This window comes from Enterobacter cloacae complex sp. IR5450 (genome assembly GCF_049238665.1).
Lineage (GTDB): Bacteria > Pseudomonadota > Gammaproteobacteria > Enterobacterales > Enterobacteriaceae > Enterobacter > Enterobacter hormaechei_C.
The window spans coordinates 1-44,536 of the sequence record NZ_JBMKIC010000038.1 but is presented as its reverse complement, the minus strand read 5'-3'; the positions used below and the strand labels follow the sequence as shown (position 1 = coordinate 44,536).

The 44,536-nt window shown below is 55.3% G+C and carries 36 protein-coding genes; 15 read left to right on the top strand and 21 right to left on the bottom strand.

What is annotated here, in order from left to right; all coding sequences use genetic code 11:
• Positions 1 to 150 precede the first annotated feature (150 nt).
• Genes hemG through pepQ form a run of 4 tightly spaced genes read right to left on the bottom strand, consistent with a single transcriptional unit; the run spans position 151 to position 4,142 of the window.
• Positions 151 to 693: a menaquinone-dependent protoporphyrinogen IX dehydrogenase gene (hemG, locus tag ACOTYB_RS21355; RefSeq protein WP_003860122.1), complete on the bottom strand. Its 543-nt coding sequence runs from the start codon at positions 691 to 693 to the stop codon at positions 151 to 153.
• A 10-nt stretch (positions 694 to 703) separates the two neighbouring features.
• Positions 704 to 2,155, bottom strand: coding sequence for a Trk system potassium transporter TrkH (trkH, locus tag ACOTYB_RS21350; protein WP_022649737.1), 1,452 nt, complete (start codon positions 2,153 to 2,155; stop codon positions 704 to 706).
• A gap of 41 nt (positions 2,156 to 2,196) precedes the next feature.
• Positions 2,197 to 2,811: an IMPACT family protein gene (locus tag ACOTYB_RS21345; protein ID WP_015572737.1), complete on the bottom strand. Its 615-nt coding sequence runs from the start codon at positions 2,809 to 2,811 to the stop codon at positions 2,197 to 2,199.
• Positions 2,811 to 4,142, bottom strand: a complete 1,332-nt coding sequence (pepQ, locus tag ACOTYB_RS21340) for a Xaa-Pro dipeptidase (protein WP_003860124.1) — start codon at positions 4,140 to 4,142, stop codon at positions 2,811 to 2,813. The genes ACOTYB_RS21345 and pepQ overlap by 1 nt, the downstream gene beginning before the upstream one ends.
• A gap of 189 nt (positions 4,143 to 4,331) precedes the next feature.
• Between pepQ and fadB the strand changes: the two genes are divergently transcribed.
• Both fadB and fadA read left to right on the top strand, forming a co-directional pair.
• Positions 4,332 to 6,521 carry a fatty acid oxidation complex subunit alpha FadB gene (gene fadB, locus ACOTYB_RS21335; protein ID WP_409249030.1) on the top strand — a complete coding sequence of 730 codons (2,190 nt, stop codon included), beginning with the start codon at positions 4,332 to 4,334 and terminating at the stop codon, positions 6,519 to 6,521.
• Between the two features lie 9 nt (positions 6,522 to 6,530).
• The gene (gene fadA / locus ACOTYB_RS21330) at positions 6,531 to 7,694 is read left to right on the top strand and encodes an acetyl-CoA C-acyltransferase FadA (protein WP_047054967.1); all 1,164 of its coding nucleotides are present in this window, start codon (positions 6,531 to 6,533) and stop codon (positions 7,692 to 7,694) included.
• A 202-nt stretch (positions 7,695 to 7,896) separates the two neighbouring features.
• Here the strand turns inward: fadA and glyS are convergent, their stop codons facing one another.
• The 3 genes from glyS to ACOTYB_RS21315 form a co-directional block, all read right to left on the bottom strand.
• Entirely contained in the window at positions 7,897 to 9,966 is a 2,070-nt protein-coding gene (gene glyS / locus ACOTYB_RS21325; protein WP_022652021.1) for a glycine--tRNA ligase subunit beta, read from the bottom strand.
• A 9-nt stretch (positions 9,967 to 9,975) separates the two neighbouring features.
• Entirely contained in the window at positions 9,976 to 10,887 is a 912-nt protein-coding gene (gene glyQ, locus ACOTYB_RS21320; protein ID WP_003860141.1) for a glycine--tRNA ligase subunit alpha, read from the bottom strand.
• A gap of 160 nt (positions 10,888 to 11,047) precedes the next feature.
• Positions 11,048 to 11,353: a YsaB family lipoprotein gene (locus tag ACOTYB_RS21315; protein ID WP_017693801.1), complete on the bottom strand. Its 306-nt coding sequence runs from the start codon at positions 11,351 to 11,353 to the stop codon at positions 11,048 to 11,050.
• A 184-nt stretch (positions 11,354 to 11,537) separates the two neighbouring features.
• On the opposite strand from ACOTYB_RS21315, the gene ACOTYB_RS21310 reads away from it, so the two are divergent.
• On the top strand, positions 11,538 to 12,533 hold the full coding sequence (locus ACOTYB_RS21310; protein ID WP_045343653.1) for an acyltransferase: 996 nt from the start codon (positions 11,538 to 11,540) through the stop codon (positions 12,531 to 12,533).
• A gap of 52 nt (positions 12,534 to 12,585) precedes the next feature.
• Here ACOTYB_RS21310 and xylB read toward each other — a convergent pair whose 3' ends face one another.
• Both xylB and xylA read right to left on the bottom strand, forming a co-directional pair.
• A complete protein-coding gene (xylB, locus tag ACOTYB_RS21305; protein WP_022652023.1) occupies positions 12,586 to 14,040 on the bottom strand; it encodes a xylulokinase in 1,455 nt (484 codons plus the stop codon).
• 59 nt (positions 14,041 to 14,099) lie between these two features.
• Complete coding sequence (gene xylA, locus ACOTYB_RS21300) at positions 14,100 to 15,422, bottom strand: xylose isomerase (protein ID WP_026080557.1); 1,323 nt, start codon at positions 15,420 to 15,422, stop codon at positions 14,100 to 14,102.
• Positions 15,423 to 15,793: 371 nt separating this feature from the next.
• Here xylA and xylF point away from each other — a divergent pair, with 371 nt between their 5' ends.
• From xylF to xylR, 4 genes are all read left to right on the top strand, one after another.
• Entirely contained in the window at positions 15,794 to 16,786 is a 993-nt protein-coding gene (gene xylF / locus ACOTYB_RS21295) for a D-xylose ABC transporter substrate-binding protein (protein ID WP_006808602.1), read from the top strand.
• Between the two features lie 72 nt (positions 16,787 to 16,858).
• Positions 16,859 to 18,400, top strand: a complete 1,542-nt coding sequence (locus tag ACOTYB_RS21290) for a xylose ABC transporter ATP-binding protein (RefSeq protein WP_015572746.1) — start codon at positions 16,859 to 16,861, stop codon at positions 18,398 to 18,400.
• Positions 18,378 to 19,559, top strand: a complete 1,182-nt coding sequence (gene xylH / locus ACOTYB_RS21285; protein WP_003860151.1) for a xylose ABC transporter permease XylH — start codon at positions 18,378 to 18,380, stop codon at positions 19,557 to 19,559. Before ACOTYB_RS21290 ends, xylH begins: the two co-directional genes overlap by 23 nt.
• 33 nt (positions 19,560 to 19,592) lie before the next feature.
• Entirely contained in the window at positions 19,593 to 20,771 is a 1,179-nt protein-coding gene (xylR, locus tag ACOTYB_RS21280) for a D-xylose utilization transcriptional activator XylR (protein WP_003860152.1), read from the top strand.
• Positions 20,772 to 20,806: 35 nt separating this feature from the next.
• Here xylR and ACOTYB_RS21275 read toward each other — a convergent pair whose 3' ends face one another.
• A complete protein-coding gene (locus ACOTYB_RS21275) occupies positions 20,807 to 21,631 on the bottom strand; it encodes a protein bax (protein ID WP_022652025.1) in 825 nt (274 codons plus the stop codon).
• A 314-nt stretch (positions 21,632 to 21,945) separates the two neighbouring features.
• On the opposite strand from ACOTYB_RS21275, the gene ACOTYB_RS21270 reads away from it, so the two are divergent.
• Together ACOTYB_RS21270 and avtA are read left to right on the top strand one after the other, a co-directional pair.
• Positions 21,946 to 23,976 carry an alpha-amylase gene (locus ACOTYB_RS21270; RefSeq protein WP_220153429.1) on the top strand — a complete coding sequence of 677 codons (2,031 nt, stop codon included), beginning with the start codon at positions 21,946 to 21,948 and terminating at the stop codon, positions 23,974 to 23,976.
• 191 nt (positions 23,977 to 24,167) lie between these two features.
• A complete protein-coding gene (gene avtA / locus ACOTYB_RS21265) occupies positions 24,168 to 25,421 on the top strand; it encodes a valine--pyruvate transaminase (RefSeq protein ID WP_015572749.1) in 1,254 nt (417 codons plus the stop codon).
• A gap of 7 nt (positions 25,422 to 25,428) precedes the next feature.
• On the opposite strand, the gene ACOTYB_RS21260 is transcribed toward avtA, so the two are convergent.
• Entirely contained in the window at positions 25,429 to 25,884 is a 456-nt protein-coding gene (locus tag ACOTYB_RS21260) for a 4Fe-4S dicluster domain-containing protein (protein ID WP_045343649.1), read from the bottom strand.
• Positions 25,885 to 26,343: 459 nt separating this feature from the next.
• Here ACOTYB_RS21260 and ACOTYB_RS21255 point away from each other — a divergent pair, with 459 nt between their 5' ends.
• Entirely contained in the window at positions 26,344 to 27,420 is a 1,077-nt protein-coding gene (locus ACOTYB_RS21255; RefSeq protein ID WP_023323870.1) for a type I restriction endonuclease, read from the top strand.
• Between the two features lie 3 nt (positions 27,421 to 27,423).
• Here ACOTYB_RS21255 and ACOTYB_RS21250 read toward each other — a convergent pair whose 3' ends face one another.
• From ACOTYB_RS21250 to aldB, 3 genes are all read right to left on the bottom strand, one after another.
• Positions 27,424 to 27,831, bottom strand: a complete 408-nt coding sequence (locus ACOTYB_RS21250) for a type II toxin-antitoxin system HicB family antitoxin (protein ID WP_023315016.1) — start codon at positions 27,829 to 27,831, stop codon at positions 27,424 to 27,426.
• A gap of 14 nt (positions 27,832 to 27,845) precedes the next feature.
• Positions 27,846 to 28,031 (bottom strand): type II toxin-antitoxin system HicA family toxin, encoded by a 186-nt coding sequence (locus ACOTYB_RS21245; RefSeq protein WP_057979982.1) that lies wholly within the window; start codon positions 28,029 to 28,031, stop codon positions 27,846 to 27,848.
• Positions 28,032 to 28,280: 249 nt separating this feature from the next.
• Positions 28,281 to 29,819, bottom strand: coding sequence for an aldehyde dehydrogenase AldB (gene aldB, locus ACOTYB_RS21240; protein WP_006808612.1), 1,539 nt, complete (start codon positions 29,817 to 29,819; stop codon positions 28,281 to 28,283).
• Positions 29,820 to 29,985: 166 nt separating this feature from the next.
• Here aldB and ACOTYB_RS21235 point away from each other — a divergent pair, with 166 nt between their 5' ends.
• Positions 29,986 to 30,870 carry an ROK family protein gene (locus ACOTYB_RS21235; protein ID WP_003860164.1) on the top strand — a complete coding sequence of 295 codons (885 nt, stop codon included), beginning with the start codon at positions 29,986 to 29,988 and terminating at the stop codon, positions 30,868 to 30,870.
• Between the two features lie 3 nt (positions 30,871 to 30,873).
• Here ACOTYB_RS21235 and selB read toward each other — a convergent pair whose 3' ends face one another.
• From selB to ACOTYB_RS21220, 3 genes are all read right to left on the bottom strand, one after another.
• Positions 30,874 to 32,712, bottom strand: coding sequence for a selenocysteine-specific translation elongation factor (selB, locus tag ACOTYB_RS21230; protein WP_220153430.1), 1,839 nt, complete (start codon positions 32,710 to 32,712; stop codon positions 30,874 to 30,876).
• Complete coding sequence (gene selA, locus ACOTYB_RS21225) at positions 32,709 to 34,094, bottom strand: L-seryl-tRNA(Sec) selenium transferase (RefSeq protein WP_047653395.1); 1,386 nt, start codon at positions 34,092 to 34,094, stop codon at positions 32,709 to 32,711. The genes selB and selA overlap by 4 nt, the downstream gene beginning before the upstream one ends.
• A 103-nt stretch (positions 34,095 to 34,197) precedes the next feature.
• Complete coding sequence (locus ACOTYB_RS21220; protein ID WP_058648338.1) at positions 34,198 to 34,806, bottom strand: glutathione S-transferase; 609 nt, start codon at positions 34,804 to 34,806, stop codon at positions 34,198 to 34,200.
• Between the two features lie 436 nt (positions 34,807 to 35,242).
• Here ACOTYB_RS21220 and ACOTYB_RS21215 point away from each other — a divergent pair, with 436 nt between their 5' ends.
• From ACOTYB_RS21215 to ACOTYB_RS21200, 4 genes are all read left to right on the top strand, one after another.
• Positions 35,243 to 37,150 carry a PTS mannitol transporter subunit IICBA gene (locus ACOTYB_RS21215; protein WP_023315019.1) on the top strand — a complete coding sequence of 636 codons (1,908 nt, stop codon included), beginning with the start codon at positions 35,243 to 35,245 and terminating at the stop codon, positions 37,148 to 37,150.
• Positions 37,151 to 37,250: 100 nt separating this feature from the next.
• Positions 37,251 to 38,399 carry a mannitol-1-phosphate 5-dehydrogenase gene (gene mtlD / locus ACOTYB_RS21210; RefSeq protein ID WP_023315020.1) on the top strand — a complete coding sequence of 383 codons (1,149 nt, stop codon included), beginning with the start codon at positions 37,251 to 37,253 and terminating at the stop codon, positions 38,397 to 38,399.
• Positions 38,396 to 38,986, top strand: a complete 591-nt coding sequence (mtlR, locus tag ACOTYB_RS21205; RefSeq protein WP_023315021.1) for a mannitol operon repressor MtlR — start codon at positions 38,396 to 38,398, stop codon at positions 38,984 to 38,986. The genes mtlD and mtlR overlap by 4 nt, the downstream gene beginning before the upstream one ends.
• A 58-nt stretch (positions 38,987 to 39,044) precedes the next feature.
• Entirely contained in the window at positions 39,045 to 39,407 is a 363-nt protein-coding gene (locus ACOTYB_RS21200; protein ID WP_022652042.1) for a YibL family ribosome-associated protein, read from the top strand.
• Between the two features lie 32 nt (positions 39,408 to 39,439).
• On the opposite strand, the gene ACOTYB_RS21195 is transcribed toward ACOTYB_RS21200, so the two are convergent.
• Genes ACOTYB_RS21195 through ACOTYB_RS21180 form a run of 4 tightly spaced genes read right to left on the bottom strand, consistent with a single transcriptional unit; the run spans position 39,440 to position 44,315 of the window.
• Positions 39,440 to 40,534: a fimbrial protein gene (locus tag ACOTYB_RS21195; RefSeq protein WP_023315023.1), complete on the bottom strand. Its 1,095-nt coding sequence runs from the start codon at positions 40,532 to 40,534 to the stop codon at positions 39,440 to 39,442.
• A 9-nt stretch (positions 40,535 to 40,543) separates the two neighbouring features.
• On the bottom strand, positions 40,544 to 43,024 hold the full coding sequence (locus tag ACOTYB_RS21190) for a fimbria/pilus outer membrane usher protein (protein WP_220317107.1): 2,481 nt from the start codon (positions 43,022 to 43,024) through the stop codon (positions 40,544 to 40,546).
• A 4-nt stretch (positions 43,025 to 43,028) separates the two neighbouring features.
• Positions 43,029 to 43,703, bottom strand: coding sequence for a fimbrial biogenesis chaperone (locus tag ACOTYB_RS21185; protein WP_022652045.1), 675 nt, complete (start codon positions 43,701 to 43,703; stop codon positions 43,029 to 43,031).
• 30 nt (positions 43,704 to 43,733) lie between these two features.
• A complete protein-coding gene (locus tag ACOTYB_RS21180) occupies positions 43,734 to 44,315 on the bottom strand; it encodes a fimbrial protein (protein WP_003860173.1) in 582 nt (193 codons plus the stop codon).
• Positions 44,316 to 44,536: the final 221 nt, after the last annotated feature.

Genomic DNA, 44,536 nt, shown 5'->3' with positions numbered 1-44,536 from the left:
AAGCGTTTGTTTTGCTTTTCTCTGCTGACCCGGCGGCTTGCGTGCCGTTGTTCCGTGTCAGTGGAGGCGCATTATAGGGAGTTCTTCTGAAGTGACAAGCACTAAATACAAAAAACTTTTCGTTCGCTCATTTTTCAAACTCAACGCTTATTAAACCCGCGCATCGTCCGTTAAATGCGCAATTTCACGGGCAAAACTGGCGACCTGAGCCCAGTCGGTATAAACCACTTCTTTACGCGTATCCGTTTCCCCGCCCGTCATTTTCATGATCAGGCGGATCATAAAGCGGTCGTACCAGCGGTAACGCGGGTAACGCAGCGCGCCAGCAAAGACAGAACAGATATCGGGCTGCCATGGCGAACTCAGCAAAAACTTACGCGTATAGCTGTTAGTCTGCGGCGTACGCTTCTCTGCTTTACGGGCAACCAGGTTGACCGAGTAAAACGCGCCAGGCAGCTGAGCGAGTTCCGCCGTATGCTTTTTCACAAAGCGATCCAGCGCCGGATGGAAATGGCCGTAACGAATTGAAGCGCCAATGACCACGCGGTCGTAATCCTGCCAGGCAATCTGCTCTGTGCGATTCAGGTTCACCACATCAGAATAAATGCCCAGCTCTTTGAGTTCAGAAGCCAGATATGAAGCAATCTCACGCGTTTGTCCGTCACGCGTTGAGAAAAGAATTAACGTTTTCACCAATGTCTCCTTACTCACGCCAGAATGTTGGGGTAAACAGCACCAGCAGCGTAAAGACCTCAAGACGCCCAAACAGCATATTGGCGATTAAGATCCACTTCGCCACCGGGTTCATACTGGCGAAGTTATCCGCCACGACGCCCAGCCCCGGCCCCAGGTTGTTTAACGTTGCCACCACAGAGGCGAAGGCAGAGAAATCATCCACGCCCGTGGCGATAATCGCCAGCATACTGACAATAAAGACCAGTGCATAAGCGGAGAAGAATCCCCACACCGCTTCGAGGATGCGTTCCGGCAGCGCGCGGTTCCCCAGCTTAATACTGTAAACCGCATTCGGGTGGACCAGACGTTTCAGCTCACGGTTCCCCTGCTTGAACAGCAGCAGAATACGGATCACCTTCAGACCGCCGCCCGTTGACCCGGCACAGCCGCCGATAAACGCAGAGCACAACAGCAGCACCGGCAGGAACAGCGGCCAACGCGCAATACTGTCCGTGGTGAAACCGGCGGTTGTTGCCATCGATACCACCTGGAAGAAGGCCTGGTTCAGGGTCGTGACCGCCGAGTTATAGACATCGTGGAACCACAGTACCAGGGTACAGATGATCACCAGAGTCAGCTGGACGCCAATAAACATCCGGAATTCCGGGTCGCGCCAGTACACCTTCAGGCTCCGTCCGCTAAGCAACGAGAAGTGTAGACCGTAGTTACAGCCTGAGATCAGCAAAAAGATGGCAATGATGGTATTGATTGTCGGGCTGTCGAAGTAGCCGACGCTGGCATCGTGGGTGGAGAACCCGCCGATAGCAATAGTCGCAAAGCTGTGCCCGATGGCATCAAACGCAGGCATCCCGGCAAACCACAGCGCCAGCGCGCAGGCCACCGTCAGCAGGACATAGATAAGCCACAGGGTTTTCGCCGTCTCCGCAATACGCGGGCGCATTTTGTTATCTTTCAGCGGGCCGGGCATCTCCGCCCGGTAAAGCTGCATCCCCCCGACGCCCAGAATCGGCAGGATAGCCACCGCCAGGACAATGATCCCCATACCGCCGAACCACTGAAGCATCTGCCGGTAAAAGAGAATCGCATGCGGGAGCGAATCCAGCCCCACAAGCGTGGTGGCCCCGGTGGTCGTTAATCCGGAGAACGATTCAAAAAACGCATCCGTGACGGTGAGATTCGGTTGTTCGGAGAAGATAAACGGCAGCGCACCCACGCTTCCCAGTACCGTCCAGAACAGGACCACAATCAGAAACCCCTCCCGGGATTTCAGTTCACCTTTCTCACGGCGGTTTGGCCACCACAGCAGGGAGCCAATCGTCAGCGCGACAAAAAAGGTTTGCGTAAATGCACGCCCCGCGCCGTCCCGGTAGATGAGCGCCACCAGTCCGGGAATGATCATTGTCCCGGAGAAAAGTATGACCAGCAATCCAACGATTCGGGTAATGGCACGAAAATGCATCTCTGCCGCTTCCTTAGGTATTCAAAATTGTGAGGTGGGGATTATTCTTCAATCGGCAGTAATTGCAATGAACCGCGACTAAAATCAGCGAGTTTTGCTGAAAAAGCAGCCAGTTCCGCCTGAGGAAGCGCCACGCGTAATTGCACCATTGCCTGATAATCACTGTGTGCGATGACACCGTTAAACTGTTTAAGCAGTGCTTCGATACCCGATAGCTGGGCGTAATCGCATAACAAAGTATATTCCGTAAGTGGCGTTTTGCGGGTTGTTATCAGAAGATTAAGCGCCTGCTGGACACCACCTCCGTAGGCTTTGACCAGCCCTCCGGTGCCTAACAAAATGCCCCCGTAGTAGCGGACCACGACGGCGGTGATTTCACCCACGCCGCTGCCCATCAACTGGGAGAGCATCGGTTTTCCGGCCGTACCCGCCGGTTCACCGTCGTCAGAAAACCCGAGCTGCTGTGAGTCGTCTGGCGGCCCTGCGACCCACGCCACACAGTGATGGCGGGCATCCGGGTGCTGCGCGCGGACGGACTCGACGAACGCCTTCGCCGCCTCCACGCCGTCGGTATGCGCCAACAGCGTGATAAAGCGGCTTTTTTTGATTTCCTCAACAAAGGTGACCGGCTCGGCCGGTATCAGCCAGCTTTCCATCAGGCCAGCTTCAAATCTCGCGTCATGTTCTCAATGCTGTTCTCGTGAATAACCACGTTATCCTCGATACGAATGCCGCCATAAGGCTTCAGCGCTTCAATTTTCTCCCAGTTGAAGTGCTTGCTGAATTGCCCTTCGCGCCACGGCGCCAGCAGGGATTCAATAAAGTAGATGCCCGGCTCGATGGTCAATACCATACGCGGCGCCAGAACGCGGGTGCAGCGCAGATAAGGATATTTAGACGGTGCCGCCAGGTGCGTGCCGGTATCATCCTGCATAAAGCCCGCGACGTCATGAACCTGCAAACCCAGCGGGTGGCCGATACCATGCGGCATAAATGGCCCGGTCAAATCGTTCTCAACCATCGCCTCTTCGCTCATGTCTTTGATAATCTGATGCTTACGCAGCAGTTTAGCGATGCGCTGATGGAACTGGATGTGATAATCCACGTAGCTGGTTCCGGCCTTCATGGTGCCAATCAGCGCCAGCTGTTCGTCGTTCACGTCTTTAATCAATTGCGCAAAATCGGTATCCGCATTCGCCGCCCAGGTACGGGTCAGGTCTGCCGCATAACCATTGTACTCAGCCCCCGCGTCCAGCAGGAAGCTACGCATCTCAGCCGGAACCTGATGATCCAGTTTGGTGTAGTGCAGAACCGAGGCATGTTCATTCAGCGCCACGATGTTGCTGTACGGCACGTCGGTATCGCGGTGGCCGGTCGCCGTCAGGTAAGCCTGATTGATATCGAACTCGCTCATACCGGACTGGAACGCTTCGTGCGCCGCACGGTGGCCATTCACCGCCGTTTTTTGCGCTTCACGCATGCAGTAAAGTTCGTAGTCGGTCTTGTAGGCGCGATAGTAGTGCAGATAATCCAGCACGCCTTTCGGGTTGAGTTTATCTGCCGGAATATCCAGACCCAGCGCGCGCTCAGGAACCGGACCAATGTAGCCGATGTTGCCGCGCGCCGCTGGCAGCTGGCTGCCTATGCCGTCTGCTTTTGGCAGCGCAATCACGTCAATTTCTTCGGTCCAGAATGAGGTCGGCAGCGGCTCCACGTTGTGCCAGTAATCGACCGGCAGGTAGAACCACAGTTTCGGCTTGTTCACGCCATCCACCAGCAGCCAGCAATTTGGAACCTGCGTGACAGGCACCCAGGCTTTAAACTGCGGGTTAACCTTGAAGGGATAAGCATGGTCATCAAGAAAAGTATTCATCAGCTCGCCGGAGTGGATCAGCAGGGCATCCAGCTTGAAGCGGGCCAGTACATCGCGGGTACGTTCCTGTAGGGTAACGATATGATTTTTATAAAGCGAAGCCAGTGAGTCCATCATTCTTCCTTTCGTTTTTTGAGCTCAAGTCATCGCATCTTAGCACACCTCACTCCGGCTGCGTGATTTCCACCGACCGTGATCAGCGCAGCAATTTCTTAATGACTAATTTGCATTTTATTAACATAAATTCCACACTCCGTTTCATCTGGTATGACCAGATCCAATTGCTGGATTCAGGAGACCGACATGCTCTACAAAGGCGACACCCTGTACGTAGACTGGCTGGAAGATGGCATTGCCGAACTGGTGTTCGATGCCCCCGGCTCAGTGAATAAGCTTGATACCGCGACGGTGGCCAGTCTTGGCCAGGCGCTGGATGTACTTGAAAAGCAATCAGATTTAAAAGGGCTGCTGCTGCGCTCCAACAAAGCGGCCTTTATCGTTGGCGCGGATATCACCGAATTCCTGTCGCTGTTCCTGGTGCCCGAAGAACAGCTGAGCCAGTGGCTGCACTTCGCGAACAGCGTCTTTAATCGTCTGGAAGATCTGCCTGTCCCGACCCTTTCTGCCGTCAACGGTTACGCGCTGGGCGGCGGCTGCGAATGCGTGTTAGCCACTGATTACCGTCTGGCGACCCCGGACCTGCGTATCGGCCTGCCGGAAACCAAGCTGGGCATCATGCCGGGCTTTGGCGGCTCCGTCCGTATGCCGCGCATGCTGGGCGCCGACAGCGCGCTGGAGATCATTGCCGCGGGTAAAGACGTCGGCGCAGAACAGGCGCAGAAAATTGGCCTGGTCGACGGCGTTGTAAAACCTGAGAAGCTTGTTGAAGGCGCACTCGCCATTCTGCGTCAGGCCATTAACGGCGACCTCGACTGGAAAGCCAAACGTCAGCCGAAGCTGGAGCCGTTGAAGCTCAGCAAAATTGAAGCCACCATGAGCTTCACCATCGCCAAAGGCATGGTGATGCAGACGGCGGGTAAACACTACCCGGCGCCGATCACGGCGGTGAAAACCATTGAAGCGGCAGCCCGTCTGGGCCGTGATGACGCCCTGAAGCTGGAAAACCAGAGCTTTGTCCCGCTGGCGCACACCAACGAAGCCCGCGCGCTGGTTGGTATCTTCCTTAACGATCAGTTTGTGAAGGGCAAAGCCAAACAACTCACCAAAAACGTTGAAACGCCAAAACACGCGGCGGTACTCGGCGCGGGCATTATGGGGGGCGGCATCGCCTACCAGTCTGCCTGGAAAGGCGTGCCGGTGGTGATGAAGGACATCAACGAGAAATCCCTGACGCTGGGCATGACCGAAGCGTCCAAGCTGCTGAATAAACAGCTTGAGCGCGGCAAAATTGATGGTCTGAAGCTTGCAGGCGTGATCTCCACCATCCAGCCAGTGCTGGAATACAGCGGTTTCGACCGTGTGGACGTGGTGGTTGAAGCGGTCGTCGAGAACCCGAAAGTGAAAAAAGCGGTGCTGGCCGAAACCGAAGACAAGGTGCGTCCGGAAACCGTGCTGGCCTCTAACACCTCCACCATTCCTATCAGCGAACTGGCGAGCGTGCTGAAGCGTCCGGAAAACTTCTGCGGGATGCACTTCTTTAACCCGGTGCACCGCATGCCGCTGGTCGAAGTGATCCGTGGGGAGAAAACCTCCGACGAAACCATCGCCAAAGTGGTGGCGTGGGCGAGCAAGATGAGCAAAACGCCGATCGTCGTTAACGACTGCCCGGGCTTCTTCGTTAACCGCGTGTTGTTCCCTTACTTCGCCGGCTTCAGCCAGCTGCTGCGCGACGGCGCAGACTTCCGCAAAATCGATAAAGTGATGGAAAAACAGTTCGGCTGGCCGATGGGCCCGGCGTATCTGCTGGACGTTGTCGGCATCGATACTGCCCATCACGCTCAGGCGGTGATGGCGGCGGGCTTCCCGCAGCGCATGCAGAAAGACTATCGCGACGCCATTGACGCCCTGTTCGACGCCAACCGCTTTGGTCAGAAAAACGGTCTGGGCTTCTGGCGCTATAAAGAAGACAGCAAAGGCAAACCGAAAAAAGAAGAAGATGCGGCGGTGGATGGCCTGCTGGCCGACGTCAGTCAGCCGAAACGCGACTTCACTGACGACGAGATCATCGCCCGGATGATGATCCCGATGATCAACGAAGTGGTGCGCTGCCTCGAAGAAGGCATTATCGCCAGCCCGGCAGAAGCGGATATGGCGCTGGTGTACGGCCTCGGCTTCCCTCCGTTCCACGGCGGCGCGTTCCGCTGGCTGGATACGCTCGGCAGCGCTCGCTATCTCGATATGGCTCAGCAGTACCAGCACCTCGGCCCGCTTTATGAGGTGCCGGAAGGTCTGCGTAACAAAGCGCGTCATAACGAACCCTACTACCCAGCAGTTGAGCCAGCCCGTCCGGTTGGCGCGCTGAAAACGGCTTAAGGAGTCACAATGGAAAAAGTTGTCATTGTTGATGCGATTCGCACCCCGATGGGCCGTTCAAAAGGCGGTGCGTTCCGTAACGTGCGCGCGGAAGACCTCTCCGCGCACCTGATGCGTAGCCTGCTGGCGCGTAACCCGGCGCTGGACCCTGCTGCGCTGGACGATATCTACTGGGGCTGCGTCCAGCAGACGCTGGAGCAGGGCTTCAACATTGCCCGTAACGCGTCCCTGCTGGCGGAGATCCCGCACTCGGTTCCGGCCGTCACCGTCAACCGTCTTTGCGGTTCGTCGATGCAGGCGCTGCACGACGCGGCGCGGATGATCATGACCGGCGATGCGCAGGCCTGTCTGGTGGGCGGCGTGGAGCATATGGGCCACGTGCCGATGAGCCACGGGGTCGATTTCCATCCAGGTATGAGCCGCAACGTGGCGAAAGCCGCCGGTATGATGGGCCTGACCGCCGAGATGCTCTCCCGTCTGCACGGCATCAGCCGTGAGATGCAGGATGCCTTTGCCGCTCGCTCGCATGCCCGCGCCTGGGCCGCCACGCAGTCTGGTGCCTTTAAGAATGAGATCATCCCGACCGGCGGTCACGACGCAGACGGCGTACTGAAGCAGTTCAGCTATGACGAAGTCATCCGCCCGGAAACCACCGTTGAAGCGCTTTCTACCCTGCGTCCGGTGTTTGATCCGGTCACCGGTACGGTAACGGCGGGCACCTCGTCTGCCCTGTCCGACGGTGCCGCCGCGATGCTGGTGATGAGCGAAAGCCGCGCCCGCGAATTAGGCCTGACGCCACGCGCCCGCGTGCGTTCGATGGCGGTCGTGGGCTGCGATCCATCCATCATGGGCTACGGTCCGGTTCCGGCGTCAAAACTGGCGCTGAAAAAAGCGGGGCTGAGCGCAAGTGATATCGACCTCTTTGAGATGAACGAAGCGTTCGCCGCGCAGATCCTGCCGTGCATTAAGGATCTGGGGCTGATGGATCAGATCGACGAGAAGATTAACCTCAACGGCGGCGCGATCGCCCTAGGACACCCGCTGGGCTGTTCCGGGGCGCGTATCAGTACCACGCTGATTAACCTGATGGAACGCAAAGATGCCCAGTTTGGTCTGGCAACGATGTGTATCGGGTTGGGTCAGGGGATCGCGACAGTGTTTGAGAGGGTGTAAATTAATTGAGAGAGTGTAAATAAGGAAAAGTATCTCAAAGCCAATGACGTCAGAACAAGGCGGCAAGCGAGCGAATCCCGATGAGCTTACATTAGTAAGTGATTCGGGTGAACGAGCGCAGCCAACGCAGTTATGGCGCCATTGGCGAAGAGAGACAGTTTAGTTGCCGTTCTTCCCGCCTGTCAGGGGCGGGTTTTTTACGTTATTGCAGCAGCGAAATATCCGCCACGCGCAGGAACAGCTCACGCAGTTTCTCAAGCATCGAGAGACGGTTAATCCGCAGCTCTTTATCTTCCACGTTCACCATCACCTTCTCGAAGAAGGCGTCGATGACGTCACGCAGCTCCGCCAGCTCCACCAGCGCTTCCTGGTAGCGACCTTCCGCGAAATACGGCTCCAGCTTGTCGCGCAGCACCACAACCTGCATCGCCAGAGAAATCTCTTCCGGCTCTTTCAGGGTTGCAGCGTTTACGCGATCGTTCAGCGTCTCGTCGGATTTCGCGAGGATGTTGGATACGCGCTTGTTAGCCGCGGCCAGCGCAGACGCCGCTTCCAGCGTACGGAAGTGGGATACCGCTTTCATACGCGCATCGAAATCTGCCGGACGGGTCGGACGACGCGCCAGCACCGCCTGAATGGTATCAACGGAGTAACCTTCGTCCTGATACCACGCGCGGAAACGACCGAGCATAAAGTCGATAACATCATCCACAACCTTCGCGTTGGTCAGCTTATCGCCGTACAGACGTACCGCTTCTTCGGTTAGCGTTTGCAGATCGAGGTTCAGGTTCTTCTCAACGATGATTCGCAGCACGCCCAGCGCAGCACGACGCAGCGCAAACGGGTCTTTGTCGCCTTTTGGATGCTGGCCGATACCGAAGATACCCGCCAGGGTGTCCATCTTATCGGCAATCGCCACGGCGCAGGCAACCGGATTGGACGGCAGATCGTCACCGGCAAAGCGCGGCTGATACTGCTCGTTCAGGGCTACCGCCACGTCTTCCGCTTCGCCATCGTGACGCGCGTAGTGCATACCCATCACGCCCTGGGTGTCGGTAAATTCGAACACCATGTTGGTCATCAGGTCGCACTTGGAGAGCAGGCCCGCACGGGTAGCGTGGTTAACGTCGGCGCCAATTTCACGGGCAATCCAGCCGGACAGCTCCGCGATACGGTCGGTTTTGTCGCGCAGCGTACCCAGCTGCTGCTGGAACAGTACAGTTTGCAGACGCGGCAGGTTATCTTCCAGACGTTTTTTACGGTCTGTGTTGAAGAAGAACTCGGCATCCGCCAGACGCGGACGCACCACTTTCTCGTTACCGGAGATAATCTGGCTCGGATCTTTCGATTCGATGTTCGCCACGAAGATGAAGTTTGGCAGCAGCTTGCCGTCGTTGGCGTAAACCGGGAAGTACTTCTGGTCACCCTTCATGGTGTAAACCAGCGCTTCTGCCGGAACGGCCAGGAATTTCTCTTCGAATTTCGCTGTCAGTACAACCGGCCATTCGACCAGCGAGGTCACCTCTTCCAGCAGGCTGTCGCTCAGGTCAGCGTTTCCGCCAATCTTGCGCGCCGCTTCTTCTGCGTCCGCTTTAATTTTGGCTTTACGCTGTTCGTAGTCGGCAATCACTTTACCGCGTTCCAGCAGGATCTGTGGATACTGGTCGGCATTGTCGATGGTGAACTCCGGCTCGCCCATAAAGCGATGGCCGCGGATCACGCGATCGGACGCCACGCCCAGAATGGTCGCCGGGATAACGGTATCGCCCAGCAGCAGGGTCACGGTGTGAACCGGACGCACAAAGTGAACGTCGGACGCGCCCCAGCGCATCAGCTTAGGGATTGGCAATTTTGCCAGCGAGGTCGCGATCATGTCAGGCAGCAGCGCTTCGGCGCTTTCGCCTTTCACATGGGCACGATACAGCAGCCATTCACCTTTGTCGGTGGTCAGACGCTCGGCCTGATCAACGGTGATGCCGCAGCCGCGCGCCCAGCCTTCTGCCGCTTTGCTCGGCTTGCCTTCCGCGTCGAACGCCTGAGCAATGGCCGGGCCACGTTTTTCAACTTCGCGATCCGGCTGGGACGCCGCCAGGTTTGCCACTTTCAGCGCCAGACGACGCGGCGCAGCAAACCACTCAATTTTACCGTGCGCCAGGCCAGCGTTATCCAGCTCAGCAGTGACGTTCGCAGCAAAAGATTCAGCCAGGCTGCGCAGGGCTTTTGGTGGCAGCTCTTCAGTGCCGATTTCCACCAGGAAAGTTTTCTCAGACATGGCCGCCTCTTATTTGTTTCGGTTGCACATCGGGAAGCCAAGGGCTTCACGGGACGCGTAGTAAGCTTCTGCAACGGCTTTGGTCAGGGTACGAATACGCAGAATGTAGCGCTGACGTTCAGTCACGGAGATCGCTTTGCGGGCATCCAGCAGGTTGAAGCTGTGGGCAGCCTTCAGAATACGCTCGTAGGCAGGCAGCGGCAGCGGAGTCTCCAGCGCCAGCAGCTGCTGGGCTTCTTTCTCGTACTGCTCGAAGCAGGTGAACAGGAAGTCCACGTCCGCGTATTCGAAGTTATAGGTGGATTGCTCCACTTCGTTCTGATGGAACACGTCGCCGTAGGTGGTTTTACCCAGCGGGCCGTCGCTCCAGACCAGGTCGTAAACGCTGTCTACGCCCTGAATGTACATGGCCAGACGTTCCAGACCATAGGTGATTTCGCCGGTAATCGGTTTACATTCCAGACCACCAACCTGCTGGAAGTAAGTGAACTGGGTCACTTCCATGCCGTTCAGCCACACTTCCCAACCCAGACCCCAGGCACCCAGCGTTGGGTTTTCCCAGTTATCTTCCACGAAACGAATGTCGTGAATGGTTGGATCCATACCCAGCTCTTTCAGTGACCCGAGGTACAGTTCCTGAATGTTGTCGGGTGATGGCTTAATCACCACCTGGAACTGATAGTAGTGCTGCAAACGGTTCGGGTTTTCGCCATAACGGCCATCGGTCGGACGACGGGATGGCTGCACATAGGCGGTCGCCATTGGCTCTGGCCCTAACGCGCGCAGGCTGGTCATCGGGTGTGAGGTGCCTGCGCCAACTTCCATGTCCAAAGGTTGAACAATGGTGCAGCCCTGACGAGCCCAGTAATCCTGTAAGGTCAGGATCAGGCCCTGGAAGGTCTTGGTATCAAACTTTTGCATAGTATTTCGTGCTGGATACGTGTGGTTTTAAATGGAAGGGATCAGTATACCCGCTGGCTGCAAGATATACAGTACGAAACGGGGTTGTTTAGGGAAAATTGGGGAATAAGCCCTACAGCCAGAACCTGCGAAGGCTCTGGTTGCTGCTTATACGAGCAATTTAACGCATTGAGAGATGTAAAAACTGGCCGTCTGCATCAAAAGAGCAGACAAAGCCCTCTTTACGCGCCGTATAGCCTTTCAGTTCATAGCTGCCCTGAAAGCGCTCGAAGCCGTTTATATGAATTTTCTGTGCTTCGGAATTATAGCGGTGAGCCGCCTGATCCCTGCACAGCTGTTCCATATTCAGGGAACGCTCCGGGCTCATTTTCCCCTGCTGCGCTTTTTGGACAGGTATCTCCTCAGAAGCACTGCATCCTGTTAATAAGAGCAGCAGAAAGAGTGACACCCCACGCTTCATCATCATTTTTATTACCGCCCTGGTCAGTGGCTGTTATTTTTAGTAGCAACACGTTTATAGATTAAAGTCCGTCATTCTGCGAATCTCGCCAGCTCCCTACAAGTTAGCCTGGCTAAACTCAGAATTTTCCAAGGGAAAAGTTTTACGCAATCGCAGTCACACTTTCTTTATCAGGAATACAGAGGAACTGATGCAGTCAAAAATTAACTGGATTGATAACCTGCGGGGAATAGCCTGTCTGATGGTGGTGATGATCCACACAACGACCTGGTATGTCACGAACGCGCACAGTATCAGCCCTGTTAACTGGGATGTCGCCAATGTTCTGAACTCGGCCTCCCGCGTGAGCGTCCCGCTGTTCTTTATGATTTCCGGTTTTCTCTTTTTTGGCGAGCGTAGTGCACAGCCGAGACATTTCATCCGTATTGCCTCCTGTCTGCTGTTTTACAGCGCGATTTCGCTGCTCTATATCGTCCTGTTCACTTCAATTAACGCTGAACGTTCCCTGCTCAACTTGTTGCAAAAACCGGTGTTCTATCATCTATGGTTTTTCTTCGCGATAATCGTTATTTATCTTGTTTCACCGTTAATTCAGGTAAAAAACGTCAACGGTAAAATGCTGCTGGCGCTGATGGTGGTCATCGGGATCGTGGCCAACCCGAATACCGTCTCACAGAAAATTGATGGCTTTGAATGGCTGCCCGTTAACCTCTATATCACCGGGGATACGTTTTATTACGTGCTGTACGGCATGCTGGGGCGCGCCATTGGCATGATGGAGACGCAAAAGCGAGGAATAAACTGGCTATGCGCGGCCGCGTTTCTCGTCGGTGTGTTTATTATCTCTCGCGGGACGCTGCATGAGCTGCAATGGCGCGGCAACTTTGCCGATACCTGGTATCTGTACTGCGGCCCGATGGTCTTTATCTGCGCAATCTCTCTGCTGACGCTGGTTAAAAACACCCTGAATGCCCGCCCGCTTCCGGTGCTGGGGTTTATCTCTCGCCACTCGCTGGGCATTTACGGTTTTCACGCGCTGGTGATCCACGCCCTGCGCACCCGCGGCGTTGAGCTTAAAAGCTGGCCGGTGCTGGATATTGTCTGGATATTTACCGTTACGCTGGTTGTCAGCCTGCTGCTGTCAATGTTGCTGCAAAGAATCGATACGCGCCGGTTTGTGAGCTAACCCGGTTGAAGGCTGGCAGGCCGGGTAAGCGTTAGCGCCACCCGGCTCCTGTTTATGACATTAGCGGCAAAAGCTGCCGATAAATTTTGCGGAACACGTCTCGTCTTTCAGCATAGCGAGCATGATTTTTCGCATCAGGACGATGCTGCTGTTCAAGCGACAGCTGGGGCAAAAGCTGGGGCAGTGGTTTATCCCGGTTCAGCGCAATTTGCGCCAGCCGTGCCGCACCGAGCGCCGGGCCGACATCGCCTCCCGTACGATAGTCCAGCTGCAACCCGCTGATATCGGAAAGCATTTGCCGCCAGTAGCTGCTTCGCGCACCGCCGCCAATTAACGTAATGCTGGATGGCGTCAGTCCACAGTCATGCACGACATCCATTCCGTCCGCCAGAGCATAGCCAACGCCTTCAAGCACCGCGCGCGCCAGCTCTGCCGGGCCGTGCTGATGGGTAAGACCGAAGAACACCCCTTTCGCTTCCGGGTTGTTATGAGGCGTCCGCTCGCCGGAAAGGTACGGTAAAAACCAGACCGCACCGGCATTATCATCCGCCTGCTGTGCCGCTGCGATAAGCGCCGGGACGTCCGCCATTCCGGTTAGTTTTGCCGCCCAGTCGAGGCAGGAAGCCGCGCTCAGCATCACCGACATTAAATGCCATTTACCCGGCAACGCGTGGCAGAAGCTGTGTACGGCGCTTCCAGGATTGCTACGATACCCGTCACTGACGGCAAAATAGACGCCGGAAGTGCCGAGCGAGAGCATGGCCTGTCCTGCCTCGACCATCCCCACGCCGACCGCCCCCGCCGCATTATCGCCGCCGCCGGCGACGACAGGTACGGCTGGCATATTCCAACGTTCAGCAACAGAAGGCTGCAAAGCGCCCGTGATTTCGCTGCCTTCAAACAGCGCAGGCATATGATCGCGCGTCAGCTGGCAGGCATCCAGCATCGCCTCGCTCCAGTCCCGTTTCGCCACGTCGAGCCACATCGTGCCCGCGGCGTCAGACATGTCGCTGGCAAAATCCCCCGTCATGCGAAAACGCAGGTAGTCTTTCGGCAACAGAACCTTCGCCACCTGGCGAAAAATATCAGGCTCATGGCGCTGCACCCACAGGAGTTTTGGCGCGGTAAAACCGGGCATCATCAGGTTGCCCGTAATCTCGCGGGACGCAGGCACACGTTCCTCAAGGATCGCGCACTCTTCCGCACAGCGGCCATCGTTCCAGAGAATAGCCGGGCGCAGAACGCGATGCTGGCTATCCAGCAACGTTGCGCCATGCATTTGTCCGGCGATGCCCAGCGCTTTAACGTCGCGCAGGCTGTGCTGCTCGCCTAAGGCTGTCATCGCGCGGTCCGTCGCCTGCCACCACTGCTCCGGATCTTGTTCCGACCAAAGCGGATGCGGGCGTGAAACCTGCAACTTTTCAGTCTGCGTGGCTAACACATCGCCCTGCTCGCTTAACAGGATGGCTTTCACCCCCGACGTGCCAAGATCGATCCCGATATACATGTGGTGACTCCTTTGACAGAAATGCCCGGTGGCGCAGCGCTTACCGGGCATGAATGCTGTTATTTATCGAACAGGTAGTGATTGACCAGGTTTTCCAGCAGCTCCTGATGGCCGCTCTGATGCTGCGGCGCAAGCTGATGCTGTTCAGCGTACTTCGCGATCTCCGCAAGCGATAACTGACCTTTCAAAATTTGCTGGCCCAGCTCACTGTTCCAGCCGCTGTAGCGCTTCGCCACGCGCTTATCCAGCTCACCGTCTTCAATCATACGGGCCGCCACTTTCAGCGCCAGCGCCATGGTGTCCATCGCGCCAATATGCCCGTAGAACAGATCGTATTTGTCGGTGCTCTGGCGACGCACTTTGGCGTCGAAGTTCAGGCCGCCGGTGGTGAAACCGCCCGCTTTGATGATCTCGTACATCACCAGCGCATTCTCTTCCACGCTGTTCGGGAACTGGTCGGTATCCCAGCCCAGCTGTGGATCGCCACGGTTAGCATCGACAGAGCCGAAGATGCCCAGCGCAATCGCAGAGGCAATTTCGTGATGGAACGAGTGGCCCGCCAGGGTAGCGTGGTTAGCCTCGATATTCACTTTGATCTCTTTTTCCAGACCAAACTGCTTCAGGAAGCCATACACGGTGGCGACATCATAATCATACTGATGCTTGGTTGGCTCCTGTGGTTTTGGCTCAATCAGCAGCGTGCCGCGGAAACCGATTTTGTGTTTGTGGTCCACCACCATCTGCATAAAGCGACCAATCTGCTCACGCTCCTGACGCAGGTCGGTATTCAGCAGCGTTTCATATCCTTCACGACCGCCCCAGAGTACATAGTTCTCACCGCCCAGCTGATGCGTGGCGTTCATCGCCGTCACGACCTGGGTTGCCGCCCAGCTGAAGACTTCCGGATCCGGGTTGGTTGCCGCGCCCGCGCCATAGCGAGGGTTGGTAAAGCAGTTAGCCGTACCCCAGAGCAGCTTGACGCCACTTTGCTGCTGTTTTTCAGCCAGTACGTCGACCATCTGCGCGAAGTTGTTCAGATACTCTTTCAGCGACGCCCCTTCCGGCGACACGTCCACATCGTGGAAACAGTAGTACGGCACGTTCAGCTTATGGAAGAACTCGAACGCAACGTCGGCTTTACGCTTCGCCAGCTCAATGGCCTCGCCCGGCTGTTGCCATGGACGGTCAAAAGAGCCCACGCCGAACATATCGGCACCGTTCCAGCAGAAGGTGTGCCAGTAGCAGGCGGCAAAGCGCAAGTGATCTTCCATGCGCTTACCCAGCACCAGCTCATCCGGGTTGTAGTGACGAAATGCTAAAGGATTGGTCGTTTTCGTGCCTTCGAAACGAACGCGATCGAGTTGGTCGAAATAAGCTTGCATATTGAGCTCCATAATCAGGGTATGCGGCGTGGTCTTGCTTCTGGAGTAATAGTGAATAGACATTGGAGGTTGCTCAATTACGTTATTTCACACTGCTATTGAGAGAATGCGCAATTGTGCGCTGGCTCGCAAAATAATGTGCAGACAAACTATTTTTCGGCGCGCATTCCAGAATCAAATGTAATTAATAGGTTACGCTTTTTAAAATCCGATCGCGGTCATAAATTCAGAAATAAACCAAATATCGTAATGAGAAGATAAAAATCTGTAATTGCCAGCAGGCCTTTCCACGTTAAAAATTTGCTGCGTCTCAGCAGTGAATGTTTCTTTTATCTCAGCTACACATACCCCTACAAAAAGGCCTAATAATTATGAAGATAAAGAACCTGACCCTAACGCTCTGCACTACTCTCCTGCTTGCAAGTTTTGCCGGCCACGCCAAAGAGGTCAAAATCGGCATGGCGATTGATGACTTACGCCTGGAGCGATGGCAAAAAGATCGCGATATCTTTGTTAAAAAAGCGGAATCTCTCGGCGCGGAGGTGTTCGTTCAGTCCGCTAACGGCAACGAAGAGACGCAAATGTCGCAAATCGAGAATATGATCAACCGTGGCGTCGATGTGCTGGTCATTATCCCGTATAACGGCCAGGTATTAAGCAACGTGGTGAAAGAAGCGAAACAGGAAGGCATAAAAGTCCTGGCTTATGACCGCATGATTAATAATGCCGACATTGATTATTATATTTCGTTCGACAATGAAAAGGTGGGCGAATTACAGGCTAAAAGCCTGGTCGCAAAAGTGCCTCAGGGGAATTATTTCCTGATGGGCGGCTCGCCCGTGGATAACAACGCCAAACTGTTCCGCCAGGGACAAATGAAAGTGCTGAAGCCGTATATCGACGAGGGCAAAATTAAAGTCGTCGGCGACCAGTGGGCTGACGGCTGGTTACCGGAAAACGCGCTGAAAATTATGGAAAACGCGTTGACTGCAAATAACAACAAAATCGATGCGGTGGTGGCCTCTAACGATGCCACTGCGGGTGGCGCCATTCAGGCGCTGAGCGCGCAGGGTCTGGCCGGGAAAGTCGCTATTTCCGGACAGGACGCCGACCTTGCGGGTGTAAAACGCATCATCGCGGGTACCCAGACCATGACGGTGTATAAGCCCATTACCGAGCTTGCCAATACGGCCGCCGAAATTGCCGTTGAGCTGGGCAATGGCCAGCAACCTAAAGCAGACGCGACGTTAAATAACGGCCTGAAAGACGTACCTGCTCGCCTGCTTACCCCTATCGAAGTCAACAAAGAGAATATTGACGCCACCGTGGTGAAAGACGGTTTCCATAAGAAGAGTGAACTGTAATCCAGCGCAGCCCCTGCCCGGCAGGGGCGCATCGACCTGCCCTGTACATCTGTCGGGCCATGCGGAGCAGTTATGTCTTATTTACTTGAAATGAAAAGCATCACCAAAGCCTTCGGGGCGGTGAAAGCAGTCGATAACGTAAGCCTGCGGCTGAATCCCGGCGAAGTGATGTCGCTGTGCGGCGAAAATGGCTCGGGAAAATCCACGCTGATGAAAGTGTTGTGCGGGATCTATCCGCACGGCAGCTACGAGGGCGAAATCGTCTTTGCCGGCGAGGTGCTCCAGGCCACGCACATTCGCGATACCGAACGTAAAGGCATCGCTATTATTCACCAGGAGCTGGCGCTGGTGAAGCACCTTACCGTGCTGGAAAATATTTTTCTCGGCGCCGAACTCTCACGCCACGGCGTACTGGATTACGACACCATGACGCTGCGCTGCGAAAAACTGCTGGCCCAGGTGAGCCTGGCTATCTCACCGGATACGCGCGTGGGCGACTTAGGTTTGGGCCAGCAGCAGCTGGTGGAGATCGCCAAGGCGCTGAACAAGCAGGTACGCCTGCTGATCCTCGACGAGCCAACCGCCTCGCTCACCGAACAGGAAACCGCCGTTCTGCTCAATATCATCCGCGACCTGCAAAACCACGGTATCGCCTGCATCTATATTTCGCACAAGCTCAATGAGGTGAAAGCTATTTCCGACACCATCTGCGTCATCCGCGACGGGCAGCACATCGGCACGCGTGAAGCAGAAGGCATGAGTGAGGATGACATCATCACCATGATGGTGGGTCGCGAACTCACCGCGCTGTATCCCAACGAACCACACACCATAGGCGAAGAACTCCTGCGCGTGGAAAACCTGACGGCGTGGCATCCCGTTAACCGCCACATCAAGCGCGTGGATAACCTCTCCTTCTCGCTGCACCGCGGCGAAATTCTCGGTATTGCGGGTTTAGTGGGTGCCGGAAGAACCGAGGCCGTGCAGTGTCTGTTTGGCGTCTGGCCGGGGCGCTGGGAAGGCAAAATTTATATCGACGGTCAGCCGGTAAAAATCGACAACTGCCAGCAGGCCATTGCCAAAGGCATTGCTATGGTGCCCGAAGACCGCAAAAAAGACGGCATCGTGCCGGTCATGGCGGTGGGAAAAAATATCACGCTGGCGGCGCTCAGCCAGTTTTCCGGCGCGCTGAGCAGCCTGGATGATGCCGCAGAACAGCAGTGTATTCTTCAGTCACTTGCCAGGCTCAAGGTGAAAACCTCCTCGCCGGAACTGGCGATAGGTCGCCTGAGCGGCGGCAACCAGCAGAAAGCGATTCTGGCGCGCTGCCTGTTGCTTAATCCGCGCATTTTAATTCTGGACGAACCCACGCGCGGGATCGATATCGGCGCGAAGTATGAAATCTACAAGCTGATCAACCAGCTTGTGCAGCAAGGGATTGCCGTCATTGTTATCTCGTCCGAATTGCCTGAAGTGCTGGGGCTGAGCGACCGCGTGCTGGTCATGCATGAAGGGAAACTCAAAGCCAACCTGAACAACCAGAACCTGACGCAAGAGCAGGTGATGGAAGCTGCCTTAAGGAGCGAACGCCATGTCGAAAAGCAACCCGTCTGATATCAAAGTCGCTGTTCCGACGCCCGGTGCGTTCGCAGGACTTAAATCGCTGAATCTGCAAGTTTTTGTAATGATTGCCGCCATTATCGTGATCATGTTGTTCTTTACCTGGATGACCGATGGCTCCTATTTGAGCGCACGTAACGTTTCTAACCTGCTGCGTCAGACCGCCATCACCGGGATCCTGGCGGTGGGGATGGTCTTTGTGATTATCTCAGCGGAAATTGACCTGTCAGTAGGGTCGATGATGGGTCTGCTCGGCGGCGTGGCGGCAATTTTTGACGTCTGGCTCGGCTGGCCGCTGCCGCTGACGATTGCGGTCACGCTGGTACTGGGTCTGCTGCTGGGGGCGTGGAATGGCTGGTGGGTGGCCTACCGTAAGGTCCCGTCGTTTATCGTCACCTTAGCGGGGATGCTGGCCTTCCGCGGCATTCTGATTGGGATCACTAACGGCACTACCGTCTCCCCGACCAGCGCCTCGATGTCCCAGATTGGCCAAAGCTACCTCTCTGATGGCGTCGGTTTTACGATCGGCGTGGTTGGGCTGATGGCGTTTGTCGCGTGGCAATGGCGAGGACGCATGCGTCGCCAGGCGCTGGGGCTGGCCTCGCCTGCTTCAACCTCGGTTGTCGGCCGTCAGGCGCTTACTGCGGTGATTGTACTGGGCGCCATCTGGCTGTTAAACGATTATCGCGGCGTCCCAACGCCCGTTCTGCTGCTGGCGCTGTTGCTGTTAGGTGGGATGTTTATGGCCACGCGTACCGCATTCGGTCGCCGTATTTATGCCATCGGTGGCAATCTCGAAGCCGCGCGTTTGTCCGGCATTAACGTAGAACGCACCAAACTCGCCGTCTTTGCCATCAACGGCCTGATGGTGGCCATCGCGGGGCTGATCCTCAGCTCACGTTTGGGGGCGGGCTCCCCCTCTGCCGGTAATATTGCCGAGCTGGACGCCATCGCCGCCTGCGTGATTGGCGGGACCAGCCTCGCCGGGGGCATTGGCAGCGTGGCGGGGGCGGTGATGGGCGCATTTATTATGGCTTCGCTGGATAACGGGATGAGTATGATGGACGTGCCGACGTTTTGGCAGTATATCGTCAAGGGTGCCATTCTTTTGCTGGCAGTCTGGATGGACTCTGCCACCAAGCGGCGCGCCTGATAACAGTATCGTGACTAATTTGGGAAATAAGCCATGTTTGAAAAGCGTCACCGCATTACGTTGTTATTCAATGCCAACAAAGCCTATGACCGGCAGGTGGTTGAAGGGGTTGGCGAATATTTGCAGGCGTCGCAATCCGAATGGGATATTTTCATCGAAGAAGATTTCCGTACCCGTCTGGAGAACATCAAAGACTGGCTGGGCGACGGGGTCATCGCTGACTTTGACGACCCCGTGATTGAACAGTTGCTGAGTGGCGTTGACGTGCCTATCGTGGGCGTTGGCGGCTCTTATCATACACCGGAACATTATCCTCCCGTTCACTACATCGCCACGGATAACCATGCTCTGGTCGAGACCGCCTTCCTCCATTTAAAGGAGAAAGGCGTCCATCGTTTTGCGTTTTACGGATTGCCCGCCACGAGCGGAAAGCGCTGGGCGATGGAGCGTGAGTATGCCTTCTGCCAGCTGGTTGCCCAGGAGAAGTATCGCGGCGTCGTTTATCAGGGGCTGGAAACCGCGCCAGAAAACTGGCAGCACGCACAAAATCGTCTGGCTGACTGGCTGCAAACGCTGCCGCCCCAGACAGGGATTATCGCCGTGACGGACGCCCGCGCCCGCCACGTATTACAGGTGTGCGAACATTTGCATATTCCGGTGCCTGAAAAGCTGTGCGTGATTGGTATTGATAACGAAGAGCTTACGCGCTATCTGTCGCGCGTGGCGCTCTCATCCGTGGCTCAGGGTACCCGTCAGATGGGCTATCAGGCCGCAAAGCTGCTGCACAGACTGTTAGACAACGAATCCCTGCCGCTCCAGCGTCTGCTGGTTCCTCCCGTTCGCGTGGTCGAACGTCGCTCAACTGACTACCGCTCATTAAACGATCCGGCCGTGATTCAGGCGATGCACTACATTCGCAATCATGCCTGCAAAGGGATTAAGGTCGATCAGGTGCTCGATTCGGTCGGCATATCACGTTCGAATCTGGAGAAGCGGTTTAAAGAGGAAGTGGGTGAGACGATCCACGCCGTGATCCATGCGGAAAAGCTGGAGAAAGCGCGCAGTCTGCTGATCTCCACCTCGCTGTCGATCAACGAGATTTCACAGATGTGTGGCTATCCGTCGCTTCAGTATTTCTATTCGGTGTTCAGGAAAGAGTATGACACCACGCCGAAGGAGTACCGGGAACGGTACAGTGAAGTCCTGCTCTAGAAAAAAGAACGCCTTCCAGTGGAAGGCGTTTTTCATTACATATGTGCGGCAATCAGACGCTGGTTATCCTGGTACATGGAGAACAGGTAATTGTTATAACGCTGTCCCTGAGTGGAATAACCTTTCAGCTTATGGATCATCGCCGTGGCCGTCACTTCCTGATCCGCCTTACGCAGCTGAGCGCGTGACTTACGGAACGAGGAATAGGCCGGGTGGGTGTTCAGGTTCACCACGTAGGCATTCACGGAATCTTTCACCGATTCAAACTGTGAATAGCCCTTCACCTTGCCGGGCGCGTTAGTACAACGACCTTTTACGCATTTCATGCCAAACAGATTGTTGTTGTTGCGCGCCAGCTTCGAGGTGCCCCAACCGCTTTCGGCGGCGGCCATTGTCGCGACCATACTGCCTGGAATGATGTCCACACGTTCTAACAGTGAGTTCCAAGGCACGCGACGCGTGTTCCCGCTCCACTTCACTTTATAGCGTTTGGCGATATCTTTCAGGCGAGTGCGCTCAGACGGCGACCAGCGGCTGTCGTACTGTTTGGAGATCAGCCAGTTACGATCCGCAGTAATCGCGGCATTTTGGCTTTTAATGTAAGGCATTACCGTCCGGAGAAACGCTTTTTTCCTTGGTGTCCCGGAAGGGTATTTTCGCAAATCAGGAAGTGAACTACTCTTTGCACTATTGCGAGAATACTCTTGTTTACTGCTAACCTTACTGCTTGTCGTCTTTATTACGTGGGCTTTCTTACTCGTTGTATCCGTGTGCGTCTTTGCAAGCACCTCACCTGAAAATGCCATGGTGAGTAACATGAGTATCGCGGCCCCATATCGTCGAATGGGAGTCGATATCATTAGGTCTCCTGGTCGGATATAAACATTCCAACACCTTATTTTCTTCAAAAATTTGAGAGCGGAATCTCAAATCGTACCAAAAATAGTCTTCAAGAGCACGTCTATAAATAGTCCAATTCCGAAACTATGTCATCCGGAACATGCTCATTAAAGCATCAACGCTGGAAAAATGTGCGCGATATCGCAGATAACTGCCTAATTTTGCGCGGGATCACTCATCCCTTCGCGTCCTCCTTGCAGAAAGCCGTAGAGGAGGAGTTTTTCCCCTGAGCCGAATGGCACACTGGTCAAAAATGCCGCGACAGGAAAATGGAATGAAACGCACTGCATTAGCTGTTCTGATGTTACCCGCATTCGCGCATGCCGACTGGTCATCGCCGGGATTTAACGCGTTTAGCGCTGAAGGTACCGGCGTCTTTACCAGCCAGGCAACGCTTGCGAAGGGTACCCGCCCGCTGACGTTGAGTCTTGACAACGCGTGCTGGCAGCCGACAGGTGCCATTAAGCTCAACGAGATGCTGTCGCTCAAACCGTGCGAAGGCACCCCACCGCAGTGGCGGTTATTCCGTGACGGCGTTTATCAGATGCGTATTGATACGCGCTCGGGAACGCCGACGCTGATGTTGACGGTGCAAAGTGCGGCGCCACAGCCTGTCGCAAACGTCACCCGCCAGTGCCCGAAGTGGGACGGCAAACCGCTGACGATCGACGTCGTTAACACCTTCCCGGAAGGCACGGTGGTGCGTGATTTTTACAGTAAACAGACCGCGACCGTTCAAAATGGCAAAGTGACTCTTCAGCCAGCCGCCAACAGCAATGGCCTGCTGCTGCTTGAGCGCGCCGAGACGGACAAACCCGCGCCGTTCAGCTGGCAAAACGCCACCGTCTATTTCGTGCTGACCGATCGCTTCGTGAATGGCGACCCCACCAACGACAACAGCTATGGCCGTCATAAAGACGGTATGCAGGAGATTGGTACTTTCCACGGCGGCGATCTGAAAGGGCTTACCAGCAAACTGGATTACCTTCAGCAGCTGGGCGTGAATGCGCTCTGGATAAGCTCGCCGCTGGAGCAGATCCACGGCTGGGTGGGCGGCGGCACCAAAGGGGATTTCCCCCACTACGCCTATCACGGCTATTACACTCAGGACTGGACGAAACTCGACGCCAACATGGGCAGCGAAGAGGATTTACGCCAGCTTGTCGACGACGCGCACAGGCGCGGTATCCGCGTCCTGTTTGACATTGTCATGAACCACGCGGGTTATGCGACGCTTGCAGATATGCAGGAGTATCAGTTTGGCGCGCTCTATTTGCAGGGCGATGAGCTGAAAAAAACCCTCGGCGAGCGCTGGACTGACTGGAAGCCAGGAGCGGGGCAAAGCTGGCACAGCTTCAACGATTACATCAACTTCAGTGACAAAGCCGCATGGGAAAAATGGTGGGGTAAAAAATGGATCCGTACCGATATCGGTGATTACGACAACCCGGGCTTTGACGATCTGACCATGTCGCTGGCCTTCCTGCCGGATCTGAAAACGGAATCTAAGATCCCGTCAGGTTTGCCGAACTTTTATCAACACAAGCCCGACGCCAACGCGAAAGTGATGACGAATTTCACGCCGCGAGATTACCTGACCCACTGGCTTAGCCAGTGGGTACGTGACTACGGCATCGACGGTTTCCGGGTCGATACCGCTAAGCACGTTGAGCCTGAAGCCTGGCTGCAACTGAAAAACCAGGCCAGCCAGGCGCTGGCCGCGTGGAAAGCCGCCAACCCGGACAAAAAACTCGACGATGCGCCATTCTGGATGACCGGTGAATCCTGGGGCCACGGCGTGATGCAGAGCGATTATTACCGCCACGGCTTCGATGCGATGATCAATTTTGACTATCAGGAGCAGGCGGCAAAAGCGGCGGACTGCCTGGCCGATATGGATTTGACCTGGCAGCAAATGGCAGAAAAGCTGCAAAGTTTTAATGTGCTGAGCTATCTCTCCTCCCATGATACGCGTCTGTTCCGTGAAGGGGGCCAGCGCGCCGCTGAGTTACTGTTGCTGGCGCCGGGAAGCGTACAGATCTATTACGGCGATGAATCAGAGCGTCCATTCGGCCCTACGGGCTCCGATCCGCTACAGGGGACCCGTTCGGATATGAACTGGCAGGACGTCACGGATAAACAGGCGTTAACTGTCGCCCACTGGCAGCTTCTGGGGCAGTTCCGCGCCCGTCATCCGGCGGTGGGTGAAGGCAAGCAAACAACGCTGTCGATGAAAGAAGGCTACGGCTTTGTGCGCGAGCACAAGGGCGATAAGGTGATGGTGGTTTGGGCGGGTAATCAATAGACCCCCTCACCCTAACCCTCTCCCCAAAGGGGAGAGGCCTGGGGTGAGGGGCATTCACCAGAACAATTCACCACACAAATACAAACCCGCCACATAAAACAACAAATCCGACCACATCCACCGATTTGCACCAACACGGTGCTGGCGTTATGGTTACTGCCTTTCATATTAAGCCCGACAGATCACCTGCTATGACGTTTTCACTTTTCGGCGACAAATTTACCCGCCATTCAGGCATTACCCGCCTGATGGAGGACCTCAACGACGGGCTGCGCACCCCAGGCGCTATCATGCTTGGCGGCGGAAACCCGGCTCAAATTCCGGAGATGAACACCTACTTCCAGACGCTGCTGGCAGAGATGCTGGAAAACGGTAAAGCAACCGATGCGCTATGTAATTACGACGGCCCTCAGGGTAAAACAGAACTACTGACGCTTCTGGCGGCAATGCTGCGGGAAGCGCTGGGTTGGGATATCGAACCACAGAATATTGCACTGACAAACGGCAGTCAGAGCGCGTTTTTCTACTTATTCAATCTGTTCGCCGGACGCCGCGCCGACGGCACCACGAAAAAAGTGCTGTTCCCGCTGGCACCGGAGTATATTGGCTATGCCGATGCCGGCCTCGAAGAAGACCTGTTTGTTTCCGCACGTCCGAATATCGAGTTGCTGCCAGAGGGCCAGTTCAAATATCACGTCGATTTTGAACATCTGCATATCGGTGAAGAGACGGGCATGATCTGCGTATCTCGTCCCACCAACCCGACGGGGAACGTGATCACCGACGACGAGCTGATGAAGCTGGATGCGCTGGCGAATCAGCACGGCATCCCGCTGGTGATCGATAACGCCTATGGCGTACCGTTCCCGGGGATCATCTTCAGCGAAGCGCGTCCGCTATGGAACCCGAATATCATCCTCTGCATGAGCCTCTCCAAGCTGGGCCTGCCGGGCAGCCGTTGCGGCATTATCATTGCTAACGAGAAAATCATCACCGCCATTACCAACATGAACGGCATTATCAGCCTTTCGCCTGGCGGCATCGGCCCGGCGATGATGTGCGAGATGATCAGGCGTAACGACCTGCTGCGCCTGTCGAATGAGGTGATTAAGCCGTTTTACTCTCAGCGCGTTCAGGAAACTATAGCCATCCTTCGCCGCTACTTACCGGAAGAACGCTGCCTGATCCATAAACCGGAAGGGGCAATTTTCCTGTGGCTGTGGTTTAAGGATCTGCCCATTACGACAGAGCTGCTTTATCAGCGTCTGAAAAAACGTGGCGTACTGATGGTGCCAGGGGATTACTTCTTCCCGGGGCTGGATAAGCCGTGGCCGCACACGCACCAGTGCATGCGTATGAACTACGTCCCGGACCCGGAAAAAATCGAAGCGGGTGTGAAAATTCTCGCCGAAGAGATTGAGAACGCCTGGCGCGAGGCCGGTTAATAAAACCTCAGGCCATATTACGCAGCCGTTCCGCGCGTAAGCTGGCGGGGTCTATGCAGCGCAGCGCGTGGGTGGGACAGGCTTCGACGCAGGCGGGACCGCCCTCGCGATGCGCGCACAAATCACATTTCAGCGCCTGAACGCGATCTTCCACGACCCGAACCTGCATTGCCCCGAACGGGCACGCCACCATACAGCTTTTGCAGCCGATACAGCGAGCCTGCTCAACGAGCCAGGCTCCCGCAGCACAGTGAATGGCCCCCGTCGGGCAGACATTCGCGCAGGGCGCATCTTCACACTGGTGGCAGCCCACGGCCGTGGTGAAGGTACCCCCCTTAACCACGCGGATCCGTGACGTAAGCGCTTCTGGCGTGGCGCTGCTTTGATGCGACATCATGCACGCCACCTCACAGGTACGGCACCCGATACATTTTTCAGGATCCGCCAGGATAAATCGGTTCATGGATAACGCCTCGCGCAGGTTAAAAGTCAGTTCCGTTGAATTATCGTTAGCGCATCATACCTTGCGTGCGAATCGTTAAGGATGCTGTGGGTCAAAGAGCGGGCGCGGATACTTTTAGCTTACCCGAAGGTGCGCCAACAGGCGGAGGGGATCGGTTATCAGGCGCAGGGCTCTAATGCTACCCTCACTCCGTGGTTTAGCTGGGCAAACCGGCGTGGAGAGGAAATGCGGTTATAGGTGAATGTAGGCATAATTTGAAAAAATAAAATAGCTTTATATATATAATATACTTAATAAGCTCGGCGTTAACGGGCTTATTTCTTTTATTCAATTTAATCACTCTGTGATCCAAACCCCGGAATCGTTTTTTTTGCTGTTAACTCCCCATGGAGTTCATTGAATGGCATGCATTTTGATGCTATTTCATCAGGACACACAGTATTGAAATAAGGATATCCCATGGAATTTACAGAAAGACTGAATGCATTATCTACTAAAATTAGACAGCAAATTGAAGTAATTAATACTGAAGAAGCAACCAAAACGGCATTTGTTATGCCTTTTATTCATAATGTCTTAGGGTACGATGTGTTTGACCCGTCAGAGGTTACACCTGAATTTGTATGTGATATTGGCACAAAAAAAGGTGAAAAAATTGACTATGCGATAATGAAAAACAATGACGTGCAAATTCTCATCGAATGTAAAAAAATTGGTGAGCCTTTAAATATAAATCATGCATCACAACTTTTTAGATACTTTCATGTTACAAACGCAAGGATATCAATCTTAACGAACGGACAAATATACAGATTTTATACCGATCTCGACGCACCTAATAAAATGGATGAAAAACCTTTTTTAGAGGTCGACCTGCTTGATATTGATGAAAACGTTATACCTGAATTAAAAAAACTCACCAAATCTTCTTTTGATCTTGAATCCATCATAAACGCTGCTGGAGAGTTAAAGTACGTTAGCCAAATCAAGAGAATATTGCATACACAACTTAACAATCCAGAAGACGATTTCGTTAAGTTTTTTGCTTCGCGAGTTTATGACGGTATGCTGACCCAAAAAGTCAGAGAGTCTTTTCAAAATCTCACCAGAAAGGCAGCAAGCCAGTACATAAACGATCAAGTTAATGAGAGGCTTAAGTCTGCCATCACAGGTATCACTCCGGCTACTGTCGAAACTCAAACAGAAACACAGCAAAGTGAGGATGATGAACAAAAGGATGAAAGTGAAATCATAACGACTCTGGAAGAATTGGAAGGTTTTCACATTGTTAAAGCAATCACCCGAGCCGTTCTTGAGGCGCCTCGCATTACCCATAGAGACACAAAGAGCTATTGCGGCATTCTTGTAGATGACAATAACCGCAAGCCTCTTTGCCGACTGCATTTTAATCGAACACAAAAATACATCGGGCTTTTTGATCTGGAAAAAAACGAAACACGGCACCCAATTGCTACAGTTGATGATATTTATTCCTTTGCTGATATCCTGAAAGCAACTGCTGCTCTTTACAACTAATCATCACCGGGGCAGTACACGCCGTGCTGCCTCTGCAAGAAAAGCACTTCGGTTAGTAAATTGTGGATGCTCGCTGACAAAGGAATCAATCTTCACCAGCAAACGGCGAGGTATCGTAATATTGATGCGCTCTACTCTGCCTTCAAACTGTTTCATATTGATATCCACCAGCAACCATTGTCCGCCAATGAAATCCTCCGGATGACTTGCCAGATGCGCTTCAACCATACCCGGAAGTGGCAACATTTCATCCATTTCAAACAACGCTTCAAAATGGGCAGTTAATGCATCACGTGCATCCTGAAAAGCATCATCCAGTGAATCCCCCGCAAAAAAACACCCCGGAACGTCAGGAAAGAAACCACTGGCGCTACCGTCGGAATCAGAATGAATGTAAGCCGGATAAAACATAACTACTCCTGATATCAGTGTTTAATTCCCGCCTGTCGCCAGATTTGTGCGAGAGTGCCTGGTTTAATGTCCTTTTTAGGATGTGGGACGGTAACCAACCCTTTTTGCACTGGATGGCGAAACTGATGATGGCTTCCCTTCGTTCTTACACATTTCCAGCCATGGCTAACCAGAACAGTAATGATATCCGCACTTTTCACATCCCAATCCTTCCCTGATTATACACATGATACACACCATCGCTACTGGGTTGAATGAGACTACCGCATTAAAAACGGCAGCGCAGCCAGACTTTAGCGAAACAGGAAGAGGCATCGAGAAAAGAAGAGGGAAGATTGTCATGTTGCAAATAAAAATGCGGCCACTATCGTAGGCCGGGTAAGGCGAAGCCGCCACCCGGCTTTAACCCGGCTCAGGCCACCCCACCCGGGACGACCTGAGCCCGGAGATTAAAACAACCCCAGCGGTTTATCAGAGTAGCTGACCAACAGACATTTCGTTTGCTGGTAGTGCTCCAGCATCATCTTATGGGTTTCACGCCCGATGCCCGACTGCTTGTAGCCGCCAAACGCCGCATGAGCCGGATAGGCGTGATAGCAGTTTGTCCATACGCGTCCGGCCTGAATGCCCCGGCCCATTTTATAGGCCAGATTACCGTTACGGCTCCAGACGCCCGCCCCCAGGCCATACTGCGTGTCGTTGGCGAGCTCCAGCGCCTCGTCCATGGTTTTAAACGTGGTGACGGCCAGCACCGGTCCAAAAATTTCCTCCTGGAAAACGCGCATATTGTTCTTACCGAACAGGATGGTCGGCTCAAGGTAGTAGCCCTCCTGCAAATCGCCGCCCAGCACCTTACGACGACCGCCGGTCAACACATCGGCCCCCTCTTTTTTACCGATATCAATATAGTTGAGGATGGTTTCCAGCTGGCCATGCGATACCTGCGCCCCCATCTGGGTAACGTTATCCAGCGGATTACCGCTGCGAATCGACTCCACGCGCCGGATCGCCCGCTCCATAAAGCGCTCATAAATGGATTCCTGCACCAGCGCGCGGCTCGGACAGGTGCAGACTTCGCCCTGGTTAAACGCGAACAGCGCAAACCCTTCCAGCGCTTTGTCGAAGAAGGCGTCCTCTTCGTCCATCACGTCGGCAAAGAAGATGTTCGGCGATTTGCCGCCCAGCTCGAGCGTGACCGGAATGATGTTCTGGGTCGCGTACTGCATGATCTGCTGGCCCACTTCCGTTGAGCCGGTGAACGCCACTTTGGCGATACGTTTTGAGGTAGCCAGATATTCGCCGATCTCTCCCCCGGCCCCGTTGACCACGTTAATGACCCCCGGCGGCAACAGGTCGCCAATCACCTCCATCAGCAGCAGTACCGAAAGCGGCGTTAAGCGAGCGGGTTTCAGCACAACGCAGTTACCCGCCGCCAGCGCGGGCGCCATTTTCCAGCTAGCCATCAGCAGCGGGAAGTTCCACGGAATAATTTGCCCCACCACGCCGAGCGGCTCGTGGAAGTGATACGCCACGGTATCTTTGTCAACTTCACTTATTCCCCCCTCCTGGGCACGAATGCAGGACGCAAAATAGCGGAAATGGTCAATCGCCAGCGGCACGTCCGCCGCCATGGTTTCCCGGATCGGCTTGCCGTTGTCCCACGTTTCTGCGGTCGCCAGCAGCTCCAGATTCTGCTCCATCCGATCGGCGATTTTGAACAAAATGGCCGCTCTGTCCTGAACGGACGTTTGTCCCCACTTATCTTTCGCCTTATGCGCCGCATCCAGCGCTAAATCTATATCCCGCTTGCCCGAACTGGCAATTTCACACAGCGGCTGGCCGGTAACGGGCGTCAGGTTGGAATAGTATTCACCGTCGACGGGCGCCACCCAGTCGCCGCCGATAAAGTTGTCATAGCGGGGCTTCAGCTTAAGGGGAAAACCATACTCGCCTGGCTGGATACGCGATGAGGGAGGATTGTTTGTCATGACCGTCTCCTTGCAGTAGGTGTACAACAAGGGTAGTTCCGGCTGGTGGTTTTCTCGCCAGTCGGTAACGGGTTTACGAGCCGTATCACGGATTACCGTACTTTACGTTTCGTTTCTGCCGCCAGAGCCATACTTAATAGCTCAGGGGCTCATGAGGAACGATGCAATGCAGCTATTTATCGGCTTTGACGTGGGCGGAACCCACATCAAACACGGCGTGATTAACGAAAACGGCGAAGAACTGACATCCGATGAATATGATACGCCTGACGATGAAAGCACCTTCAAACAGAAGTGGAAAGCGGTGGTGGATAAGTACCGCCAGGAGCATGAGATCGTCGGCATCGGCGTGAGTTTTCCGGGCCACATCAATCACCATACCGGCGAAGCGGCCAAGGCCGGGGCGCTGGATTACCTTGACGGTGAAAACCTGTGCGAGCTTTTCGCACAGCTGACCGATCTCCCCGTAACAACCGAAAATGACGCCAACTGCGCGGCGCTGGGCGAACGCTGGCAGGGCGCCGGCAAGGACTATGAGCATTTTGTCTGCATCACCATCGGCACCGGCATCGGCGGCGGTATCGTCATGGAGGGCGATCTCTACCGTGGGTCGCACTACCGGGCGGGTGAGTTTGGCGTGCTGCCCGTTGGCAACAACGGCGAGCCGATGCACGAAGTGGCGTCAGCCAGCGGCCTGATGAAAGCCTGCCGCCGCGCGCTGGCCGTGTCGGAAGATGAGATGCCTGACGGTGAGGAGCTGTTTAAACGCATGGACAGCGACGTGCATCTGCGTGAGGCCATAGAAGAGTGGGCGCATTTCCTCTCGCGCGGCATCTACAGCGTGATCTCCATGTTTGATCCGCAGGCGGTGCTGATTGGCGGCGGCATTAGCGAGCAGGAGAAAATCTATCTCCTGCTGGATAAATACCTACAGCGATTCGAGGAGTGGGAGGCGCTCCGGGTGCCCATCCTTCCCTGCGAGCTGGGTAACCAGGCGGGAAGGCTGGGCGCGGTCTGGCTGGCTAAGCAGAAGCAGGCGCGCAGCGCTTAACGCTTACGGAAATAACTGCGCGTCGCGTAGCACATGGTCATTGCCACGACGACGCGTAAACCCGATGCGGTTGAAATACTCCAGGATCTGAATCGCCAGTTTGCGTCCCACATTCAGCCGATCGCGGAAGTCTGCGGCGCAGGTTGATCCGCGCGCCTGATCCAGCTCCCGGATCAGGTTCGCAAACGCTACGATCCGATCGTTGCGGTAATAACGATCTTTCACGATCGCCACAATCATCCCCTGCTGTGCCGCATGGCGCAGTACCTGACGCATCAGCTGCTCATCGGTATTGGTTTCACGCGCCAGATCGCGCACCCACCACGGTTCATCGCCAAACAGCGCCGCCACTTTTTGCCAGACCGCGTCCTGCTCAGCGGTAAAACCGGCCTTGTGTTCCGGCAGGTGTAGCCAGCCGTGATGACTTGCAATAACGCCGCTTTCACGCATGTTTTCAATCAGCAACAGCACCAGCGCGTCGTCTTCCATGGGCAACGCCATGCGCCGCAGACGTTCACGGCCCGGGCCGGGCTCATCCTGATGCTGTTCATGGTAGGTCGCCAGCGTGCTCAGCACTTTGCGCTGCCAGCGCGCCGCCACCGGCGCGTTCAGCAGGCTGTTCCCGGCCTGAATAAAACCTGGCTCCTGCGTCAGAAGACGCAATCCTTCGCCGCTGAGCTGGCGCGCCCAGGCGAACGCCGCCAGATCCACCGCGCCACGCTCAAGGTGGATATCTAACGCAGACTTATCATCGCGGGTCTGGGCCAGCGCGGCCAGCCACTGTAAATACTCGGGCTTACGCTTGCCGCGACGGGGCGGATCCAGCATGACCACGCGCGCGCCCGCCAGCGTTTCCCGCGCCGAAATATCGCGCAGAACCAGGCGGTCGTTATCCGCCAGCCAGAGCGGGGAGTCGAACACCAGTTCGGCGAGATCGTTTTCCAGCAGCGACACGCGTCCGGTGATGTGGCTGGCCGCGTGGTGGATATGCAGCGGCTGCCACTGGGTCAGCGGCGTATGGGTCTGGAGAGAAACGATGACCCGTTCAGAAGGCTCCGGCGGCGCGTCGGCCAGCAGCCAGTCGCCGCGGTTAAGCTGGTCCTTTTCGGCATCACCGGCAATATTCAGCGCGATACGCTGCCCGGCGTGGGCCTGTTCCACCGGCTGGTTTTGCGCATGAAGCCCGCGCACGCGCATCGGTTTGTTCACGCCCGTGAGCCACAGGGTATCGCCCACGTTCACTTCCCCGCTCAGCGCGGTACCGGTCACCACCAGCCCAGCCCCTTTCACGGTAAACGCCCTGTCGATCGCCAGACGGAAGTGGTGATGGCTGGCCTGTTCACGAGACGGGATCTGCTGCAAATGGTTGCGAAGAGCATCGATACCGCGGCCTTCTGTCGCTACCGTGACAAACAGTGCGACATCCTTAAAACCGTATTCACTCAGCGCCGCCAGCACCTCTTGACGCACCTCGTCGATACGCGCCTCATCCACACGGTCCGCTTTGGTGAGGGCGACGGTCAACTGCGGGTTTCCCGTCAGCTGGAGGATCGCCAGATGCTCGCGCGTTTGCGCCATCACCCCGTCATCGCACGCGACCACCAGCAGGGCGTGATCGATCCCGCCCACGCCCGCGAGCATATTGGAAAGAAACTTCTCGTGGCCGGGCACGTCGATAAAGCCCAGCACGCGACCGTCGGGCTGCGGCCAGTAGGCGTAACCCAGGTCAATGGTCATGCCGCGCTTTTTCTCTTCCGGCAGGCGATCGGCATTCACGCCCGTAATGGCCTGCAATAACGTGGTTTTGCCGTGGTCAACGTGACCGGCGGTGGCAATAATCATTTCAACATCATCTCCAGAAACCGCACTTCATCTTCCAGACAGCGTAAATCCAGCCACATGCGCCCGTCACCGATCCGGCCAATCACCGGCGTCGGTAATGCGCGCCAGCGCGCCGACAGCGCCTCAAGCTGGCTTCCGCGTCCGTCGCGCGGGGTGAACGTCAGCGCTTCGCTCGGTAACCTGTCCACCGGCAGCGAGCCGCTGCCAATTTGCGACAGGCAAGGCTCGATACGAACTTCAAACTCAGGGTAATGAGGAGCAACCTGCGGCAGTAGCGCTTCCGCCTGCGCGCGAACAGAGGCCGCATCACGGCTCAGCAAACGCAACGTGGGCAGGCGGTCAGCCAGTTTCTCCGGGTGGAGATAGAGCCGCAGCGTGGCTTCCAGCGCGGCCAGCGTCATTTTATCGGCACGCAGGGCGCGCTTCAGCGGATGCTGCTGTAGCTGCGCAATCAGCTCGCGCCTGCCGACGATAATACCCGCCTGCGGCCCGCCCAGCAGTTTATCGCCAGAGAAACTGACCAGGCTTACGCCCGCGGCAACCATTTCCTGCACCATTGGCTCTTTTGGCAGACCATACTGGCGCATATCCACCAGCGACCCACTGCCAAGATCGGCAATCACCGGCACGTTTAGCTCGCGCCCGATGGCGGCCAGTTCAGCCTCTTCCACCGTTTTGGTGAAACCCTCAATGTGGTAATTGCTGGTATGCACTTTCATCAGCAGGGCGGTGTTTTCATTCACCGCCGTGCGATAATCTTTTGCATGGGTACGGTTGGTTGTGCCCACTTCATGCAGCGTGCAGCCCGCCTGGCGCATGACATCCGGAATACGAAACGCCCCGCCGATCTCCACCAGCTCGCCGCGAGAGACGACAACCTCTTTTCCGCTCGCGGTGGCCGCCAGCATTAATAGCACCGCCGCCGCGTTGTTATTCACAATGCAGGCATCTTCCGCGCCGGTGATCTGGCAGAGAAGATCCGCCAGCGCGCGATCGCGATGTCCGCGCCCGGCGCCGTCCAGATCGTACTCCAGCGTCACCGGCGAGCGCATGGCCCGGGTGACGGCCTCTATTGCCTCTTCTGCCTGCTGTGCCCGGCCCAGATTGGTGTGCAGAACCGTGCCTGTCAGGTTAATAACCGGGCGCAACGCGCTTTGCGCGTGCTTGCTCAACCTCCTTTCAACTTCCTGCGCCCATGCCTCGCACCAGCCGGGTAGCGCGTTCTCAGCCTGAATATGGCGACGCGCATCGTCCTGAAGCTGGCGTAGCATGTCGACCGTTGCAGTATGGCCAAACTGCTCCAGCACCGCAGTGATGCGCGGGTCACGAAGCAGACGATCGGTAGCGGGGATCTGGCTGTAGAGGGAATGATGAGTAGTCATGAATGCGCCTGGCGAGTAAATATCTTCCCCCCTCCCGACGGGAGAGGGAGTTAACATGTGGGGGGATTGTACCGCCTCCCGCCAGGAAGTGTTATAACCCGCATCAAGCCTTTGGTGGTTCAGTCCGGGCGAAACTTTCGCGCTGGAAGAGCGTCTCCGCCAGTTTGACCAGCAGCGGACGATCCACGCACCAGCCCGGCGAGACGCGGCGGAAATTGAGGTAGCCGATGGCGCAGGCGATGGCGATCGTCGCCAGATTCAGGCTATCGCTCTGAATTTTCCCGTCGCGGATCAGCTGTTCGCACATATCCAGGCTGCGGCTGATTTTTTCGCGCTGGCGCAGCAGCTCATTTTCTGACTGCTGGGCGGCGGGCCTTGCCTGCTCGCGTACGGACGTTAATGCCGCATCCATAATGCCATCCGCCAGGGCTTCAATTTGCTTCATCGCCAGCGCTGCTTTTGGATCCGCCGGCAGCATGGCCGGCGCAACGCCAAGCAGCTCGATGTACTCCGCAATGATCGGGGAATCAAACCAGTAGTCGCCCTCGTTCGTTACCAGCGCCGGGACTTTCCCCAGCGGGTTGTACTGCGCAACGCCGTTCTCTGCGTTGTAAGGTTGTTCATTTACGAATTCAAATTCAATCCCTTTCTCCAGCAGGAGAATCGAAATCTTACGCACGAAAGGACTTGTATAACTGCCGATGAGTTTCATTGCTTATCCTTAATGCCCACAAAGAGGTCAGTATGGATCAAGCCGTGGAAAAAGGCAGGTGTGCGTATCGCATTCCTGTCGTGAGGGGATACGGGAGAAATCTGCATAAAAATATTTTGTGAATCAAATCACAATCTGAAAACAAACAGCCAACTTAACATTGTGATATTAATCACAAAAACCCGCCCATTTTGGCGTAATTCTGAACGATGTATTTTTTTTACACACTCATTATGTGATCGCGATCACTTCATTAATGTCCTCACCCCCTACATTCATGTGATTCAGATCACACAAAATTTCGCTGTCTGGACAGTTGAACGATTCAGTGCCAGATTTCACAGCATCAGAACAGGGCCCGGCTACCTCTGCCGCCGCACATTAACGATAAACCTCGGGCCACAAGCCTAAGCGTAAACATAAGAAGGGGTGTTTTATGTCATCCGATTTCAAGATCAAAGTGCAAAGCTTTGGTCGTTTCCTCAGCAACATGGTGATGCCAAATATCGGCGCGTTTATCGCGTGGGGTATTATCACCGCATTATTTATTCCGACAGGGTGGTTGCCTAACGAAACGCTGGCGAAACTTGTTGGCCCAATGATTACGTACCTGCTGCCGCTGCTCATCGGTTATACCGGTGGTCGTCTGGTGGGCGGTGACCGTGGTGGCGTCGTGGGTGCCATCACAACCATGGGGGTGATCGTCGGTGCGGATATGCCGATGTTCCTCGGTGCGATGATTGCCGGTCCTCTGGGCGGCTGGGCGATTAAGAAATTTGACGTCTGGGTTGATGGCAAGATCAAATCCGGCTTCGAAATGCTGGTGAACAACTTCTCCGCGGGCATCATCGGGATGATCCTCGCGATTCTGGCGTTCCTCGGCATTGGCCCGGCGGTTGAAGTGCTCTCCAAACTGCTGGCTGCGGGCGTTAACTTCATGGTGGCGCATGACATGCTGCCGCTGGCGTCAATCTTCGTTGAACCGGCGAAAATCCTGTTCCTGAACAACGCCATCAACCATGGTATCTTCTCACCGCTGGGGATTCAGCAGTCACACGATCTCGGCAAGTCCATCTTCTTCCTGATTGAAGCGAACCCGGGTCCGGGTATGGGCGTTCTGCTGGCATACATGTTCTTTGGTCGCGGCAGCGCGAAACAGTCTGCTGGCGGCGCGGCGATCATTCACTTCCTGGGCGGTATTCACGAAATTTACTTCCCGTATGTACTGATGAACCCACGTCTGATCCTGGCCGTTATCCTTGGCGGTATGACCGGCGTGTTCACCCTGAGTGTACTGGGCGGTGGTCTGGTGTCTCCTGCTTCTCCGGGCTCTATCCTGGCGGTGCTGGCGATGACCCCGAAAGGCGCCTACTTCGCGAACATCGCGGCGATCTGTGCGGCCATGGCGGTCTCCTTCGTGGCCTCCGCTATCCTGCTGAAAACCAGCAAGGTGAAAGAAGACGACGATATCGAAGCGGCAACCCGTCGTATGCATGACATGAAAGCCGAATCCAAAGGCGCAACGCCGCTGGCGGCAGGCGATGTCTCTAACGACCTGAGCCACGTTCGTAAAATCATCGTTGCCTGCGATGCCGGTATGGGCTCCAGCGCAATGGGTGCGGGCGTGCTGCGTAAGAAAGTGCAGGATGCGGGTCTGACCAACATCTCCGTCACCAACAGCGCGATTAACAGCCTGCCGCCGGACGTTGACCTGGTGATCACGCACCGCGATCTGACCGAACGCGCTATGCGTCAGGTACCGCAGGCGCAGCACATTTCCCTGACCAACTTCCTCGACAGCGGCCTGTACACGAGCCTGACCGAACGTCTGGTGGCGGCGCAGCGCCATGAAGATAACGAAGTGAAAGTACGTACCAGCCTGCAAGACAGCTTCGACGAGAGCAACGCGCATCTGTTCAAACTGGGCGCAGAAAACATCTTCCTTGGCCGCACGGCGACCAATAAAGAAGAGGCCATTCGCTTCGCCGGTGAGCAGCTGGTGAAAGGTGGCTACGTTCAGCCGGAATACGTTGAGGCGATGCTGGAGCGTGAAAAGCTGACCCCAACCTACCTGGGTGAATCCATCGCGGTTCCACACGGTACGGTGGAAGCCAAAGACCGCGTGCTGAAAACCGGCGTGGTGTTCTGTCAGTATCCTGATGGCGTGCGCTTCGGTGAAGAAGAGGACGACATCGCCCGTCTGGTGATTGGTATCGCCGCTCGCAACAACGAGCATATCCAGGTGATTACCAGCCTGACCAACGCGCTGGATGACGAAACGGTTATTGAGCGTCTGGCCAACACCACCAGCGTTGAAGAAGTTCTGGCCCTGCTTAACAAATAACGGTACTCCTCCCTCTCCCCCCGGGGAGAGGGCTAGGGTGAGGGGAAAACGTTCCTCACCCCAGCCCTCTCGGGTAAAAACATTGATGAAGGTTAACACTATGAAAGCATTACATTTTGGCGCAGGTAATATTGGTCGTGGCTTTATCGGTAAACTGCTGGCAGACGCGGGTATTACCCTGACATTCGCCGATGTGAATCAGGTGGTTCTGGATGCCCTGAATGCCCGTCATAGCTATCAGGTTCACGTGGTGGGTGAAAACGAACAGGTTGAAACGGTCTCTGGCGTCAACGCGGTAAGCAGCATTGGCGACGATGTTATCGATCTTATTGCCAGCGTTGATCTGGTCACCACCGCCGTGGGTCCGGTGGTGCTTGAGCGTATCGCCCCGGCGGTCGCGAAAGGCCTGGCGAAGCGTAAAGCACAGGGCGTTGAAACGCCGCTGAACATCATCGCCTGTGAAAACATGGTGCGCGGCACCACGCAGCTGAAAGGCCACGTTCTGGCCGCTGTGGCTGATGAAGATAAAGCCTGGGTTGAAGCGCACGTAGGTTTTGTTGATTCCGCCGTTGACCGCATCGTTCCGCCGTCAGCATCCGCCACCAACAACCCGCTGGAAGTGACGGTGGAAACCTTCAGCGAGTGGATCGTTGATAAAACCCAGTTTAAGGGCGCGCTGCCGACCATTCCGGGAATGGAATTAACCGATAACCTGATGGCATTTGTCGAACGTAAACTCTTCACGCTGAACACCGGGCATGCTATAACCGCGTACCTCGGAAAATTGGCCGGTCATCAGACCATTCGTGACGCGATCCTCGATGAGAACATCCGTGCGGTGGTCAAAGGGGCAATGGAAGAGAGCGGCGCGGTGCTGATCAAACGCTACGGTTTTGATGCTGATAAACACGCAGCATACATCCAGAAAATCCTCGGTCGTTTTGAAAACCCGTATCTGAAAGATGACGTTGAGCGCGTGGGTCGTCAGCCGCTGCGTAAACTGAGCGCGGGCGATCGCCTGATTAAACCGCTGCTGGGCACGCTGGAATACGGCCTGCCGCACGCTAACCTGGTGAAGGGAATCGCTGCCGCAATGCACTACCGCAGCGAGCAGGACCCGCAGGCAATTGAGCTGGCTCAGCTGATTGATGACAAAGGCGCGCAAGCTGCGCTGGCGCAGATCTCCGGTCTGGATGCCAACAGTGACGTAGTTGCGGAGGCGGTCAGCGCATACAACGCAACCAAATGATGCAGAGTCCGGCGCAGGTGAGCCTGCGCCCGAATAACAGATTGTCAGATATGCAGGCAATAATGGAACAAACCCAGGCCTTTGAAAATCGTGTGCTTGAGCGTCTGAATGCTGGCAAAACCGTACGAAGTTTCCTGATTACCGCCGTCGAGCTGTTAACCGAGGCGGTAAACATTCTGGTGCTTCAGGTGTTTCGCAAAGACGACTACGCGGTAAAGTACGCTGTAGAACCGTTACTGGACGGAGACGGACCGCTGGGCGATTTATCGGTACGGCTGAAGCTGATTTACGGTCTCGGCGTGCTGAACCGTCAGGAGTATGAAGACGCCGAGCTGTTAATGGCGCTGCGCGAAGAGCTCAATCATGACGGCAATGAGTACACCTTTACCGATGATGAGATACTGGGGCCCTTCGGCGAACTGCACTGCGTATCCGCGCTCCCTCCCGCACCTCAGTTTGATAACAGCGACCCAGAGCTGTACGCGATGCAAAAGCTGCGTTATCAACAGGTTGTCCGCTCCACCATGGTGCTTTCCCTGACTGAGCTGATTTCTAAAATCAGCTTAAAAAAAGCGTTTCAGAAGTAAGCCCGCACACATTGGTGTATCCTTCCCTGTAAATTCCCCGTTTTCAGAGTTATTTGTCATGAAAGAAGTCGAAAAGAACGAAATTAAACGCCTGAGCGACCGTCTGGATATGATCCGCCATCAGATGGCTGGCCTCTCCCTTGTTGATTCCGCCGAGAAATATGCCGAGCTGGAAAAAGAGTCCGTGAAGCTGGAGGCGGAAATTGAACGCCTGCGCGAAGTGAAAGGCCAGAAGCTGAGTAAAGAAGCGCAGAAGCTGATGAACATGCCGCATCGCCGCGCGATCACCAAAAAAGAGCAGGCCGATATGGGCAAGCTGAAGAAAAGCGTCCGTGGCCTGGTGGTGGTGCACCCGATGACCGAGCTTGGCCGCGAAATGGGCCTGAAAGAGATGACGGGTTTTTGTAAGACCGCGTTCTGATCGTCCTCCCCTGCCGCTGCGGCAGGGGAAACTCAGTTGTAAATCAGGTTAAACGTGGCCATCGCATCCGCTTTTCCCGCCGTCACGTTCGCTTCCGTCTGAATGTAATGCGCATCAAACCAGAAGGTTTGCGTCTGGTTATCCCCTACTTGCCCAAGCGCTGACACCTGCGGGGTGTTCCACGGTACCACCTGCCCCTGAACCGAACCGGTATTGTCACCGTAAAGCAGTTCGATCCCGACACCGCTGGCGCTATCCTCCTGCTTCGTCAACGCCAGCGCCCGATCGTTGCCCGGCGTGGTATCGCCAAAGAAACCCATCTTAACCGCCGTGTTATTTTCGCAAGTCACCGGAATGCTGAAGCGTCCGCCCCCGGCGCGGGAGCCGATGCCGTGAAATTCACGCTGGCTCACGCTCCCCATGGGAACAAGAATGCTGCGAGAGCCCACTGAACAGCTGGTACGCCTGACGGTGAAGCTGGCGAGATGAATCTGTACTGGTGTCGCCACGTTGGTGGCGCTGGCTTGATTTTCTCCCGCCTGCAATATCAGCGATCCGACATTTTGCTCCTGGGAGTTGGCGTTATCGTCAGGCATGGGGCTGGTCGTCGGGATTTTGTAAAACACCACCCAGAACTGCAATTTATACGTTGGGGCGCTGGCAAAGGCAGGATTCTGTGAGGCATCACAGATACGCCGGGACTCTTTGCCATTCACCTGACTTGTGCCGTCAATATAGCGTACCGCATCGGCGCCGCAGTACTGCTGTTCCCGGAACCCCAGCGCGTAGCCGATGCCGTCGATCTGAGTTTTATAGACGTGACGTGACGCGCCGTCTTCCCCCACCACGGTGCCGACGGGGTTATCCAGCTCGACAAAGCCGATACTACGCCAGGCGTCATTCCCGCCATCACAGCTGTAGAAATCCGCCCCGGTAGACTGTATCGGCGCAGATATCGGCGTCCAGTCAGCCGTGCCGGGCGCATACCCAATGGCATAAGGCACCTGAACGACCCACTGATCGCGCGTGGTGCGGCAGGTTGAAGTCTGGGCATGGGCATGAAAACTCAGCATGCCAAAAAGCGAAAGAAGGCTCAGATAGAAAACCCATTGAATAAAGTGACGCATGATATTCCTCTAGTGGCACTCAAGAGACAGCGTAGCGATGCCGGGGGCCATATGAGCTTTCCCCAGTCTGAAAGGTGTCTGGCATTGCTGCTGCTCCCCGTTTTCATACCAGGTGACGCGCAGGGTGCCGCGCTCGGGTACTCCGCTCAGGTAGGCCTGACCGCCGTCAGCGACCATGCTTCGGTTTGCAGAATGGCGGTTCTGCTCCACCACTTCAGCCTGCGCGCCAAACGGCAACGGTTCACCGTGGTAGCGCAGGGAAAACAGAACGCGATAACCAATGTGGGTTTTGTAATTGGCCAGCACCACCGCGCCGCTGGTGGGAATGAGCGTCAGACCGCTCTGCTCAACGTCGACGTTCTCACCCAGCGTCGCCGTATCAAGGCTGACGGTATTTTTGCGATACGCCGAGAGCGTTGGCATGACCGCATAGCCGCGGCTGTCGGTATGGATCCCGTTGTAACCCTCCGGCTCAACGTTCGCCGCACCGGGCACGCGCAGCAGGGCGACGGCATCGCCCAGCGGCTCGCTAAGCGTGACGCCATACTGCGTGGCGATAACGCCTCCGGCGAGTCCGAGGCTCGCGTTGCTACCGCTTCGGCTGTGGTCATAACCGAGGCTGACGTTGCCGTAGCCACCGTTGTATTGCAGCGCCAGGCTGGTACTGTCGGCTTGTCCCTCCCTGGCCTTACTCTGCTGAACGCTGTAATTAAGGTTGCGATTCGCCAGCGCGCTGCCGTTGAGAGACATCTGCTGCGTGGTCATTCCACGATTGTTGTGGTTGATGAAGTAACTGACCGAGCTGTCCGGTAACCAGTGGCCAAGCGGAACATTGACGTTAAACGACACGGTGCGATCGGGATGCTGCTCACGCGCTGAGTCGGTGTAATCATATCCCGCGCCCCAGGAAATGCCCCGCCAGCTGGTGTACCAGCCAATGTGGATGGTTTTATCCTGCCCGGAAGTATGCCAGTAATCCTGCATCCATGCCGAGACGCTGAGGCTGCCGAACTGACCCAGCGTCTGTGAAAAGGTGACCTGCGAGCGGCTACGGCGATTATTGAGTTGCAGCTGTTGGCTGTCAGACTGATTCAGTTCACTAAATTCATAGTAATTGCGCGAGGCATAGCGATAACTCGCCAGGTTGAAGGCGGTGCCGGTAGCGCTGAAATCTTTCTGATACTGAATGCGCCACGCCTGCCCTATCGCGTTTTTGCCGCCGGGTAAATGGCTTTTTGCCAGCGTATCGTCAATGCCCAGCGAGCCAAATGCGCCAAACCCTCTGCCTATGCCAATTGCACCGGCCTGGTAGTTGCTCGCCGTACGAAAGCCGCCATACACCGTCATCCTGGAGAGCAGACCGTAGAAAAAAGCGCCTTCAACAAACTCAGGCGAACGCGCATCGCCGGAACCGGAGTGAAATCGTCCTGCATTGAGACTGTATTTCAGGCTGCCCTGGCGTCGCATAAACGGCACCGCAGAATAGGGTTGGGTAAAGACGCGCGTTGAGCCGTCACTTTCCGTGACCGTAACCTGTAGATCGCCGCTTTGTGCGCCGGGGAACAGATCGTTAATGATAAATGGCCCGGCGGCCACCCAGGTTTCATAGATCACATAGCCATTTTGCGAAACGGAGACTTTAGCGAAGCTGTGTGCAACGCCGCGGATGGTTGGTGCGAAGCCGCGCTGGCTGTCGGGTAACATGCTCTCGCTGGACGAGAGCTGAACCCCGCGAAACGCCACGCTATCGAAGACGTCGCCTGCGGTCCAGGCATCGCCGATCCGTAGCTGGCTGTTAAGACGGCGAATATCCCGGCTCAGCCAGCTACTTTGCGACTGAAAATGGTTGCCGCCCGCGTCGCTGTGGCTCCAGGCCGAAGTGTTGCGCAACCGCCACGCCCCCAGATTGATGCCGTTACGCAGGCTCAGATAGCTGGATGTCGTGACCCCGCTCTGATGACGGGCCTGACCGCCCGACAGACTGTAATCAGTAAATGCCGCCGGGATACCATCGTCCCACTGCGACTGCGGCACGTAGCCACGGCTGCGGTGTTTCATCGCCGCCTGCGGCAGGTTGAGAAAAAGGCGCTGTTGGTTGAAATCATAGGAGGTTCGCGCTGCCGGAATAAAATCCTCGAGGTGCGTGAACGTTTCTCCCTCCTGCAACCGGGAGAATGCAGGAATGGCCCCTACATTTACTCTAAGCGCTTCCAGCAGCGATACGCTAAAAACGGGTTGCAGGCTGCCTTTCTCATTGACGAAGGTGATCTCCTGATGCCGCTCCTCGCGTCCGTTAATCTCCAGCGTCACGAGCCAGGTGCCTGGCATCTGCCCGCCCTTTTCAGAGAAATAGTGCAGATCCGCCGTTTTCTGTTCAGTAGAGGAAAGCTCCAGCGCGGCGGGATCAAAGTAATCCTCGGCCATCCCCGCACGGCTGAAGCTAAGCAGCAACACTGAAAGCGGCGCGTAACGAAACAGGCGAAAAGGCATGATCTTAAAGAGGCTGGGTGTGGGTGGCGGTGATGGCACCAAAATCATTAATAGCCGACCAGCTTACGCCCCCGGAGGCGGACACAGGCCATTCACGGGTTTCCCCTGGACCGATCATGCCCGGCTGCTCAATTTTATGCCCGCCAACGGTCAGCCGATAAAAAGAGACGTAGTATGGCGTCGGGTTAGCGGCCTTAAGCCCTTTTCCCGTCCGCGAAAACGTTATTTTCTGCCAGGCAGTTGCAGCGTCCCCTTTCAGATTGTCCGGGCGGTAGAAAATTTTAAATTTCGATTTAACGTTAACTTGTAATTCGTTGCTGCTCTCTTTTGGCTTTGGCGCAATCGCTTTAATATCGAGCCAGAATACAGATTCACGATCTGTGGGCAGCGGAGCGCCGGTATATTGAATACGCAGCGTATTGGTCTGCTCCGGATCAAGTCTGAACAGAGGTGGCGTGACAATAAATGGCGCAGCGTTATTTTTACCCTGCCCATCCCCTTCAACCCACGACTGAATAAGATAGGGAACCGCACTTTCCATATTAGAAACAGAAAATGCCACCTCCTTGCTGTGTTGTGGGTATACGATCCGTGTTCCCCCCATTACAACGCCAGCGGAAACTGACGCAGAACTAACCATTAATGCAGTGAGCATAATATACGATAAACGTTTCATCATTATTATCTCTGGAGGTGGCTGACAGTGAAATCAGTTATAAACCATCAGGAAGTTAGAAACGGCGTTAACATCGCCGGCGTTGATTTCTGTGCCATCTTTGTCAAGTGCGGCATAGAAAGTTAATTCAGCATTGCCTTCATCATCCGGTGCGGTTGTTTCAGATACCGTACCCGGTTTAATCGCGGTGCTGCGATCGCTGTTATAAAGCTTCACGCCGACACCCGTCGCCATACCTTCACCTGGCGTAACCTGAAGCAGTGTGTCATTCACCGTATCTTTGGTTCCGTCAAACAGTACCGCAACCGATTCAACCGTCTCCGGGCAGTTTTCCACGTTGATTTTGAACTCGCGCGGCGTCGTTTCGTTGTGATCGTCAAAGTAGCTTTTTGCCCACGCCCCAAGGTCTACCGTTTTGTTTTTAGAGGCCGGAGTAATATCACAGGAAATAAGGGTAATCTTCCCGGTAAAATTGATCACCCCGCCCGTACTTTGCGAACCCGCACCGGTATCCAGAGAAGCATTAACGCCAGAATCACTGCTTGCCAGTACCGATTGAGAAGATAACAGCAGCCCCGCCGCGGCAATCGCCAGCGCCACATTTTTGATTTTCATTTGGAACACTTTCCCCTCTGTAAATTAAACAGATATAGACTTGTTGTACCAGGTACAATAACCGCTATAAGGATTTAAAAACGCCACCGAAAGGGTTTTAGCAGAATGGGTGACGCGACCTTATAGAATAAAGCAGGGTCGGTAATGCTGCCAACTTACTGATTTAGTGTATGATGGTGATTTTAAGGTGCTTGCGTGGCTTCCATTTCCATCAGATGTCC

Bases quoted from the DNA above. Each gene is read 5' to 3' on its own strand.
- ACOTYB_RS21255 (WP_023323870.1), top strand. From the start codon at position 26,344: ATGGAATTTACAGAAAGACTGAATGCATTATCTACTAAAATTAGACAG.
- ACOTYB_RS21190 (WP_220317107.1), bottom strand. From the start codon at position 43,024: ATGCCTTTTCGCCTGTTTCGTTACGCGCCGCTTTCAGTGTTGCTGCTT.
- ACOTYB_RS21195 (WP_023315023.1), bottom strand. From the start codon at position 40,534: ATGCGTCACTTTATTCAATGGGTTTTCTATCTGAGCCTTCTTTCGCTT.
- pepQ (WP_003860124.1), bottom strand. From the start codon at position 4,142: ATGGACTCACTGGCTTCGCTTTATAAAAATCATATCGTTACCCTACAG.
- ACOTYB_RS21345 (WP_015572737.1), bottom strand. From the start codon at position 2,811: ATGGAAAGCTGGCTGATACCGGCCGAGCCGGTCACCTTTGTTGAGGAA.
- avtA (WP_015572749.1), top strand. From the start codon at position 24,168: ATGACGTTTTCACTTTTCGGCGACAAATTTACCCGCCATTCAGGCATT.
- ACOTYB_RS21200 (WP_022652042.1), top strand. From the start codon at position 39,045: ATGAAAGAAGTCGAAAAGAACGAAATTAAACGCCTGAGCGACCGTCTG.
- xylH (WP_003860151.1), top strand. From the start codon at position 18,378: ATGTCGAAAAGCAACCCGTCTGATATCAAAGTCGCTGTTCCGACGCCC.
- fadA (WP_047054967.1), top strand. From the start codon at position 6,531: ATGGAAAAAGTTGTCATTGTTGATGCGATTCGCACCCCGATGGGCCGT.
- ACOTYB_RS21220 (WP_058648338.1), bottom strand. From the start codon at position 34,806: ATGAAACTCATCGGCAGTTATACAAGTCCTTTCGTGCGTAAGATTTCG.
- selB (WP_220153430.1), bottom strand. From the start codon at position 32,712: ATGATTATTGCCACCGCCGGTCACGTTGACCACGGCAAAACCACGTTA.
- xylF (WP_006808602.1), top strand. From the start codon at position 15,794: ATGAAGATAAAGAACCTGACCCTAACGCTCTGCACTACTCTCCTGCTT.
- ACOTYB_RS21310 (WP_045343653.1), top strand. From the start codon at position 11,538: ATGCAGTCAAAAATTAACTGGATTGATAACCTGCGGGGAATAGCCTGT.
- mtlD (WP_023315020.1), top strand. From the start codon at position 37,251: ATGAAAGCATTACATTTTGGCGCAGGTAATATTGGTCGTGGCTTTATC.
- xylR (WP_003860152.1), top strand. From the start codon at position 19,593: ATGTTTGAAAAGCGTCACCGCATTACGTTGTTATTCAATGCCAACAAA.
- glyQ (WP_003860141.1), bottom strand. From the start codon at position 10,887: ATGCAAAAGTTTGATACCAAGACCTTCCAGGGCCTGATCCTGACCTTA.
- glyS (WP_022652021.1), bottom strand. From the start codon at position 9,966: ATGTCTGAGAAAACTTTCCTGGTGGAAATCGGCACTGAAGAGCTGCCA.
- ACOTYB_RS21185 (WP_022652045.1), bottom strand. From the start codon at position 43,703: ATGATGAAACGTTTATCGTATATTATGCTCACTGCATTAATGGTTAGT.
- ACOTYB_RS21290 (WP_015572746.1), top strand. From the start codon at position 16,859: ATGTCTTATTTACTTGAAATGAAAAGCATCACCAAAGCCTTCGGGGCG.
- trkH (WP_022649737.1), bottom strand. From the start codon at position 2,155: ATGCATTTTCGTGCCATTACCCGAATCGTTGGATTGCTGGTCATACTT.
- ACOTYB_RS21315 (WP_017693801.1), bottom strand. From the start codon at position 11,353: ATGATGATGAAGCGTGGGGTGTCACTCTTTCTGCTGCTCTTATTAACA.
- ACOTYB_RS21250 (WP_023315016.1), bottom strand. From the start codon at position 27,831: ATGTTTTATCCGGCTTACATTCATTCTGATTCCGACGGTAGCGCCAGT.
- mtlR (WP_023315021.1), top strand. From the start codon at position 38,396: ATGATGCAGAGTCCGGCGCAGGTGAGCCTGCGCCCGAATAACAGATTG.
- fadB (WP_409249030.1), top strand. From the start codon at position 4,332: ATGCTCTACAAAGGCGACACCCTGTACGTAGACTGGCTGGAAGATGGC.
- selA (WP_047653395.1), bottom strand. From the start codon at position 34,094: ATGACTACTCATCATTCCCTCTACAGCCAGATCCCCGCTACCGATCGT.
- xylB (WP_022652023.1), bottom strand. From the start codon at position 14,040: ATGTATATCGGGATCGATCTTGGCACGTCGGGGGTGAAAGCCATCCTG.
- ACOTYB_RS21275 (WP_022652025.1), bottom strand. From the start codon at position 21,631: ATGATATCGACTCCCATTCGACGATATGGGGCCGCGATACTCATGTTA.
- ACOTYB_RS21235 (WP_003860164.1), top strand. From the start codon at position 29,986: ATGCAGCTATTTATCGGCTTTGACGTGGGCGGAACCCACATCAAACAC.
- ACOTYB_RS21270 (WP_220153429.1), top strand. From the start codon at position 21,946: ATGAAACGCACTGCATTAGCTGTTCTGATGTTACCCGCATTCGCGCAT.
- aldB (WP_006808612.1), bottom strand. From the start codon at position 29,819: ATGACAAACAATCCTCCCTCATCGCGTATCCAGCCAGGCGAGTATGGT.
- ACOTYB_RS21215 (WP_023315019.1), top strand. From the start codon at position 35,243: ATGTCATCCGATTTCAAGATCAAAGTGCAAAGCTTTGGTCGTTTCCTC.
- xylA (WP_026080557.1), bottom strand. From the start codon at position 15,422: ATGCAAGCTTATTTCGACCAACTCGATCGCGTTCGTTTCGAAGGCACG.
- ACOTYB_RS21260 (WP_045343649.1), bottom strand. From the start codon at position 25,884: ATGAACCGATTTATCCTGGCGGATCCTGAAAAATGTATCGGGTGCCGT.
- ACOTYB_RS21180 (WP_003860173.1), bottom strand. From the start codon at position 44,315: ATGAAAATCAAAAATGTGGCGCTGGCGATTGCCGCGGCGGGGCTGCTG.